66 protein-coding genes are annotated in these 54,821 nt (G+C 71.7%); 44 read left to right on the top strand and 22 right to left on the bottom strand.

Features of this window, described 5'->3' with window-relative positions; translation table 11 throughout:
* The first annotated feature begins 651 nt into the window (after positions 1-651).
* Together ESG85_RS08270 and ESG85_RS08265 are read left to right on the top strand one after the other, a co-directional pair.
* On the top strand, positions 652-1,272 hold the full coding sequence (locus ESG85_RS08270; RefSeq protein WP_012477030.1) for a hypothetical protein: 621 nt from the start codon (positions 652-654) through the stop codon (positions 1,270-1,272).
* Between the two features lie 58 nt (positions 1,273-1,330).
* Positions 1,331-1,747, top strand: coding sequence for a helix-turn-helix domain-containing protein (locus ESG85_RS08265; protein WP_128977390.1), 417 nt, complete (start codon positions 1,331-1,333; stop codon positions 1,745-1,747).
* A gap of 1,305 nt (positions 1,748-3,052) precedes the next feature.
* On the opposite strand, the gene ESG85_RS08260 is transcribed toward ESG85_RS08265, so the two are convergent.
* The 5 genes from ESG85_RS08260 to tpg (ESG85_RS08240) form a co-directional block, all read right to left on the bottom strand.
* A complete protein-coding gene (locus ESG85_RS08260) occupies positions 3,053-3,325 on the bottom strand; it encodes a hypothetical protein (RefSeq protein WP_128977389.1) in 273 nt (90 codons plus the stop codon).
* On the bottom strand, positions 3,325-3,558 hold the full coding sequence (locus tag ESG85_RS08255; protein ID WP_030655479.1) for a hypothetical protein: 234 nt from the start codon (positions 3,556-3,558) through the stop codon (positions 3,325-3,327). Before ESG85_RS08255 ends, ESG85_RS08260 begins: the two co-directional genes overlap by 1 nt.
* A 302-nt stretch (positions 3,559-3,860) precedes the next feature.
* Positions 3,861-4,118, bottom strand: a complete 258-nt coding sequence (locus ESG85_RS08250; protein WP_128977388.1) for a hypothetical protein — start codon at positions 4,116-4,118, stop codon at positions 3,861-3,863.
* Positions 4,119-4,201: 83 nt separating this feature from the next.
* Entirely contained in the window at positions 4,202-4,963 is a 762-nt protein-coding gene (locus tag ESG85_RS08245) for a hypothetical protein (RefSeq protein WP_128977398.1), read from the bottom strand.
* A 103-nt stretch (positions 4,964-5,066) separates the two neighbouring features.
* Entirely contained in the window at positions 5,067-5,657 is a 591-nt protein-coding gene (tpg, locus tag ESG85_RS08240) for a telomere-protecting terminal protein Tpg (protein WP_128977387.1), read from the bottom strand.
* Between the two features lie 148 nt (positions 5,658-5,805).
* On the opposite strand from tpg (ESG85_RS08240), the gene ESG85_RS08235 reads away from it, so the two are divergent.
* Positions 5,806-6,600: a DUF6292 family protein gene (locus ESG85_RS08235; protein WP_128977386.1), complete on the top strand. Its 795-nt coding sequence runs from the start codon at positions 5,806-5,808 to the stop codon at positions 6,598-6,600.
* A 123-nt stretch (positions 6,601-6,723) separates the two neighbouring features.
* Here the strand turns inward: ESG85_RS08235 and tpg (ESG85_RS08230) are convergent, their stop codons facing one another.
* From tpg (ESG85_RS08230) to ESG85_RS08190, 9 genes are all read right to left on the bottom strand, one after another.
* Positions 6,724-7,281 (bottom strand): telomere-protecting terminal protein Tpg, encoded by a 558-nt coding sequence (tpg, locus tag ESG85_RS08230; protein WP_128977385.1) that lies wholly within the window; start codon positions 7,279-7,281, stop codon positions 6,724-6,726.
* Positions 7,282-7,293: 12 nt separating this feature from the next.
* Positions 7,294-9,552, bottom strand: a complete 2,259-nt coding sequence (tap, locus tag ESG85_RS08225; RefSeq protein ID WP_128977384.1) for a telomere-associated protein Tap — start codon at positions 9,550-9,552, stop codon at positions 7,294-7,296.
* Between the two features lie 101 nt (positions 9,553-9,653).
* Positions 9,654-10,502, bottom strand: a complete 849-nt coding sequence (locus tag ESG85_RS08220; RefSeq protein ID WP_128977383.1) for a DciA family protein — start codon at positions 10,500-10,502, stop codon at positions 9,654-9,656.
* Positions 10,499-13,132: a hypothetical protein gene (locus ESG85_RS08215; RefSeq protein WP_164986191.1), complete on the bottom strand. Its 2,634-nt coding sequence runs from the start codon at positions 13,130-13,132 to the stop codon at positions 10,499-10,501. The genes ESG85_RS08220 and ESG85_RS08215 overlap by 4 nt, the downstream gene beginning before the upstream one ends.
* Positions 13,129-13,524, bottom strand: coding sequence for a hypothetical protein (locus ESG85_RS08210; protein WP_246094882.1), 396 nt, complete (start codon positions 13,522-13,524; stop codon positions 13,129-13,131). Before ESG85_RS08210 ends, ESG85_RS08215 begins: the two co-directional genes overlap by 4 nt.
* A gap of 926 nt (positions 13,525-14,450) precedes the next feature.
* Entirely contained in the window at positions 14,451-15,770 is a 1,320-nt protein-coding gene (locus ESG85_RS08205; RefSeq protein ID WP_484422033.1) for an NsdA family TPR-like regulatory protein, read from the bottom strand.
* A 236-nt stretch (positions 15,771-16,006) separates the two neighbouring features.
* A complete protein-coding gene (locus ESG85_RS08200) occupies positions 16,007-16,342 on the bottom strand; it encodes a hypothetical protein (RefSeq protein ID WP_128977381.1) in 336 nt (111 codons plus the stop codon).
* A gap of 79 nt (positions 16,343-16,421) precedes the next feature.
* Positions 16,422-16,979 (bottom strand): UTRA domain-containing protein, encoded by a 558-nt coding sequence (locus ESG85_RS08195; RefSeq protein WP_128977380.1) that lies wholly within the window; start codon positions 16,977-16,979, stop codon positions 16,422-16,424.
* Positions 16,980-17,033: 54 nt separating this feature from the next.
* Complete coding sequence (locus tag ESG85_RS08190) at positions 17,034-17,843, bottom strand: GntR family transcriptional regulator (RefSeq protein ID WP_246094881.1); 810 nt, start codon at positions 17,841-17,843, stop codon at positions 17,034-17,036.
* Between the two features lie 513 nt (positions 17,844-18,356).
* Between ESG85_RS08190 and ESG85_RS08185 the strand changes: the two genes are divergently transcribed.
* The 9 genes from ESG85_RS08185 (at position 18,357) to ESG85_RS08145 (ending at position 24,331) form a co-directional block, all read left to right on the top strand.
* Entirely contained in the window at positions 18,357-19,217 is an 861-nt protein-coding gene (locus ESG85_RS08185) for a hypothetical protein (protein ID WP_246094880.1), read from the top strand.
* Between the two features lie 107 nt (positions 19,218-19,324).
* Positions 19,325-19,738, top strand: coding sequence for a hypothetical protein (locus ESG85_RS08180; protein WP_128977378.1), 414 nt, complete (start codon positions 19,325-19,327; stop codon positions 19,736-19,738).
* A gap of 166 nt (positions 19,739-19,904) precedes the next feature.
* Positions 19,905-20,108: a hypothetical protein gene (locus tag ESG85_RS08175; RefSeq protein ID WP_128977377.1), complete on the top strand. Its 204-nt coding sequence runs from the start codon at positions 19,905-19,907 to the stop codon at positions 20,106-20,108.
* Entirely contained in the window at positions 20,105-20,287 is a 183-nt protein-coding gene (locus ESG85_RS08170; protein WP_128977376.1) for a hypothetical protein, read from the top strand. The genes ESG85_RS08175 and ESG85_RS08170 overlap by 4 nt, the downstream gene beginning before the upstream one ends.
* Positions 20,288-20,447: 160 nt before the next feature.
* A complete protein-coding gene (locus tag ESG85_RS08165) occupies positions 20,448-20,750 on the top strand; it encodes a WhiB family transcriptional regulator (protein WP_246094879.1) in 303 nt (100 codons plus the stop codon).
* A 111-nt stretch (positions 20,751-20,861) separates the two neighbouring features.
* Positions 20,862-21,221 carry a hypothetical protein gene (locus ESG85_RS08160; protein ID WP_246094878.1) on the top strand — a complete coding sequence of 120 codons (360 nt, stop codon included), beginning with the start codon at positions 20,862-20,864 and terminating at the stop codon, positions 21,219-21,221.
* A 246-nt stretch (positions 21,222-21,467) separates the two neighbouring features.
* Positions 21,468-23,285 (top strand): DUF2637 domain-containing protein, encoded by a 1,818-nt coding sequence (locus ESG85_RS08155; protein WP_128977375.1) that lies wholly within the window; start codon positions 21,468-21,470, stop codon positions 23,283-23,285.
* Positions 23,286-23,454: 169 nt separating this feature from the next.
* The gene (locus ESG85_RS08150) at positions 23,455-24,111 is read left to right on the top strand and encodes a hypothetical protein (protein WP_128977374.1); all 657 of its coding nucleotides are present in this window, start codon (positions 23,455-23,457) and stop codon (positions 24,109-24,111) included.
* Position 24,112: 1 nt separating this feature from the next.
* Complete coding sequence (locus ESG85_RS08145) at positions 24,113-24,331, top strand: hypothetical protein (RefSeq protein ID WP_030220439.1); 219 nt, start codon at positions 24,113-24,115, stop codon at positions 24,329-24,331.
* A gap of 384 nt (positions 24,332-24,715) precedes the next feature.
* Here ESG85_RS08145 and ESG85_RS35295 read toward each other — a convergent pair whose 3' ends face one another.
* Positions 24,716-25,018: a hypothetical protein gene (locus ESG85_RS35295; RefSeq protein WP_181018990.1), complete on the bottom strand. Its 303-nt coding sequence runs from the start codon at positions 25,016-25,018 to the stop codon at positions 24,716-24,718.
* A gap of 52 nt (positions 25,019-25,070) precedes the next feature.
* On the opposite strand from ESG85_RS35295, the gene ESG85_RS08135 reads away from it, so the two are divergent.
* From ESG85_RS08135 to ESG85_RS08015, 28 genes are all read left to right on the top strand, one after another.
* The gene (locus tag ESG85_RS08135) at positions 25,071-25,541 is read left to right on the top strand and encodes a hypothetical protein (protein WP_128977393.1); all 471 of its coding nucleotides are present in this window, start codon (positions 25,071-25,073) and stop codon (positions 25,539-25,541) included.
* A 20-nt stretch (positions 25,542-25,561) separates the two neighbouring features.
* Positions 25,562-25,954, top strand: a complete 393-nt coding sequence (locus ESG85_RS08130; protein WP_128977373.1) for a hypothetical protein — start codon at positions 25,562-25,564, stop codon at positions 25,952-25,954.
* A gap of 15 nt (positions 25,955-25,969) precedes the next feature.
* Positions 25,970-28,186 (top strand): type IV secretory system conjugative DNA transfer family protein, encoded by a 2,217-nt coding sequence (locus ESG85_RS08125; protein ID WP_128977372.1) that lies wholly within the window; start codon positions 25,970-25,972, stop codon positions 28,184-28,186.
* Positions 28,183-28,644, top strand: a complete 462-nt coding sequence (locus ESG85_RS08120) for a DUF6197 family protein (protein ID WP_246094877.1) — start codon at positions 28,183-28,185, stop codon at positions 28,642-28,644. Before ESG85_RS08125 ends, ESG85_RS08120 begins: the two co-directional genes overlap by 4 nt.
* A gap of 15 nt (positions 28,645-28,659) precedes the next feature.
* Positions 28,660-28,824, top strand: coding sequence for a hypothetical protein (locus ESG85_RS34900; protein WP_164986190.1), 165 nt, complete (start codon positions 28,660-28,662; stop codon positions 28,822-28,824).
* Between the two features lie 136 nt (positions 28,825-28,960).
* Entirely contained in the window at positions 28,961-29,296 is a 336-nt protein-coding gene (locus ESG85_RS08115) for a hypothetical protein (RefSeq protein ID WP_128977370.1), read from the top strand.
* A 42-nt stretch (positions 29,297-29,338) separates the two neighbouring features.
* Positions 29,339-29,779 (top strand): zinc finger domain-containing protein, encoded by a 441-nt coding sequence (locus tag ESG85_RS34895; protein ID WP_164986189.1) that lies wholly within the window; start codon positions 29,339-29,341, stop codon positions 29,777-29,779.
* 282 nt (positions 29,780-30,061) lie between these two features.
* The gene (locus ESG85_RS08110; RefSeq protein WP_128977369.1) at positions 30,062-30,493 is read left to right on the top strand and encodes an RRQRL motif-containing zinc-binding protein; all 432 of its coding nucleotides are present in this window, start codon (positions 30,062-30,064) and stop codon (positions 30,491-30,493) included.
* 20 nt (positions 30,494-30,513) lie between these two features.
* Entirely contained in the window at positions 30,514-30,762 is a 249-nt protein-coding gene (locus ESG85_RS08105; RefSeq protein WP_128977368.1) for a hypothetical protein, read from the top strand.
* A complete protein-coding gene (locus ESG85_RS08100) occupies positions 30,759-31,052 on the top strand; it encodes a hypothetical protein (protein ID WP_128977367.1) in 294 nt (97 codons plus the stop codon). Before ESG85_RS08105 ends, ESG85_RS08100 begins: the two co-directional genes overlap by 4 nt.
* A 109-nt stretch (positions 31,053-31,161) precedes the next feature.
* Positions 31,162-31,671: a hypothetical protein gene (locus tag ESG85_RS08095; protein WP_128977366.1), complete on the top strand. Its 510-nt coding sequence runs from the start codon at positions 31,162-31,164 to the stop codon at positions 31,669-31,671.
* Positions 31,668-32,018: a hypothetical protein gene (locus ESG85_RS34890; protein WP_181018989.1), complete on the top strand. Its 351-nt coding sequence runs from the start codon at positions 31,668-31,670 to the stop codon at positions 32,016-32,018. The genes ESG85_RS08095 and ESG85_RS34890 overlap by 4 nt, the downstream gene beginning before the upstream one ends.
* Positions 32,015-32,995 carry an ATP-binding protein gene (locus ESG85_RS08090; protein ID WP_128977365.1) on the top strand — a complete coding sequence of 327 codons (981 nt, stop codon included), beginning with the start codon at positions 32,015-32,017 and terminating at the stop codon, positions 32,993-32,995. Before ESG85_RS34890 ends, ESG85_RS08090 begins: the two co-directional genes overlap by 4 nt.
* Positions 32,992-33,186 (top strand): hypothetical protein, encoded by a 195-nt coding sequence (locus ESG85_RS08085; protein ID WP_128977364.1) that lies wholly within the window; start codon positions 32,992-32,994, stop codon positions 33,184-33,186. The genes ESG85_RS08090 and ESG85_RS08085 overlap by 4 nt, the downstream gene beginning before the upstream one ends.
* A 37-nt stretch (positions 33,187-33,223) precedes the next feature.
* Positions 33,224-33,997 carry a hypothetical protein gene (locus ESG85_RS08080; protein ID WP_128977363.1) on the top strand — a complete coding sequence of 258 codons (774 nt, stop codon included), beginning with the start codon at positions 33,224-33,226 and terminating at the stop codon, positions 33,995-33,997.
* A 123-nt stretch (positions 33,998-34,120) separates the two neighbouring features.
* Positions 34,121-34,951: a DUF4097 family beta strand repeat-containing protein gene (locus tag ESG85_RS08075; protein WP_128977362.1), complete on the top strand. Its 831-nt coding sequence runs from the start codon at positions 34,121-34,123 to the stop codon at positions 34,949-34,951.
* 118 nt (positions 34,952-35,069) lie between these two features.
* Positions 35,070-35,321, top strand: a complete 252-nt coding sequence (locus ESG85_RS08070; RefSeq protein WP_128977361.1) for a hypothetical protein — start codon at positions 35,070-35,072, stop codon at positions 35,319-35,321.
* Between the two features lie 165 nt (positions 35,322-35,486).
* Positions 35,487-35,792 carry a hypothetical protein gene (locus ESG85_RS08065; protein ID WP_128977360.1) on the top strand — a complete coding sequence of 102 codons (306 nt, stop codon included), beginning with the start codon at positions 35,487-35,489 and terminating at the stop codon, positions 35,790-35,792.
* Positions 35,793-35,886: 94 nt separating this feature from the next.
* On the top strand, positions 35,887-36,561 hold the full coding sequence (locus tag ESG85_RS08060) for a GGDEF domain-containing protein (protein ID WP_128977359.1): 675 nt from the start codon (positions 35,887-35,889) through the stop codon (positions 36,559-36,561).
* Positions 36,558-37,004 carry an ASCH domain-containing protein gene (locus ESG85_RS08055; RefSeq protein WP_128977358.1) on the top strand — a complete coding sequence of 149 codons (447 nt, stop codon included), beginning with the start codon at positions 36,558-36,560 and terminating at the stop codon, positions 37,002-37,004. Before ESG85_RS08060 ends, ESG85_RS08055 begins: the two co-directional genes overlap by 4 nt.
* Positions 37,001-37,258 carry a hypothetical protein gene (locus ESG85_RS08050; protein ID WP_128977357.1) on the top strand — a complete coding sequence of 86 codons (258 nt, stop codon included), beginning with the start codon at positions 37,001-37,003 and terminating at the stop codon, positions 37,256-37,258. Before ESG85_RS08055 ends, ESG85_RS08050 begins: the two co-directional genes overlap by 4 nt.
* Positions 37,259-37,283: 25 nt before the next feature.
* The gene (locus ESG85_RS08045) at positions 37,284-37,484 is read left to right on the top strand and encodes a hypothetical protein (RefSeq protein WP_128977356.1); all 201 of its coding nucleotides are present in this window, start codon (positions 37,284-37,286) and stop codon (positions 37,482-37,484) included.
* Positions 37,484-37,963 (top strand): hypothetical protein, encoded by a 480-nt coding sequence (locus tag ESG85_RS08040; protein ID WP_128977355.1) that lies wholly within the window; start codon positions 37,484-37,486, stop codon positions 37,961-37,963. The genes ESG85_RS08045 and ESG85_RS08040 overlap by 1 nt, the downstream gene beginning before the upstream one ends.
* Positions 37,963-38,145 carry a hypothetical protein gene (locus ESG85_RS08035; protein ID WP_128977354.1) on the top strand — a complete coding sequence of 61 codons (183 nt, stop codon included), beginning with the start codon at positions 37,963-37,965 and terminating at the stop codon, positions 38,143-38,145. The genes ESG85_RS08040 and ESG85_RS08035 overlap by 1 nt, the downstream gene beginning before the upstream one ends.
* An 89-nt stretch (positions 38,146-38,234) precedes the next feature.
* Positions 38,235-39,017, top strand: a complete 783-nt coding sequence (locus ESG85_RS08030) for a RapZ C-terminal domain-containing protein (RefSeq protein WP_128977353.1) — start codon at positions 38,235-38,237, stop codon at positions 39,015-39,017.
* Positions 39,014-39,700, top strand: a complete 687-nt coding sequence (locus tag ESG85_RS08025; protein WP_128977352.1) for a hypothetical protein — start codon at positions 39,014-39,016, stop codon at positions 39,698-39,700. The genes ESG85_RS08030 and ESG85_RS08025 overlap by 4 nt, the downstream gene beginning before the upstream one ends.
* Before the next feature lie 224 nt (positions 39,701-39,924).
* Positions 39,925-40,566, top strand: coding sequence for a P-loop NTPase family protein (locus tag ESG85_RS08020; RefSeq protein WP_128977351.1), 642 nt, complete (start codon positions 39,925-39,927; stop codon positions 40,564-40,566).
* A gap of 85 nt (positions 40,567-40,651) precedes the next feature.
* The gene (locus ESG85_RS08015; protein WP_128977350.1) at positions 40,652-41,560 is read left to right on the top strand and encodes a hypothetical protein; all 909 of its coding nucleotides are present in this window, start codon (positions 40,652-40,654) and stop codon (positions 41,558-41,560) included.
* A 70-nt stretch (positions 41,561-41,630) separates the two neighbouring features.
* On the opposite strand, the gene ESG85_RS08010 is transcribed toward ESG85_RS08015, so the two are convergent.
* From ESG85_RS08010 to ESG85_RS08000, 3 genes are all read right to left on the bottom strand, one after another.
* Positions 41,631-42,371: a hypothetical protein gene (locus ESG85_RS08010; RefSeq protein WP_128977349.1), complete on the bottom strand. Its 741-nt coding sequence runs from the start codon at positions 42,369-42,371 to the stop codon at positions 41,631-41,633.
* A gap of 80 nt (positions 42,372-42,451) precedes the next feature.
* Positions 42,452-42,757 carry a hypothetical protein gene (locus tag ESG85_RS08005; protein ID WP_128977348.1) on the bottom strand — a complete coding sequence of 102 codons (306 nt, stop codon included), beginning with the start codon at positions 42,755-42,757 and terminating at the stop codon, positions 42,452-42,454.
* A 147-nt stretch (positions 42,758-42,904) separates the two neighbouring features.
* On the bottom strand, positions 42,905-43,105 hold the full coding sequence (locus tag ESG85_RS08000; RefSeq protein ID WP_128977347.1) for a hypothetical protein: 201 nt from the start codon (positions 43,103-43,105) through the stop codon (positions 42,905-42,907).
* A gap of 159 nt (positions 43,106-43,264) precedes the next feature.
* Between ESG85_RS08000 and mobF the strand changes: the two genes are divergently transcribed.
* Both mobF and ESG85_RS07990 read left to right on the top strand, forming a co-directional pair.
* Entirely contained in the window at positions 43,265-45,088 is a 1,824-nt protein-coding gene (mobF, locus tag ESG85_RS07995; RefSeq protein WP_246094876.1) for a MobF family relaxase, read from the top strand.
* A complete protein-coding gene (locus ESG85_RS07990; protein ID WP_128977346.1) occupies positions 45,085-45,438 on the top strand; it encodes a hypothetical protein in 354 nt (117 codons plus the stop codon). Before mobF ends, ESG85_RS07990 begins: the two co-directional genes overlap by 4 nt.
* Before the next feature lie 567 nt (positions 45,439-46,005).
* Here the strand turns inward: ESG85_RS07990 and ESG85_RS07985 are convergent.
* Positions 46,006-46,452: a hypothetical protein gene (locus ESG85_RS07985; RefSeq protein WP_128977345.1), complete on the bottom strand. Its 447-nt coding sequence runs from the start codon at positions 46,450-46,452 to the stop codon at positions 46,006-46,008.
* Positions 46,453-47,161: 709 nt separating this feature from the next.
* Here ESG85_RS07985 and ESG85_RS07980 point away from each other — a divergent pair.
* On the top strand, positions 47,162-48,805 hold the full coding sequence (locus ESG85_RS07980) for a replication-relaxation family protein (protein ID WP_246094875.1): 1,644 nt from the start codon (positions 47,162-47,164) through the stop codon (positions 48,803-48,805).
* Positions 48,806-49,252: 447 nt separating this feature from the next.
* The gene (locus ESG85_RS07975; protein WP_128977344.1) at positions 49,253-49,717 is read left to right on the top strand and encodes a hypothetical protein; all 465 of its coding nucleotides are present in this window, start codon (positions 49,253-49,255) and stop codon (positions 49,715-49,717) included.
* Positions 49,718-49,790: 73 nt separating this feature from the next.
* On the opposite strand, the gene ESG85_RS07970 is transcribed toward ESG85_RS07975, so the two are convergent.
* From ESG85_RS07970 to ESG85_RS35455, 3 genes are all read right to left on the bottom strand, one after another.
* Complete coding sequence (locus tag ESG85_RS07970) at positions 49,791-50,486, bottom strand: hypothetical protein (protein WP_181018988.1); 696 nt, start codon at positions 50,484-50,486, stop codon at positions 49,791-49,793.
* A 296-nt stretch (positions 50,487-50,782) separates the two neighbouring features.
* Positions 50,783-53,677, bottom strand: a complete 2,895-nt coding sequence (locus ESG85_RS07965) for a DEAD/DEAH box helicase (RefSeq protein ID WP_128977343.1) — start codon at positions 53,675-53,677, stop codon at positions 50,783-50,785.
* A 37-nt stretch (positions 53,678-53,714) separates the two neighbouring features.
* Complete coding sequence (locus tag ESG85_RS35455; protein ID WP_128977342.1) at positions 53,715-54,404, bottom strand: hypothetical protein; 690 nt, start codon at positions 54,402-54,404, stop codon at positions 53,715-53,717.
* Positions 54,405-54,821: the final 417 nt, after the last annotated feature.

Below are 54,821 nucleotides of genomic sequence, written 5' to 3'. Positions count from 1 at the left end.
GGTCAGTGCCCGAATCCTGCCCACCACTTACGCGAGGAATCCTAGATTGGGAAGCTGCGGGCCCGAGCCACAGAACAGAACCTCGGATATCGGAAAGCCGGAAATTCGGCGTGCGGAGGTACCGGAGCCGAACGGCCCCCCGGGCCGGGCGGCGGAACCGCCCACCGGCACCAGCCACGCCTCCTCGCTTTTGAGCGTCACGGCCGGCACCACCCGAGACTCAGAGCCGCTGCCGCTGTCCACGACCCGCACCTGGGCGTGGAGCCGCACGCGAAGCGAGCTCAGCCGCGGAGGCCGGCTCCCCCGCTGCGCTGGTCACCAGCGGCGACGCGCCCGCCGTGACCAGCGGTTTTTGCCGCGCGGTGCGCGGCGTGACGGCGGGGGCCTGGGTGGTGGCCGGTGTCTAAAGACACATAAGAGGGCACCGCGCCGAAAACGGCTCTGACCTGCGACGATGCGAAACCGTTTGTTCTAGATCTCCAGAACAAACGGCTCCCGAGTGTTCTGGAGATCTAGAACAAAGTCACCCCGAAGCTGACGGGTCGTTAGGTGACTCTGAGGCACCGTTTGTTCTGCCCCTCCAGAACAAGCCGGTTTACCTAGTGCTACCGTGCTCATCAACTCGTTGATCATCCCTGGAGGACAGTGCCGATGGAACAGCTGCCGATCGTCCGCCCCGGCGAGCGCGTGGTCGCGCGGTCGGACGGCAAGGGCGGCTTGATCCTGGGCGTGGAGAAGATCCAGGGCCGCGAGTTCGCCGCGAGCGCCGAGGTCAGCGGCTACGTCCTGGACGCCCGGCTGCTGCTGAACGTGCTCGGCAGCCTCAAGATGCCCGGCTCCTGGTTCCAGGTCTGGTGCAAGCTCATGGCGCTGCAGGACGCCAACCGCGCCAACGACAAGGACCGCGATGTCCCCCGCGGCTTCGTGAAGACCAACCAGCGCGACCTCCAGGCCCGGTGCAACCTGTCGGTGGCCTCGGTGAGCGAGGCCAGCCAGTTCTTCGCCCACATCGGCTGGATGCGCACCGCCAAGCGCGGCATCCTCCAGCTGAACCCGTGGCTCACGGTGGCCGGCACCTCCGGCGAGCAGGAGAAGTGGCAGAAGCTCTGGAACGCCGCCGACGGCCCGGCCTGCATCATTCCGCACGCCGACTACCCCACCGAGTGGCGCCGGGCGCGCGAGGCGGAGAAGAAGGCCGCCGAGGCCGCCCGCCGCAAGGAGAAGGTCGTCACGCTCCGCCAGCGGCGGCCCGTGCGCAGGGCGAGCGCGTGAGCTCGCGCGGCATATCCTCGTGTTGCAGCGTCATTCTGATCGGAAGTGGTGAGGCTCCGTGAGCAGCTCTTACGTCCCCAGCCCTCCCTCAGAGGCGCCCGTCACGCTCACTCGTGACGCGCTGCGCATCCTGTCCTTGGTCGACGTCTCGACGGCCGGCCGTCGCGTCCTGGACGAGCTGCTGTACCTCAGCGACCCGGACACCGGCACTGCCGCGATCAGCCAGAACGAGATGGCGCGCGAGTTGGGCGCCAGCAAGCCCACCGTGAACCGCGGCTTCAAGGAGCTTCGCGAGTGCGGACTCGCCTGGAGCCTGGAAGACGCCCTCTACCAACTCCACCCGGTGCTGACCGACGGCAAGGTGGCCTACCCCATGCCGATCCCGGAGATCAAAGCCTCCGAACCCGAGCGCTTCACCGAGCAGCGCCGGGCCCGGTTCGCCGCCCAGGTGGCCAACCTGGCCGCCACCGGCTGAACCGCCCCGCAGAAGGCCCGAGGCGCCGCACCTCCTGGTGCGGCGCCTTCTTCGTGCCCGCCGCCCCCGCCGGTAGCACTAGGTAAACCGCTTTGTTCTGGAGGAGCAGAACAAACGCGAGCCACGGCGTCATCGGCTGTGCGTGGGTCGGCGCGAGCAGCGGTAGCACCAGGTGAACCGCTTTGTTCTGGAGCAGCAGAACGAACGCCAGCGGCCCCGGTGGCTCTGCTGCGTCGCGTGCTGCCCCGGCTAAGGGCGCCCTTGCTACCCGAGCAGCACCCGTGTGCCGTCTGAACCGTGCGAATACTGCGCTGCGCTCCTCACGGGACGTGCAGCAGCGTCTTGCACCCTTCACCACCAGGAGCAGCAGGACGTCGACGCCAAGCAGCACGAGGCGCTGCACCCGGCCGGTGACAGCCGTCGGCGGTCGCGGCCTGGCGGGAGCGGAGCGCGTCTTGCACCCCATTGGTAGGTACTACAGGTAGTACCTACGTGCGGGTTGAGTCTCCTTCCCCCTGAGAGCAGAGCTCGGGCCGGGAGCGGCGAAAGGCGGCGACCGAGGAGGGAGCGCCGGCGCCCCGTTACGGGTGCCGTTGCCGAGACGCAGGGCGCTTCACCGCCACCCGAAGCGCTGTACGCCTCTGTGAGCGCCTTTCAGGGCCTTGATCGTCCTCGGGAGCCGGAAGGGCGCCAAAACGCCGCAGACGGCCGTACAGGGCCGGGAAGGATCATGTCCGCCGGGCCGGCGAGGTGGGCCTGAGTGCAGATGACGGCAGGTGGTGTGTGCCCGCGCAGCGAGCTTCGCTCTCAGGGGGAGAGATCTACAACCCGCACATAGGTACTACCTGTACTACCTACCAATGGGGTGCAAGACGCGTCCCGGCCGGTCCCAGGCCGGAGCCTGCAACGCAGAGTGCAACACGTTGCCCGATCCGTGCCGTGCGGGGTGTTGCCGCAGGTCATGGCTGCAACGCGGACTCTGTTGCACTCGTGTGTTGCACGGGCGCGTTGCAGGGCGCGTCATTGGCCTGGGAGCTCCGGGCAGGCCGGCGGCGCGGCGATGGATGCAAGGGTGCAAGGCGGGTGGTGAGCCCGGCGGCGAGGACTGCCCGCTGTGCTTCCGGTACTTCGCCTTCGGCGGGTGGGAAGAGCGCGCTCATCACCTGGTCGGTCAGTCCTAGGTCTTCCTTGTACGCGAGCGATCCCTCATCAGGTGACAGACCCGATCCCTCACCAACCGACGGACATGCGGAGAGGTCGGCCGCGCCAGCAGCACGCGGTCGGCCTGGTCCAGGACGTCGCGGGTCAGACCTCGAGGTAGGCGACCACGACCACGGTCCGCAAAGCCGTCGCCCAGTACAGGAGCCGGACCCGCTCGACCTCGTCGGCGTACTCGCGCAGCTGGGGGCCGGCGGTGTCGCCGGGGATCGGCTCGCCGACCTCGGGGTCGACGGAGACGACGACCAGGGCGCGGTCCAGGGCGTGGATCTCCGCCTCGCTGGTGATGTTCTCCAGCTGCTTGGCGGCGGAGTCGGAGAACGCGATCCGGGCGCGGCGGGGGCCGTGCTGCGGGGGCATCAGGCGACGGCCGGGCGCTGCCGGGCGAGGCGGGCGAGGTGGGCCTCGCGCAGCTCCTCCCACGGGGTGCACTGCTCGGGGTCGGGCAGGCCGTTGGTGGCGATGTCCTCCAGGACGGCGGCGAACCGGTCGGCGTCGGCGCGGGTCTTGGCCGCGTACGCGCGGACCGCGTCGGCGGCCGCGGGCTCCAGCTGCCGGGCGGCGGTGTCGGCGGGGGCCGGCTGTTCGCTCATCGAGGGCTCCAGAGGGCAGAACTGGCGTTACTCACCACGGTATCGCCGGGCCACGGAGCCCGGGACCACTCCGGCTGAACCGCCCCCCCCCGTGACTACGTTCCGTACTGCTCGTAAGCGCTCGGGAGATCAACTCTTATGTGTCACGCTCCGCCCCCGAAACCGCCCTGGAGGCACCTACGGGCCCAGAGAAACGGACATACAGGGACACATTCGAGGTGGCGTGACACTTTCCCGAGGGAGCGTGACAGCCGGTGTCACGCTCACACTCAGTCAGCGTGACACCCGGCCGGGAAGGCCGGTCAGTTCTCTTCCGGGTCATCCTGCACCAGGTCCCGGTAGGACTGACGCATCGCGTCCAGCGCGGCGCACCGCGCCACGATCGCGTTCATCTCCTGCGCCAGGTCCTGCGCTCTGCCGGACAGTTCCTCGCCGCTGTACAGAACCCTTCCGTCACAGAAGGCCCGGAGCCTGTCGGAGAGCCCCAGCAGGGCACCGGCCAGGTTCGACGTGCGCAGGTCGATCTGTTCGTACTTCAGGTGCAGGGTGTTGTCGGCCACGCCTCATGATGCCGCCGGTGTGCCGGGCGCGGCGGGCGATTGGCAGAACGCGCCCGGGAGCGGTTGGCCGTACGAACTCCGCCCTACGAGCGGGCGCGGGCGAGGAACACCGCGAGGTCACCGGCGGCTTCGGGTTCGGTGGTGGCGAGCCGGGCCGCGAACGCCAGCTCGTCGACGTCGGCGCCGGGGACCAGGCGGACGAGTTCGGCGAGCAGCGCGGCGTGGGCGAGGACCGGTGGCGTCAGAAGGCCGGCGGCGGCTTCGCGGGCGGCGGGGTCGCGGTAGTGCCCGCGGTGGGCGCCCAGGGCACGGGCGAGCCAGGCGTCGACGTCGGCCTGGACGTACCCGCCGGCTCGCCGCGTGAGCTCGTCGCGGGCGGCTTCGTCGCCGTCGCGAGGCTCGGTCTGCTCCAGGGCGTGGAGCTCGCGCAGCGCCTGGAGCTCGTCGGCGCGGGCCGCGACCCGGGCGGCTTCGCGCAGCTCGGCTTCCCGGGCGGCGGCGGCCGCGGCGTCGGCGGCAAGCTCGGCCTGGACGACGACGTCGGTGTCCGGGTCGTAGACGGTGCCCGCCGGCGCGGCGGCGAGCAGCTGGTCCAGGCGCTCCCACTCCGCGAGCTCCGCCCGGCCGCGGACGTCGTCGGCCAGGTCCTCGAACCGGGAGTTCTGCCGCGCGTCGAAGCGGGTGTCCTCGAGGGCCGCCGCGACGGCGACGGCGTCCATCCCCCTCGCCCGGCGCCGTACGACGCGGCGACCGATCCGGGCAGGGTCGACCGGCTCCCGGGGTACGGCGACGCGCGGGGCGAGCGGGCGGCGGGCGGTACGCGGGGGCGGCCAGGGCGTGGTCATCATCGGCCTCGTATTCGTGTGCGGATTCGAAGGCGGGCCGCCGCCAGAGCGCTGTACGGCGGCCCGCCGAATACGTTTCTAGCAGGTCCGGAATTCTGCCGGGTCAGAACCGGAAGGAAATTGACGACACGGACGTGAAATCCGCGCGGAGGCCATCGGCCCGCGTGCCCCATTCCGTGAAATACGACTCCGTGATGGCCTCCGCGACGATCGGATGCAGCTCCTCCTCCGTCGCACCGGCCTCCTGGAGCTCCAGGATCTGCTTCACGTAGGTGGGCGAGATGTCCGTAGTGATCTGGCGCTCACGGCCGTCGTCCGAGCTGCCCGTGCAGGTGAATCCGAAGTACGCCGTCACCTCCACCATCATCCCCCTGGAGGTCGCCGCCTGTGCGCGTGCCTGCGCTCTGACCTGGGGTTGCCACTCGGATTCGGTCGCTTCCACCAGGGCGGCCTGGAGCCGCTTCTGCGGCTTCGTCAGCTTCCCGGCGAGGTAGCGCTCCACCGTCCGGCGTGAGGTGCCCAGGCGCTCCGCCACGGCTGCGGTGGACCCGCCCGCGCGCGTGCGGAGGAATTTCATCCGTGCCTTTGCCGATTTCGGGGCGGGCCGGGTGAAGAGCTTCCGCTCCGCCCGCGCGAGGGCCTCCAGGATCTTGCCGCGGCGCGGGGCCGGCTGCTGCTGCTCGTGATCGCTCATGCCTCCAGTCCGCCACGGCGTGCCTGTGGACAGCGGCCGGGACCGGGCAGGAGGGACTTGGCGAGAACGAGGCAGGTCGGCGCCGGTTGCGCGGGAGACTGGGACGGCGCAGCACGCATGTCCTGCCCCGACCAAGCTGGGAGACCACGTGACGTCCAAGTCCTCCGCGAGCGGCGAGCTGAAGGAGGCCATCGGCCACTACATGAACGCCGTCGCCGAAGCGCTCCTGCGCGACGGCGTGCCCGTCACGTACGTACGGGCCTCGACGGATACACGAGCTGCCGCGGATGACGCCAGTATCGCAACGGACGTCGACGGAGACATCGGGTTCAACATCAGCTTCGAACGCAGTCTGTACCCGGAGAGCGAGAGCGTCGAACTGAATTGGTCAGGGACCTCCGGATGGTCCCTGATGCCCATGGTGGACGGTGCTGAGGGTTACTACGACGGCGCCCGCTGGATGGGGGCCGGCCTGGTCCCACCCGCCGAGCGCGTCAGCTCCTTCATGGCTATGGCCCGGCTCTCGCCCGTGGAAGCGGGCAGTAGTGAGCGGCCGTTCTACCGGCAGCCGGACAGCGACTTGACCGAGCTCCACCGGCGCCTGACCGCGTTCGTCCCAGCCTCGGCAGGTATCCGGACCTACGGCATGTGCTTCACCAACATGGTGCAGGGCCTCTACACCAGCCGGTTGTCCGCCGCCTTGAGCTCACCGGACGACACCGAGGTCTCCGTGGCGTTCCGGTCCGGCGAGCTCGAAGCCCTGCGGCACCTTCTGGAGTACGTCCAGATCCCTGCGAACGGTCTGCTCTCGGCCTACGCCCGGCACCTGGCTAAGGACCTGGACAACCGCCGCCAGTTCTCAGCGACCCCGTCACACCATGCGGTGGAGGTCGCCCGCTCTCTCCGCAAGCAGATGCGCGACCGGCAGCAGGGCGGGGAGTAACCAGAGCTGGACAACGGGCGTTGAGCAGGGCATCGCGTGCATGAACATCCGCCCCCCCGCGGATACGCGAGCGAGCCCCGGACCGATCGGTCCGGGGCTCGCGGGCTGTTCGGGGCGCGGCTGCTAGAGGTCGAACTCGAGGTGCTCGATGTCGGTGAACCGGACCTCTTCCAGGGAGCCGGCGCGGCGGCCGCCGTCCTGGAAGTACACCTCCCTGAGCGCCTCGGCGGCGATCTGCTGCAGCTCGTCGTCGCTGGCACCCTGCTCCTGGGCGTCGAAGAGACGAGCGGCGTAGACGGGCGGCAGGGCGACGGTCAGGTGCCGGATGCGGTCCTGGTCCGTCGACCCGATCGGCGCGGTGTAGCCCATGCGAGCGCGGGTGTCGATGACGATGCCGCCCGTCGACGCCGCCTTCGCCCTGGCCTTGGCCCGGATCTGCGGCTGCCACCGCTTCTTCACCTCGCGCTCCAGGCGCGCGGCCAGATCGGCACGGGGCCTTTTGATCTGGTCCTTCACGTACCGCTCGACGGTGCGCTGGGAGACCCGCAGCATCTGCGCGACCGCCTTGGTGCCGCCGAGCTGCTTGACCAGGTACCGCATCTGCGCGCCGGCCGACTTGGGTGCCGGGCGGGTGAACGCCTTCTGCACCGCCTTCTCCAGGCCGTCCCCGAACAGGCTCATCGTGGCCCTCTCCTACTCTCCGTTGTCGACGTCGGTGACGGTGCCGTCCTTGATGTACCGGGCGAGGTTGAGCTGCGGAGCGTTGAACTTCTCCCGGACCTCCTCGCCCCACAGGACGTCCTGCGTGCCCTCGTGCTTGACCAGGCCGGGGTTGATGCCGAGCTTGAACCCGCCGGGCAGCGGCTTGCCCTCCCGGTAGGGCAGGAAGTCCAGCGGGCTCGGCCCGTTCGAGGCGTAGACGACGCAGTCGGACAGGATCGCGATGGGGTACTGGCCGGTGAACGCGGCGTGCTTGACGACCTTGCGGTGGAGGTTGATCCGGGTGCGGGAGATGACCGCCGCACGGATGTCGGGCCGCCAGGTCGGGCGGGACAGGGCCCGCCACGGCTCGCCGGGCTTCCAGCCCTCGCCCCGGGGGCGCTCGCGCAGCTTGCCCAGCCCGCCCTTGACCGTGGCCTTGATCGCCGTGATGACGATTCCCAGCTCCGGGTCGCGGTCCTTGTAGCCGTCCATCGCGGCGAGGAAGTCCTCGGGCGACAGGTCGGCGTCGACGCCGAGGTCGGCCATCGTGGCGAGGTAGGCGTCACGGAGCCGGTTGTACCAGCCGTCCAGGTACCGGCCGTTGTCGTACCGCACCCACGCCTCGACCGGCCGCACCTCGTAACCGAGCTCCACCGCGTACGCCACAGTGGGCGTCGCGTACCAGGCCGGTCCTTCGGGACGCTCGCCCTTCCACGTGAACGGGGAAGGCAGCAGCGAACCGTCCAGCTCCACCCACTCCTTGCTGACCTTCACCCGCGACAGGTCGACATGGGAGAGGTCGACCAGCCACGAGCCGGGCAACTTCGGATCGAACACCGGGGCCTTGACGTGCGTCGCCTCCCCCAGGCCGACGTTCAGCCCGTTCGCGCCGGCGGCGAAAGCCATGTTCACGTCGATGCCGACCAGGTGCCGCAGCGTGCACTCCGCGTCGGTCATCGGCCGCGCCCAGTCGTACGCCTCCTCGAACAGCTTCTCCGCAGGTCCCCGCACGTGGAACCGGGGCAGGTCCTTGAGGACCGGGTGGCCGTCGGGGACCTCGCACGGCGGGAAGTTCATCGGGTCGATGGCGTCCTTGCCCAGCGAGCCGGGGTTGTGCTCGGAGTGCCGCTTGCCGTCGGCGTCCGGCTCGGAGGCCCGGGTCGGCGGGTGCAGCGCGGTCATCAGCTCCAGGCCGGTCACGGCCGTGGAGCCGCGCGGCGTCATCACCCGAGAGGCGTACACGCCCAGGACGCGGGCGAGCTCCGCCGGCGGCAGCTGCCCGGCGGTGCCCCAGAACCGGGCGTCCAGCGCGTTCCACGACGGGATGCACAGCTGCACGCAGGCCCGCTCCGAGCCGGTGGCGGGGCGGTAGATCCTCGCCCACGGCCCGAAGCCCCTCTTCGTCAGCTTCCACTCCGCGCGGACCAGCTGCTTGATGACCTTGTGGCCCTCCGGGATCCGCCCGGCGTCCTTCTCCTCCGCCGTGAGCGTGACCGGGAGGCCGTAGCGCTCGCACGCGGCCTCGGTGAGCACGATCAGCGGGTCGGCGTCCTTGCCCGGCCCCGACAGCTTCGGCGCCCCGAGCTTGGCCTCCTTGAGGGTCCAGTCGACCAGGGCCGGGATGGACTTGGCGGGCACGTCCAGGACCAGGCCGCCGGTGCAGTACGCCAGCACCTTGCCGTCCTCGACGTCGACGACCGCCAGCGGCCCGTTCTCGAACCGCAGATCGGTACCGCCCGCCGGGGTGCCGGCAGGGGCCGCCTTCCGCGCACCCGGGCGGCGCGACGACGTCGGCCTGGTGGTGCGCGCCGGACGCGGCGCGGCCGCCGGAGCAGCAGCGACGGGAGCGGGGGTGGGGGTCTGGGTGTTCTCGGTTGCAGTCATGACCGCAGCCTCGGACGCCTCCCCTGTGGACAGAGACCGGGCTTCCGCCGGGGCGGGCGCTGCGGTGAACGTGGCCGGCACCGCAGCGTCGGGGGCGGGCGCGGGCGTGGCCGTGTTGGCCGGGGCGGCGGGGTAGAGCTCCGCGAGCTTGTCCAGCAGCCGGGCGTACGCGTCGCGCTCGGGCGGGCGGGGCTCGGTCTTGCCGGACTCCCAGCCGGACACCGTGGCCCGGCGCACCTTCAGCGCGGTGGCCACTTCGTCGATCGTCAGGCCGTGCGCGGCACGCAGCCGCTTGCGCTCCGCCGGTGGCGGCAAAGCGGCGCGGGACGCGAGCAGGGCGTCGACCGCGTCGAACAACTCGGACATGAAAGCACCTCCTGAGCAACACTCTACCCCATGAAACGTACGATGCGCGTACGAACAGCGTACGTATCGCGTACATGCATTCTGATGGGTGAAGCGACACTTCACGCTGACGTCCGCAGCGGAGCCCGCTGAGGTGTCACCGCCGCCACCGTTCCGGCCTCCTTCGCCGCACGCTCCGCACGGGCCCGGCGCACTGCCGCAGCGTGCGAGGCGTCGGCTTCCCGGCGGCGACCGGCGCGGGCCTGTTCGATCGGGGCCGGCGCATCCTCCGGCACGACGACGTCGGTCTCGGGGAACGCTCTGCGGGACAGCTCCCGCATCGCGGCGGTCTGCCGCTGCACCGCCTCCGCGATGGCCGGGTCCGCCAGGGACGGCCGGGCGGTCTGCCGGTGGGCCTCGATCGCGCGGTGGAATCCCTCGGGCGGGGTCCGGCGCTCCACCGGGACGCCGGGCATCGTCGGCTGCGGGGCCGGGGCGGCGGCCGCCGTGACGGGGCCGGCCTTCACCGACGCGGGCGCCAGGACGTGAACGGAGCGGACGTTCGCGCCGGACACCTTCTCGTTGGCCGCCGCGATCAGCTTCGGTGCGCTCCAGCGCAGCTGCGTGCCGTACGCGGGAGCGTCGGGGGCGACGTCCAGGCGGCCGGTGTCCGCGTCGAAGCCCACGGCCCTCACGTGACCGGCGAGCTCGGGCGCGGCCGCGGCAAGGATGTCGTCGAACCGGGCGAGAACGCTGCCGCCGGCGGCCGGGGCGACCAGGCCACGCTCAGTCATCATCATGCCGATCGCCGCACCGAGCCCGAGCGGCTCGCGGCCGTCCCTCCGTACGGCGGTGCCGGTGCGCCGCTTCGGCTTCTTCGTCTGGGCGCCGTTCTTCTTCGCCGCCTCCCGGGCGGCGAGCAGGGCCTGGCGGGCGAGGTCGACGCCGGACAGCTCCGGGACGGCGTTCACGCGATCACCTCCAGGGCCTCGCCGCCCAGCGGACGGTCGGCGAGCTCGGGCAGACGCCGCGACCACGGCACGGGCCGGACCAGCTCGGGGCGGGCCTGGGTGTGCAGCTGCTCCAGCCGCACGGCGAGCAGGTGCTCGGCGGTGCGGGTCTGCGCCTTCGCGGCGGCCTCGGTCGCGGCGCGCTGGGCGTCGTCGCTGTCGGGCAGGGCCTGGAACCAGGGCTTGGCGAGCTCGGTCGCGTACGCCTTGCGGGCCTCGGCCTGGGCCTCCGTGCTGCGGCCGAGCATCACCAGGGCCTCGTGCCGGTACTCCGCGGCCGCGCTCTCGGCGGTCAGCACCGCGTTGTACGCGGCGGCGTCCTCGACAGCGTTCGGGCCGGCTGCCTCCAGGGCGGCCGGGTCGGTGATCTCCTGGAACTGGGCCCACGCGGCGGCGATGGCGTCCTCGATGGCCGTACGGACCTCGGCGGCGACGGCCGCGACGGCGACCGGGTCGGTCGGGTCGGCCGACCAGGTCGCGGCGAGGAGACCGGCCTCGCCGATCAGGACCTCGGTCTGGCGCCGGTGGCCGCACGCCTCACACAGCCCGGCCGACCGCTCCCGGCCGCAGTCCTCGCACGCCACGGCCTGCCGGGCCGCCGCCTCGGCCGCCGCCCGCTCCCGCTCGACCAGGGCCTGCGCCTCGGCCTCGGCACGGGCCGCCGCCCGCTGGGCCGCCCGCTGCTGGGCCTCGGCCTGACGGGCCACGAAGTCTGCGGCCTCGGCCTCGGCGTGACGGCGCATCCGGGCCTCGATCTCCCGGTACCGCGCATCCTGATCCAGGCCGGGCAGCTCCTGGTCGACCTCGGCCGCGATCCGCACCCGCCACGCCCGCCGCGAGTGCAGGATGTTGGCGCAGTTGTCGCAGTCGGCGCCGGTGTCGAGCCGGGCGCCGTCGTCGCACCGCACGTCCGAGCACGACGGCCGGCGCACCAGCCCGCGGTGGGTGATCCACCCGAACGGGCGGGCGATCAGAGCCTCGCCGCCGGTCTCCTCGAGCCGGGACGTCAGCCGGGAGGCCAGAACCGACGGGGCCTGCCCCGACCACTCCAGCACCTGGCGCAGCTGCGCGAGCTCCGCCTTCGTGGCCTTCACGACGTTGTCCTGCTGCCAGCGGTTCAGCTTCGTCCACAGCCAGGACACCGGCGTCAGAGCCACCCGCAGGTCAAGATCGGCGGGAAGCTCCGGCCGCCCCTGCTGCTGCGTCTTTCGACCACCCACGACCGTCAGCCGGGCACCGGCGCCAGCGGTGATGGTGCCTGCCTGCTCCTGCTCGTCGACGGGTGACTTGGTGGGCTTTTCACCGCGAAGCGGGTCGCCCCCGGCCACCGGGCTCCCAGATCCGGCAACGGCGCTCTCGCCGTCGGCGGCCTGGTCCTCGCGCACGCACGCGCGTCTCGGCCGACGGCCCTCCCCCCCACGGCCTTCGCCGGAAAAGCCACCAGAGAGCTGCAGAGGAACTACAGGAGTAACCACAGAAGCGTGGTCTGCGTGGAGCTCTGCACCATCGGGACGCTCCTGAACCGCCGCATCCCCGGCCTCCTCAGCACCGCAGATCCCAGACGTACCAAGGGCACCAGCAGCAGCGGCCGGAGCATGATCTCCGCACGCACCATCAGGACGCACCGAAAACACGGTCCCAGGCCCCGAAACAGCCTCCACAGGAGCCAGAGTGCGGCCGTACGCGCGGGCGACCGGCAGCAGCATGACCCGGCCCCGGCCGTTCATCCGCGTCGACGTCGCCTTGCGCTGCCGCGCCACGACACCGGCCTCCGTCAGCCGCGCCAGCACCTTCCGGGCCCCCGACGGGGAGCAGCCCAGCAGCCGAGCCAGCGTCGCCGCCCCGCGCCCCTCGCGCTTCTTCACCGAGCCGCCGACCAGCTGCAGCCAGCCCGACGCCCGCGTGTTCAGAACCATCAGCAGCAGCCCGAGCCGGTCGGTCGCCGCGCCCTTGCCCGTACGGCCGGCCAACAGCCCCGGCGGCGTCGGCTCCTTGTCCTTCGGCGTCCAGCCGTGCCCGAACAGCGCCTCGCACAGGTGCAGCAGCGTCGCCAGCTCCGCCTTCGTCAGCGCCAGCGGGTGCCCCGCTCCCCCGCCGTGGTGAGCGCGCCACAGCGGCATGACCAGGCAGTCCAGCCCGGTCGGGTGCCCCTTCCCGTCCCTCACCACCTGCGTGTGCACCGCGTCCGAGCTGCGGAGTACCGGCAGCACCTTGTGGTGGACCGTCGACTCCTTCATGCCCATCCACCGGCCGAGCTCCGCGCCCCAGATCGAGGTCTGGAGGTCGTCGTCCTCGCCCTTGGGTGCCCGCGACTTCGCGTACAGCACCACCGCGGCCAGCTTCGGCGCGTCCTTCAGCCCGGCGATCGACGGGTCCGCCAGCAGCGCCTGGACCGCGTCGCGCAGCCGAAGCCGCATGGCGCGACCAAGGCGCAGCGGGTTGTCCAGGCCGCCGTCGTCCGACTGCCCGGCGGCAGGCACCGACCGCAGCGCGGTCCGCTGCCCGGGAAGCCACGACTCTCCGACGGAGTTGTCGACGTCGTCCCGCAGGAGGTGGTCCAGCACGGCGGCCGGCGCCGCGACCGTGCTCATCGGCCCACCGCCGAGACCGCAGCGGCGAACACCGCGAGGACCGAGGTCATCTTCGTCATCGGGCCGGTGTACACGCCAAAGCGGACACCTTCCTGAGCAGGCAGAACGCGCGATTCTTCATCCACCTGCCGAGCCTGCACGAGTCGGCCTGTGGACAAAGTCCGCCGAGCCCCGATCGACCCCAGTCCTCCCGCACGGCGGGCAACAATCGCGGAAACCGTCCCGCCACACGGAACGGCCCCCTCGAGGACACCGCCGACGGAGTTGTCGATGAAGTCCTGCACGGGGTGAACCAGGGCGGCGGTCGATCCCATCTCGGAGACCCCGGCGGCCGGAAGGTCCGCCGACCGGGCGGCAACGGTGTGACAGTCAAGGTGTGTGATATAGGTCACAATTCCGTCAGGGGGGACACCACAACCAGCGGCAATCACCCCAGAGGGGGTACTGACCTGGTCGTGGTCGACCTGACAAGACCTGCGGTGCTCGTGCACTATGGCGATACCAGCCTTCATATGGATCAACGCAGACGGGCCCCCTGCCGGGAGCGCGACTCGGTGGTTCGTGTGGATGTGTGGGCGCCCCCTCCGTGAGGAGCGGGCTCAGTACGAAGGCCAGAGGCGGATCTCCTTTCGTCGGTGGACTTGGTGCTGGTGTTTCGGAGCCCTTGCCGGGGCCTCGAAACGGGCGAAGAGCACTTCGGTGCCCTTCGGTACAGCGCCGCTGTGAAGCGGTGTTGCTGACCGCGAAGCCCCTTGCCGGGGGCCCGCGGGTTGTGCACTGGCCCTGATGAGGGGCCGATGGGAATGAGCGGCTTGATAGGCCGCAGCTCAGGACCGGATGCGAACCGGGATCTGAGCAAACCGCTCTGGGTTGCGAATCCAGGCGGTAGACGGGCCGCGCGGGGCCGAAGGGGATTGCGAGTCCACCTTCTGCCGGTGCGCGCGGCCGATGGCCGGCTAGGTCATCCCAACCCCCTGAATCCGGAGGCTGGCGTCAGCATGCGCGGGCACAGTCCGGATGGCGCGATCGCAGAAGATCAACGGCGTAGCGGCGCGTGTAGTTCCACGCCTGCGGGTAGCCTTCATCCCGCGATCACCTCCCAACCAGGTGTGTCGCCAACGGAGCGTTGCCCCGTTCGAGCCACCCCGTGGACCAGGCCCGGTCCCGGGGTGCTCGTCGTTTTGGATCACTGCTGGGCACAGCCTAACTGCACGACCCGACATATTTGCGGGGCGAATTCGCGCAGAGCCCGAGAGGCCCGGAATGCCGCTCCCGCGACGCGGGAGGTGATCGGAATGTTGTCTGCCGAACGGGAAGCTCACTGGCCGCCTCGCAGTTCGCGAAGGTGGGTGACGAACTCCTGCGCCTCGGAGGCGTGTCCGTAGTGCGTCTGGAGGGCCTGCCCGAGGTCGGCGGCCACCATCGCGAGACTGGGCAGCGACTTCCGCTCCCCCGTCAGGGCCCGCTCTCCGTAGGCGAGCGCGGTGTCCAGGTCGCCCTCGCGGGCAGCGACCACGCCGAGCGTGACGCGGGCCTCCGCGATCCGCATGGGCGACCGCTCCGTGCCGTCGAAATCAGTGCCGGCCCGAATGACTTCGTTGGCCAGCTGCTCCGCGAGCCGGTTCTCGCCGGACTTCCTGAGCGCGTCCATGCGGTAGAAGTCGTATTTCGCGGGGTCGACGACGAAATGGTTCTCGATGTTTTCGGGGTACGGCTGGAGTTCGAGGATCTCGCGTCCCTTGTCGAGCGCGACCTCGGTCTGCGATCGGTCCCCGAGCCGGGCCCACGCCTTGGCCTTCTGCGCGTACAGCTGTGCGGCGACGCTCTCGGTGGGCGCCACGGCGATGCCGGCCTCCGCGGCCGCGATGACTCCGCGGTAGTCGCCCCGGGTCAGTGCGAACCACGCCCGCATCTCGTGCGCCCAGCCCTGCACGCTCAGCTCCCCGGCCTCCTGACCGAGCATCAGCGCGGCCTGCCGGGTGGCCTCCGCGTCGCGCGGGCGGCCGGAGTCGTACTCGACACAGCCCACCAGGAGCGACAGCTTCCCGGCGAGCGCGATGATCTCGCGGTGCTGAGCGAGGCTGACCCGCTGGTGCTGGAGGCCCACGACGCGGGCAAGCCACGCCCTGCCTTCCAGGAGCAGCTGGTCGGCAGGCATGTACGCGTACTCGCAGCACAGTCGGTCCGCCGTGATCCGCAACGCGTCCAGCGTCGCGACGTCCACGTCCGAGGCCCGCAGCCGGGCGATGATGTCCACGGTATCCATGCCGCTGACCTGCAGAATTTCAGCGCGGCCGTCCCGGCGGGACTTCTCGGGAAAGAAGGCTCCGGTCGTCGTGCCGAAGGTCTGAGCGATGGCGGACCGGTACTTCACCGGCTGCGCGTCGCCGGCCTCCCACCTCTTCCACTGCCGCACCAAGTCCTGCTCGCTCACGACCTGGTCCTCCGGGAGCCTGGCCATCAGCGCACGCACCGCGTCGGTCTGCGACCAGTCACGTGCCGCGCGCTCTTCGACCATCCGGCGTGCCCAGTCGGGACGCTCATCCATCGCCGTTCCCCTTCCCCGTACGGTCCAGCGGCGCAGCCTGCCCGACAGGGTGATGCCTGAACGGAGGCCGGCCCTTCTGCGGCCGAGCATGGCACGGCCTCTTGATCGCGCGGAGGTGACAAGTACCGGTGACATTCCAGATGTCACCAGCGATCGTCACTTTGCGCCGCGTCCAGAGGGGCGCATGGTGAGTGCCGTTCACACGAGTTGATCTACGTCCCAGTGGGAGGCGAACGGCCCATGTTGAGTCCCGCCCGACGACCGCAGAAGACGTGCGCGGCGCTTGCTTCACGGCTCCTCCTTCGCGGTGGATGCGGGCTTCTGGGTCAGTTAGTCGTGTCGCCAATGGCAGCGCGGTGGGCTTGGAGCACGTACGCGTACGCCGCTCCCAGGTGGCCGTACACCGTCGCGGAGTCTGCGGAAGTCGCGGCGGCTGCCGACTCCGCGGCCCTGCGCAGCTGCTGCGCGACAGCGGAGGGCATGGTCGGCGTGTTCGCGAACTCGCCCAGGCTCCGAGCGATCTCGGAGAGGGGAGCGTCCTCGAGTACGCCGGTCGGACCGTCCGGGCCCGAGAGTGCGGGGATCCACCCGTTGGCCACGGTGAGGGAGCTGCGGATCTCGTCCACGAGTTCGGTGGTGGTGAGCCGCTTCTCAGTGTTCATGGGGGGATCGGTCTCCAGGGACTCGCAGGGGCTTGCGGGGTGGGCGCCCCGGCGCGGCCGGGGCGCCCTGGACACTTCGTCAGGCGAGCGGAGCGGCGTAGCGCAGCTTCCAGCCCTTGCTCAGGACGTGCTTGGTCACCTCGACAACGCGCCCTTCGGCGCTGCCGATGTGGGTGATGGTCAGCACGTCCGCACCCTCGGGCAGGCCGAGACGCTCAGACTCCTCCGAAGTGGCGGGGCGGAGCTCGATGTCCTCGACGGCCGTGTCGCCCTGGTCGAAGCCGGCCTCCTTCATCCGGCTGATGATGCCGCCGACGCCGGTGTCCACCTGCTCGACGCCCGCGGCCTCGGCGACGTCGACGGGGATGTACGTGGTGACGAGCTGGATGACGCGCTCACCGTCGAACATCTCTCGGGCCCGCACGACGACGTCGCCGTCGACGCCCAGGAGCTGAGCGACATCCGCCGGCGCAGCGGCGCGGCTGACGGCGACCTCGGTGCGCGGGGTGCGGCCGGACCGGCGCAGTTCGGCGTCGAACGCCCCGTGCGCACCGTTCTCTTCGCGCTGGCCGGTGGTGTACCGAGTGCGCGCGTCCCGCAGGATCACGCCGCTGTCGTCGATTCGGTTGCTAGCCATGTGCTGAATGCTCCTTGCTGGTGTCTTGTCGGACGATTCGGTGTCTCTTGCTGGTCAGCCGGTTCCCGGCGTGTCTATGGCCCACTCGTAGGACAGGCGCCACTTGGCGCGAGGCAGTACATGCAGACAGATCTCCACGACCCGGCCTTCGGCCGTCAGTCCCATGTGGGTGATCTCCATGACGGCCTGCTCGGGCGCGATGCCGAGGGCTGCCGCCTCTTCCCGGGTGGGGGAACGTACTTCGATCTCCTCCCGCAGACGGACCTGCGCGAAGCCGGCCTCGGCCATGCGGGACTTGCTGCCACCCGTTCCCGTCTTGACGGCGGCGAGAGACGGACAGGCGTCGACAACATCCGGGGCGAACCACGAGGTCGCCACCTGGACGACCTCCAGAGCCTCGGCATTACCGGGCAGCGCCACGGACATGACTCGCTCACGCTTGACGGTCTTCGCCCGGTGATGCATCTCGAAGATGTCGGCAACCTTCTTGGGCGGTACGTCCTTGGCGATGGTGACGACGTTGTTGGGCTCAAAACCCTTCGCCCGCATCTCGGCTTCGAAAGCGCCGACGGCTCCGCCGGCGTCACGGAAGCCGGGCAGGTACCGGCTGGTTCGATCCGACACGATCTTGTCGATCACCAGCGAGACGTAGGTTCCCTTGCCTCGACGAGAGAAGACCAGACCTTCGTCCTCGAGCAGACCGTAGATCTCGCGCGCAGTTTGATAGGCGATGCCGTGTTCCTGCTGGAGCTGAGGCACGCCAGGCAAGCGCGACCCAGGCGCGAGTGCGCCCCGCTCGATCTTCTCCCGGATCTCGGATGCGATCCGTTCGACCTTCCCGGGCTCCTTCTGCTTGGTGGCCACTGCTCCCCCTCTCGTGCGCATCGTGAGGGCAGCGGATCTCGCTACCCGGTGCGCACAGCATCGCATGTCTAGTTGTTTCTCGAAAGCCAGGACCCGTAGGCGGCTCGATCTTCTTTAATCATGCTAGGAAACTAGCAGGTCAGAGGGGGTGTCGAAAAGAAGTTAGCTAGACAGGTTGACCGAGCCCCAATAGCGGGGTTCTAATCGAAGTGCCCAGCAAGCGGTGAGTAGCCGGATGCAGGGCGTAGCCAGCGGCGTGCCCATGCGTTTCGGAGCCCTGCTGGACGTACCACTGCACCAACGCAGTTCCGCAGCTCGTCTCTTCGGGGTCGGGCAGGTGGTCGGAGGCGGTAGCAACACCAAACCCCCCGGCCGGCAGGACTGCTTGCTCGACTTCAGCGCTGATGCGCTGTCTATCCGCCGGGACGCGGGCCTCTGGCTCGTGGACCTGGTGGGTGGAGAGAGCATCCGCCTCCGCGTATACCCCTCCCCTTCTCCTGCCGAGGAGTCGCCATGCCTCAGCTCGCCATGCCCAAGGCCGCCAAGCGCAAGGGCCGCACCCGCACCTCCCGCCTCAGCCCCCTCGCCCCGATCGTCCTCTCGACCCTGTCGCCCGGCCACATCGACATGCGGACCGTGGAGACCACGCAGACCCGCCGCATCTCGCTGGTCTGCCCGGACTGCGAAACCTGGGTGGCCGTCACCCCCCACCGCGGCACCTACCTGCTCAAGACGGTCCCGCACCACACCGGCAAGGCCGGCGTCGCCGACGCGATCCGCTGCAGCTCCAGCAACCGCCTCGTCGACGTCGACATCACCGACCACGCCTGGCGCCGCCAGTACAGGGACTGGGCGCGCGAGGAACGCCTCGCCGTCGACCTCACCCGCCACCGCCGCGCCACCGTCCAGACCCTCAAGGTCGCCCGGCCGCAGGAGCGCCCCGCCGACCGGCGAGCCCAGTGGGAGCGTGTGGTTCCCGCTGCCCGCCAGGCCGACGCCGCCCGTACGGCTCCCGCCGACGCGATCCCCACCACGCGCGGTCGGGCCGTCGACGGACCCGCTGGCGCCCCGCTGGCCATGACCCCCCAGACCGCCGGGGACCGCCGCTCCGTCCGCGCCCTGGCCACCGGCACCCTCCGCGCCCTGGCCGACGCGGCCCAGGACCGCTCCGCGAGCGACGTCCTCGACGAGCACCTCGCCCGCGCCGCCTACACGCACCTGGCCACCCTCTGGCGCCGCCCCCTGACCCCGGCGGACCAGCCCGCGCACACCGCACTGGTGGCCGAGGTCAGGGCTGCGCTGCCCGACCCGACCCCGGGCGAGACCGCCGCCGCGTACACCGCCCGCTGCAACAGGCCCGCCCTCGCGGCCTGACCGCACCACCGCCTACGGCCCCGGCCCCGGCTCCCGCTCCTCGCGGGGGTCGGAGCCGGGGCCTTCTGCTCCCGTCCGGTCTGACTCACCGCAACCTGGAGGCCCTGATGCCCGCCACCCCGACCCTGACGTCCCACCGGCCCAGCGCCGACGAGGTGATCGACGCCGAGACGCTCGCGCTCCTGGACGAGCTCGACGTCCCGCTTTCCGCCGACTTCGACGTCGACGTCGACCTCGACGTCGCCTTCGGCACGCCGCTGGAGATGTACGAGCTGGTGACCGCGGGCGAGCTGGCCCGGTGGGACACCGCCTCCACGGTAACGAAGGGCAAGACCAAGGCCCGCGACGAGGTCACCGCGGAGTACGGGGCACGACGGGACGCGGCACGGGACATCCTCGCGGCCGACCCGTCGATCACCGCGCTCGTCCGCGAGCGCCTGGTCGACGTCCTCCTCCCCTACGCCGACCGCCTGCGCCGGACGGTCCGCTCCGGGTGCCGCCCCGAGTACGCCGCCGCCTGAGCAGTCGGCCCCGGACGGACGCCCACGATCACCGGCCACCCTCTTCTGCACTTCAGGGGGTGGCCGCTGGTCGTGGCCGGTCGTACGACCGCCAAAACGGCGACAGCCCCAGGGATTGCGCCCCCGGGGCTGTCCAGGACCTGACTCGGAGGACCTGATGCTCAGCATGATGACACGTCGCGTTCCCGCCGCTCCGTCGGCCGGCCTCTACAGCGACATGGAGGAAGAGGACAACAAGCAGGGTCCGGAGCGGGACGAGACCGACACCTTCTACCAGATGGTCCGCCCCCTGATGGCCGACGACCCCGGGGAGCTGAGCCGGAAGCTCGCCGAGGTCAACAAGCGCTCCTCGCAGGGCAGCGGCCGATGACCGCCCGTCCGACCGATGACCTGTACGTCCGCTACATGAAGTCCTTCGAGGACTCCACGACGCACCTCGGTGCCTGCGCGGCCTGCCAGGCCGAGCAGCCGTGCGAGACCGGAGCGCCGATCCATGAGCGCTTCGCCCGCCTCCAGGACGCCTACCTCGCACGACAGAAGCAGCGCTGATCTCCGGCCCTGCCCGTCGTCCCCGCGCTGTTCCGGCCGGGGCCGGCGGAGAGCGCCGGGAGCTCCCGCCCGCTCCGGCCGTCCGGCCGCCGTACACGCAACAGCCCCGGGGTGGCCGCCCCGGGGCTGACTTCTGCACTGGACCTTCTGGGAGGCCCTGATGAATCGCACCTCCATCGTACGCACCCCGTACTACGGCGCCGTCTCCACCGCGGCCGCGCCCCAGCGCCCTCGCGCGGCCTGCGCCGATGAGGACCCGGAGCTGTTCTTCCCCATCGGTGACAGCGGCCCGGCCCTGCTCCAGGAGGAAGAGGCCAAGGCTGTCTGCCGTCGCTGCCCGCTGATGGCGTCCTGTCTCCAGGGCGCGCTGGACCGGGGCGAAGCCGCCGGGGTGTGGGGCGGACTGTCCGAGAAGGAGCGCCGCTCCCTCAAGCGCCGCGCCGCCCGCGACCGCGCTGCCTGATCCGGTCTGCAGGTTGCCTGATCCGCCCGCACCGACCGCCGACCACGGCGGCCGAGACGGGCGGTGACGGGGAGCCGGACAGCCCGGACCGACAGTTCGAGGGAGGCCCTCATGGCCACGACGATGACCCCGCTCCAGCCCGGCACCGAAGCCACCGCCCAGGCGTGCGCCTTCGCGATCTTCGGCACCGACATCCCGCCGATCGACCCCGAGGACTACGACGGCAGCTGGCGCACCACCCTCCACGTCATCGCGGAGGAGTGGGTGGGCGAGGGCCGCTTCGAGCAGCACGCCGCCCGCACCGCGGCCGCGCTCAACGAGCTGTTCGCCACGCAGAAGCGGTACGGCGTCGGCTCGCCCGAGGCGCTCACCGACGGCAGCGCGCTCCAGCCGCTGATCGACCGCTGCCGCCATTTCGGCATCACCACCGCCGACCTTCGGCGGCACGGCGCGCAGTTCCCCGAGCGCTGACGCTGACTTCGCGCCCGCCCGGCGGGAGCCGCAACCAGTTTCGGGCCCGCCCCGCGACGCTTCGCGAGTACGGCCGCCCGCCCCCCGGGCCGCCGGCCTTTTCGTGCGCGCGGAGCGGGTAGAGCCGGTGCCAGCTTCGTGATCAACCAGCCTCATCGACCACCGCTTCGGGAACGCCTCGCCGCGTTTCGGGAGCAGCCCCCGCCGTTTCGCGCACGCCCTGAACGACCCCTCTCGGAGGCCCCCATGACGATCACCGACATGCCGCAGACCGCGGCTCCCGACACCCCCGCTTCGCGCCCGCCGCACCGCGCTTCGGACACGCCCGAGAAGGTTTCGGGAGCGGCCCGGAGCGTTTCGCGGCCGGACAAGCGGAAGACGATCAAGCCCACCCGCGACCGGCTGATGACCGCGCTGTCGCTCGTCGCCGCGGTCGGCGGAACGCTGGTCGGCGTCATCGGCTTCGCGATGTCCTACAGCACCCTGGCCAAGGTCGCCCTGAGCTGGGGATTCAGCCCGGAGCTGGCTCCCTGGTTCCCGGTCGGTGTCGACGCCAGCATCATCGCGTTCCTCGCGCTCGACCTGTACCTGATCCGCAAGAACACCGCGTGGCCGCTCCTGCGGATGGCCGCGCACGCGATGACCGGCGCGACGATCTGGTTCAACGCCAGCTCACAGGGCCAGATCGCCTCCGACCCGGTGCAGGCTGCCAGCCACGGCGTCATGCCGGTGCTGTTCGTGATCGGCGTGGAGGCCGCCCGCCGCCTGATCATCCAGAAGGCCAGGCTGGAGGCCGGGACGGTCACCGACCGGATCCCGCTGCACCGCTGGATCCTCTCCCCGGTCGCCACCCCGCGGTTCTACCGCCGGATGCGGCTGCACAACGTCACCTCCTACCCGGAGATGATCCGGCGCCAGCAGGAGCTCATCGCCTACGAGCAGTGGCTCAAGCGCAAGTACGACGGCGACCTCGGCAAGGCCACGGAGGACGAGCTGCTGCCGATGAAGATGGCCGCGCACGGTTACACCGTCGCCCAGGCCCTGGCCATGCCCGACGACCAGGAACGGGCAGCCCAGGAGCGCAAGGCGGAGGCCGAGCGCCGGCGCCTGGAGGCGGAGACCCGCAGCGAGGTCGCCAAGGCCAAGGCGGAGGCCGAGAAGCTGCGCGCCAAGGGCGAGGTCGACCTGGCCCAGGCGGAGGTCGACGGCCAGACCGGTCAGGCCCGCGCCCACGCCCGAGCCCAGGTCAGCGCCGCAGAGCGGGCCGCTGAGCTGGAACTTCAGGCCCTCGACAAGGCCGTGGTCGCCGAGGCCCGCGCCCGCGAGGCCGAGGCGGAGCGCCTGGAGGCCGAGGAGCGCAAGGCGGCGGCCGAAGCGGACCTGGTGAAGGCCGAGCTCGAGCGCAAGGCCGCCGAGCAGCGCAGGGAGGCCGCCGAGGCCGACAAGGTCGCGGCGGCCGAGGCCGGCGCGATCGAGACCGAGCGGATCGCCCAGGCGCGCAAGGCGGCGGCCGAGGCGGACCTGGAGGCGGCCGAGCTGGAGCGCCAGGCGGCCCTTAAGCGGAAGGAAGGTGCGGAGGCCGACCGGGTCGCCGCGGCGGAGGCACAGGCCGTCGAGACCCAGGCCATCGCCGAGGCCCGCAAGGCCGCTGCCGAAACGGACCGGGTCGCTGCCGAAACGGAGAAGGCCGCCGCCGAAACGCGGCGCGCTGCTGCCGAAGCCGACCGCAAGAAGACGGAGGAGGACCGCCTCCGGGAGGCCGCTCTCGCCGACATCGCGCGCTCCCGGAAGGAGGCAGCCGAAGCGGAGAAGGCCGCTGCCGAAACGCGGCGGGTCGCTGCCGAAATCGAGCAGCGTGCGGTCGAAGCCGAGGACGCCGCGAAGCTCTCCCCGCGCGAGCGGGCGGTCCGCAAGGTCGCCCGGCTGATCCTCGCGAAGGCGGCCGGCGTCGCGGGCAACCTGCCGCTCTCCGACATCCAGCGCGGCCTCGAAGTGTCGCCCGGCACCGCCTCGGAGTACCGCCAGGAGGCGGCCGAGCTGCTCGCCGGCGGCTACCGCCCCTGACCCACCCGTCCGGCACACACCAGTGAGGGCCAGCCCATCGGAAGTGGGCTGGCCCTCGCTGCGACTGCCGGAAGCAGCCACCCCCAGTACAGCACGTTTCCCCTGATCAGACCCCGCTTCCGGCACGCCTGGGCGGGCTCGAACGACACCGAGAAGGAGTTCATCAGCCATGTCCGGCATCGACTGGGACAAGGAGTTCAGCCTCATGAACCCCCAGACCCCCCCGACCCCTCCGACGTCCCCCGCTTCTCCGGCCCCGGAGAAGCCGGAGAAGCCCGCGACCTCGCGTTTCTCCGCCGCTGTCGGCGGGATGCGCCGCAACTCGGCGGCGCTCGCCGTGTGCGGCACGATCGCCGTCGTCGCCGTGTGCGGAACGGTCATCGCCGTCACCAACGTGCAGGCCGACCAGGCCGCCCAGGAGCGTGCGCGCGCCCAGGAGGCCGCCGCAAACGCCCTGGTCGAAGCGGAGGCCGACAAGCAGCGGGCGCAGATCGAGGAGGCCGCGGCCAAGGCCGCGTACGAGCGGGAGATGACCGTCTACCGCGAGTGCATGAAGGACCGCGCGGCGGCCGTCGCCAAGGCGACCGGCTTCGAGATCTCCCGGATCCCCGAGTGCGCCGCCCCCACCTTCAACGGCACGGCCTCCAGGGCCCAGCAGCCCGCCGGCGCCAGCTCCGACAGCGGCATCACCTCCAGCCCCTGGCTGTGGGTGGCGCTCGTCGCGGGCGGCGGATTCATCGCCTACAAGAAACTCTCCACGCCCTCCGGTTCGGGCGCGGTAACCCCCATGAACGACAAGGGATTCACCTTCGAGAAGGGTGCATGAAATGACGCTCCAGTTCTTCGCTCTCGCCCTGTTCTGCTGGGCGCTCTTCTTCACCTTCAAGAAGACGAAGGGGAAGCAGATGGCGATCTGCATCATGCTGATCGTCTCCGGGATCTTCCTGCCCTACACGCCGTTCAGCGAGCAGATCCGCACCACGCTGGAGTCGGTGTTCAACACGGCGAACACGACCGTGAACAACATCGGCTCGTCGTCGCGCTGAGTGAGCGCCTGTGGTTACCGGTTACCGGTTACAGCCCCCCAGAGACCCCCGGTTCTGCCCGCCAGGCGACCCGAACCGGGGGCCCACGGGCCTGTAACCGGTAACCGGTAACCGACCTCAACCACACAGAGTCACAGAAGGGAGGGTCATGGAACTCCTCGTACTCCTCGCCATCAGCTACCTGTTCGGCGTGGAGAAAACGCACGGGAAATACGAAGAGGCGGGAATCAAAAAGCCCCCCGCTAAACCGAAATCGAAATGGGAGCCGTCCCGGACTCCGGACACATTCCGAAACACGCCGTACAACATCGCGGCGAAAACGCATTACGGCCTGCTGGCGGGCGCACATATGGCCGGTGGCCTGCGCGACGGATGGCGCTCGGCCTACCTCAAGAAGCCGACCGACAAGCCTTCCGTTTCCCCTTCCGCAGACCCCTCTGAGGCGAAGCCGTCGAAGGGGAAGCCGTCCTCGACGACGCCGAAGGGGACCTCGTCCTCGACGACGCCACCGTCCGCGCCCCCGCCGCCGACAACGCCCCCGCCCCCGACGACTCCTCCACCGCCGTCCGCGCCCCCGCCGCCGACGGCCCCGCCGCCCCCGACGACTCCGCCGACGGCTCCCCCGCCGCCGACGGAGCCACCGGTGACGGTGCCGCCGGGGTCCGCGGTCCCGCCCTCGGGCACCATCCCGCGGCCCCGCACCGTCAAGCTGCCCGACCACATCCGGAAGGACCCCTCTATGCAGCCCAACCCGCCCGTCCCGCACACCGCGACCGTCGACGACAAGGGCGTCCACGTCACGACCGCCGCAGGCAAGTCCCGCACCTACAGCGGCGGCGAGGTCATGACCCTCACCCAGGTCATCGACCTCGCCGACGGCTCGGCCACCCTGTGCCAGGCCAGCACCGACACCGCCCTGGAGCTCATGGACGAGGCCCTGGAGCTGGCCACGGACTGCGACACGCTCATCGCCGAGATCACCGCGAAGGGCGTCGGCGCGAACCTCATCGCCAAGTGCGAGGTGCTCAAGGAGCAGCTCGACCTCCAGGCCGCCGCCGCCAAGGACGTCCACGACAAGATCCAGGGCGGCGAGGAGGCGTGCCGCACCGCGTCCGCGAACGCCGAGGCCCGGCACGGCGGCATCTTCCGGGCCGTCGCCGACTCCCCCCTGACCAAGCCCGCCGAGCGCGACTTCTACAACGCCCGCTGAACAGACAGGAGACGCCCCGCATGAGCGCCACCGAGACCCTCAAGGACGCCGCGAACTACGCGGCGCTGCGCACCAAGCTGGCCTGGCTCACCCACAAGGTCCACGCCCACGCCCAGACCGTCACCAAGCTCGCCGCCGACGTCGACGACGCCGCCGAACAGATGCTGGACGCCTCCGAGACGATGAAGGCGCTGGCCGTCGACGACGCCACGACCTCCGAGTTCGCCGACGCCGCGCTGACCATGACCGGCGTCAAGGACGCGGCCGGCGCCTACACCTCCGCCGCCGACAGCGCCTCCGCGGCCGCCGACGACGCGAAGACCACCACCGAGAACGACCACGGCGGCATCGCCGACGCGGTCGACTCCTCCCCCGTCGAGATGGCCGAAGCCGGCTTCTACGCCCAGAGTTAAGGAGACCGAAGGATCATGGGGCCGACCCGAGCTCAGTTCGTTCAGTACGCGCCCGCCGCTCTCGCGGTGGTGCCACTCGTCGCCGGCCCCTGGTCCGCCCTCGCCGCTGCGGCGGCCGGAGCCGGAGCGTGGGCCGTCGGCGCCTCCGCCCCGGTTCTGCGGTCCCTGATCGCGTGCGGGCTCACCACCACCGGCTGCGGCATCGCCGCCAGCGAGGTCCTCGCCGCGGGCGGGAACCCGCTGATCGCCCTCGGGCTCGCCGTCCCGGCCGGGGCGGCCGCCCTGGCCCACCACCGCAACCTCACCGGCCACACCCCCGCAGCCGCCCTCACGCCCGCCACCACTACCCAGGGCGCGGCCACAGGGAAGGGGCTCAGCTCGCAGGAACAGATGATCGCCGCCTTCTGGGCGGAGTTCATCTCCGGCCCCACCCAGACCGAGGGCCGCAAGCTCATCCAGCCCGGCGCCAACCTGGAGCAGCTCGTCCTCCGGGTCGACAGCCAGGTGTCGTTCACCGGGATCATCACCCTGCCCCCCGGGCAGCAGGTGAAGGTCCGGGAAGTCGACATCGCCTCCGTCTACCATGTCCCCGTCTCCCAGGTGGAGCTGGGCGACCCGAAGCACTTCGCGCCCAACGCGCTGCCGGTCACCGTGCAGCTGACGGCGCCGGCGGCGCAGCCGCAGATCACGGCCGGTACTCCCACGACGCCCGAGGAGCTGTGGGCGGCGTACGTGGCCGTGCCGGAAGGCGCGATGCCCGGCACGACCCTGACCGTCACCCGCTACGACGGGCCGAAGGACTGGGAGGGCATCGCGACCCGCGACCGCCGGGCGATCGGGACCGTCAACCTCCAGGACCTCGCGGGCAACTTGGACCTGGAGACGATCCAGATCGCCCTGTCCCCCGGTGACAAGCCCAGCCAGATGGGGATCCGGGTGATGAAGGAGCACGCGCTGATGCACGGCACGATGCTCTCCTCGGTCCTGGACGAGTTGTCGATGGACTCGCGCGGTTACGTGCGGGCCGGTACCTACGTCGACAGCCGCCCCGCGCTCCTGCCGCTCGCGCAGCCCGGGTCCGGTGCCCGCCACCTCTACCTCGTGGGCGGATCGAGGTCGGGCAAGTCCGGGCTGCTGGAGCAGATCCTGCTCTCCGCGCACCTCTCCGGCATCGCGGTGATCCTCGCCTCCCCGCAGGCCGGGACCATCGCCGGCGCCTCCCTCGCGGCCTACCTCGGGGACGGCCTGGACGAGGCGATGGGCGCGCTTCGCCTGGCCTACGCGATGATGCTCGACCGCGAAGCCCGCTACCGCAGCCCGGCGTTCCCGTTCACCGACCCGCTGGTCCTGGTCGTCATCGACGAAGCGCACATGCTGCTGTCGGCCTCCTCCCCGTACCACCTGGAGGCCAAGGCGATCGTGGAGCAGCTGACCCGCCGCTCCCTCAAGCGGGGCATCGGCGTCGTCCTGGCCACCCAGACCCCGCTCGCCGAAGACCTCGGCAACAGCACGGTCATCCGCTCCCAGCTCCTCATCGGCGGTGGCGCGGTGTTCCTGCGCTGCGCCAGGGGCCAGGGCAACCTGGTCGGGGCGAACGCGGTGGAGGGCGCGGAGGGCATCGACCTGTCGATGATTCCCTCGCAGTGGCCCGGCCAGTACGCCAAGGTCGCCGACCGCGACATGTCCGGCCTGGCCACCGAGGTTGCCGCCGCTCCCGAGGACGGCACCTTCGGCCTGGGCTACTTGCTCACGCCCGGTTCGCAGGCCGTGCAGTTCCGTTCCCTGCACCTGGACGTGCCGCCCGTCTCCCTCGCCGGAGGCGAGCCGCCGGTCGGGATCGAGGACTGCGACGCCTGGCGCGAGCGCGACGCGGTCGCCCAGACGGCGATGGTCGACAAGCGCGGCAAGAACCTGATCGGCAGCCTCGCCGACCTCCTCGCCGCCGCCGAGGGCGCCCCCTCCACCCAGGAGGCGGCCCACCACAACCCCGCCGGTCTCCACGCCGTCCCCGGGCCCGCCCGGCCGGGTGGAGCCCCGGCGGCGCCCGAAGGACAGGAGCTGATCAAGCCGCGCATCCTCGAGCTCCTCCAGGAGCACTCCATCCCCATGACCGCCGAAACCATCGCCCGCAAGCTCGAGACCTCCGCGAAGAACGTCAAGCCGCGGCTGTCGGAGCTGAAGAAGCGGGGCGAGGTCACCAACGAGAACGGACTGTGGAAGGCAGCAGGATGAACACCCGAACCCAGAACGGATTCACCCCCGTCGACCAGGACCTGTACGCGAAGGCGTTCCAGCTCCTCGACCCCGACCCCATCCCGGAACCCGCCGCCCCCGCCGCCCTCGCGGCACCCGCGCAGGTTCCCCTCACCACCGCCCCTCCGGTACGCCTGACCGGCCCGGTGGAGAAGACCCTCACCGACGCCCTCAACTTCCTCGACACCCACGGCTGGGCCAGGTACTCCCTCGTCCACCCCGAGGGCGCCCGCTGCTCCATCGGCGCCCTGCGCGCCGCGGCCGGCGCCCGCAACGCCGCCTACCGCGACGCCGGGAACCTCCTGCTGGACGAGGCCCGCCGCCAGCACGGAAAGAAGTGGGAGACGATCCCCTCCTGGAACGACTCCCACAGCGGAGCGCAGGTGCGTAGCGTGTGGGAGGCCGCCATCCGGCGTGCCCACCACATGAACATCTGACCGGCTGGAGCTGCCTTGTCGTTCTCGTTCACCAACCCCGAACCGGACCGTGACAACCGGTCGTTCTCGTTCACCGGCTCGGACCCGGCCGACATCGACAGGCAGCTCCAGACGATCGCCGACATGGCCACCGAGATCCTGCGCCGTGTCGAAGACGTCCGCAGGCAGATCAACACCTGACCACCAGCCTCCGCCCAGACGCGGAGGAACACCACAACCGCACAGCTCGGCCTCGCGCCCCGCCCGGAACCCCTTCCGGGCGGGGCGTCGCCGTTCCCTGCCCGAACCACCCTCACCCCGCAGGAGCCCGACCGCCGTGCACCGATACCGCTACCGCTGCACCATCTGCCGCACCACCAGCCCCGTCGTCCTTGACCCCGACGACCTGGAGGCCGAAGGCACCGCCCACCGCCAGGGAGTCCACGGCGGACACATCCCCGACGACGAGATCGCCGGCCAGATAGACCGCCTCGGCCGCTGGTACGCCGCCCTGTCCCCGCTGGCCGCGCTCCACGCCCGCATCGCCGACGGCCTCAGCGACCTGCGCGACGAGAAGACGATGGGCCACTACTGGTGGGCCAGCGCCGGCGCCGCCCTCCTGATCGGCGGGACGGCCGCCCTCACCCTCCTCCTCGTCGCCGCCGCTCTCTGACCCCGGCCCCGACCACCCCCTTCACCCGCGAAAGGAACCGCCTTGACCTCCCCTCAGATCCAGCACTGCCAGCACAGCCACCAGCCCGGCCGAATCGAAGCCCCCGCGATCACCGAGATGGTCGCGGCCATGGCGCACCTGAAGGACGCGCTCGCCGCCGACCCCCGCGACACCGCCGCCTTCTACACCGACATCCAGCACCTCGTCCCCGAGTGGATCCGCGGCAACGCCGACCGCATCCGCGAGCTCCTGGACCAGCTCATCGCCCAGTACCCCGACGAGAACACGCCCCAGGCCGACGCCCCCGGAGCGCAGGACCTCACCCCGGACCAGGCGCCCGCGCTGACCAACCCCGCGCTCGCCGTCGCCTGCCCGGCCTGCGACTCCCAGCCCGACGCCCTGTGCACCTCCCACAGCGGCACCCGGCCCCGCCGCCACGACGTCCACCGCGCCCGCACCGCCGCCCTCGCGGCCACCCGCTGATCCGGTCACCCCGTCCGGCCACCGGCACCACCGCCCCCACCCCCGGGGGCGGCTGGTCCCGGTGACCGGGCAGGCCGCCCGGCCACCGCCCCCCATTCCTCACGCCCCGTCGACGGACCGCCCGCCGACGGGGCGCAGCACTGCCCGCCATCAACCCCTTGTTGGAGGACACCTCGTGCTCACTCCCCGTCCGCGCCGCCGGATCGGGCGCCCGCGCCCGCAGCGCCCCGGCCCTCGCTACCCCCGCCGCCCCGCCCGGCTCCCCGGCACCTGGAGCAGGTGATGGCCGACCAGGACCAGGACCTGGTCGACGTCGACCCGCACGACCCCGGCGACGGCTCGCTACCGGTCTTCCGGTGGAAGCAGGCCGGGCGTACGAACCTCGCCACCCGCCGCCAGCTGCGGGAGATGGGGCTGCGCCCCGGAGGAGCCGAGCCGGTCGCCCGGATCGAATGCCGCGGCGGGAAGCGGTGGGCGTGGCTGTACCGGATCGACCTGGCGAAGCCGAAGTTCCCGATGACGCTCGCGAAGGAGGCCGCGCTCGACAAGGCGATGGCTGCTCGTCAGACATGTCCCGGGCCCTGTGGCCGGCGCTATTTCCACTGCCTTCCCTTGCAGACCTTGGGGTCGTGCCTGGAGTGCTTCGACGGCACGCCCGCCGACCCCACCTCCTACATCGCTCCCCCGGCACCGGATCACCGGCTCGCCGCCTGAACCGAGAGGATCACCAGCCCATGAGCACCGCCGTTCGCGCCTCCGCCTTCACCGAGCCCACCCGACCCAGGGGCCTGCTCATCCGGTTCGTCACCACCGGCGGCTCGTACGTCGACGTCACCGGCTCCGGCGAGAACGCCCACGACAACCGCTGGAGCTGCCTCGGCTGCGGCGACTCCTCCCGCAGCCCGGAAGTCAGCTACCTGTTCCGCATCCGGCCGGACGCCAACGACCACGCCACCGCCTGCCGCGCGATCCCGCTGACGTGACCGGCCGCCGCCTGCGGGCCGCCCTGGCGCTCGCCGCGCTCCCGGCCGCCGCAGCCGGGGCTGTCGCCGTCGCGCTCAAGGCCGGGCACCGGCGGCTGTACGCCGACCGGCACCGCATCGAGCTGACGCCCCAGCCCCGCCGCTCCTGCCCCGACTGCCAGGGCGACGGCGGCTGGTGGGTCGACGGCGCGAACCCGGAGATGGAGGCGTGCGGCTGCTGGACGAACCGGCCCACCTGGCGCATCCGGCTCCTGCCCGTCCCGGCCTGGCCGGACGAGCCCCCGTTCTGAACGACCCGACCCCGGCCGGTGCGGCCGGGGTCGGACCTCGGGCGGCCGCGCATCGGCAAAGGGCCGGCCACCCGCTCCTTCACCCTTCGAGATCAGGAGAAACCCCAGCATGACGCATCGCTCCGCCCTCTTCGCCGCCGTCCTCGGCCTCGGTCGCGCCGGGTCCAACATCGGTGACCACTGGATCCAGAACGACTACTGCGCCCGGGTCAAGGGCGCCACCGACGACAAGCCCGTGTACCTCACCACCGACGACCCGGACGACGAGCCGACCGTCCACGGCACCACGGACGGCATCAAGGCGTGCGCCTGGCACTGCCTGACCTACACCGCCACCCAGGCCCTCGCGGTCGGGGCTGGCGCCCGCGTCCTGGGCATCCGGCTGCACCCCGGCGCCGCCGCGGCCGCGCTCGCCCTGTCGTTCGTCACGCACTACGCCGCGGACCGCCGAGTGCCGGACGGGCTGTTGGAGACGCTCGCCACGAAGACCGGCAAGGGCAACTTCTGGCGTCTGGCCGATCACGGCATCAACGGCGCGTACTGCCTGGACAACGCCTGGCACCACGGCTGGGAGACGACCGCCGCGCTGGTCGCCACCATCGGGGCGACCACCCGGTGACCGGGCGCCCCCGCGTTCGCCTGGACCGGGTGCGCGCCTCGCTCGGCATCGCCCAGCTCGCCCTCCAGCAGATCGAGGACGACCTGACCGCCGACGACATCGACGCCCCCGAGCTCGCCACGATCCTGCGCGAGCTCCAGGAGGACATCGACGTCCCCGGCGGCCTCTTCCCCACGCTCGCCCAGCTCGTCAGCACCGCCGCCCGCCGGGCGGAGCAGTTCGAGCCCTACCGCGACGGCGTCGCCTCCCGCTCCCTGCACGAGGCCGCCGCCCTGATCACCGACAACGCCGGGCAGCGCATGACCTGGGCCGCCCGCGCCCTTGAACCGCAAGGAGACGACACGTGAGCCAGACCCAGCCGCCGCTTCCCGAGAACGCGCTCGTCGTGCTGATCGGCGCCAGCGGCGCCGGCAAGTCGACCCTGGCCCGCACCTGGCCGGCCTCCCAGGTCCTCTCCCTCGACGCTCTGAGGGGCACGGTCAGCGACGACCCGGGCGATCAGGCCGCCACCGCCGACGCCGCCGACGTCCTCAAGCTCATCCTGGAACGCCGGATGGCCCGCCGCCTGAACACCGTCGTCGACAGCACCAACGTCGAAGAAGCCATCAGGGCCGAACTGGTGATGACGGCGAAGAAGTACGGCGTGCCGACGGTCGCGGTCGTCGTCTCCACGCCGCTGCCGCTGTGCCTCCAGCGACAGCAACCGCGCCCGGCCAACCGGCGCGTGCCCGACGACGTCGTCCGGCGCCAGCACGCGGCGATGACCTCCTCCCACCAGAACCTCGCCCGGGAGGGCTTCACCCAGGTCCTCTTCGCCCACGACCTGAACCGGCTGGAGCCGTACCTGCGGCACCTGAGCGAGGCCCGCCGGTCCGACCTCGGCCTCGACGGCGGCGACGGCCTGGGCCACCTGCTCCTCGTACGCCGCTTCTTCGGCGAGGAGATCCTGCCGATGTGGCGGTGGAACGACGACTCCGACATCGCCGGCGGCGACCGCGTCGGCGAGATCCGCCTCGGCCAGCAGCACCTCACCCTCGCCCTGCGCCTGGACGTCGACGGCGAGGGCGACATCGGGTTCGACATCGCCGTGCCGTGCCCGTTCGACCCCGAGTGCAGCGCCACCGCCTGGACGCCGGCCTACAGCGTCACCTGCCTGCACCGCGCGCTCACCGGCGACCTGGACCACCGCGACGACATCGTCTGCGACGTCCACGGCTACGACGACGTCGACCAGGAGGCCGACGACCACGCGGCGGGCATGGACGACGACGCCGAGGGTCGCGCGGACCTGGAAGAGCAGTACGCCGCGGCGGTCCGCGAGTGAGCCGCGCCGCCGAGGGTCCGCACCCGCACCCGCTCACCCCGGCCGACCTTCCGGCCGGGGACGAGTGGTGGCAAGGGTGCCCGGACTGCCACCTCCCGATCCAGGGCGGAAGCGCCGGCCTCACCGCGCACCGCCGCACCGTCCACACCAGCGCGGGCGACCCGCGCCGCCAGATCAACATCCAGTTATGAGCGGCCCGGCCGCTCTCACCCCTTCACGGAGGCCCGCATGGCCCGCAAGCCCGTCACCTGGTACATCGCCACCCCCGCCGACGGCATCATCGAGATGTCCCGCGAGGCCGGAACGCCGGTGAACCTCTCCGCCAACGTCGGCAAGGTCATCGACCACCCCAACCCCTGCCGCAACAAGTGGTACGACGAGAGCCGCTTCTCCTACTTCCGCATGGTCAAGCGCGTCGGCGAGGCGCTGGAGGACACCGGCATCTGGCCCGTCACCTGGCCCGTCCGGCTGTGGATCGTGGAGCCTCTGGGCGAGACCGGCAACTGGAGCCAGCGCTACTACCCCTACCGGCTGCTCTCCCACCAGATCCGCGTCCTCGAGGAGACCGACGCTCACCCCGCGCTCGGGCCCTGCGGCCGCGACGTCCTGAACGTCATCCAGCAGGAGATCCCCGAGCGGGCCGCGCGCTGGGCGGCGGACTGGGACGCCGACCCCGAGGTCATGCGTGACCGGAAGTGGAACTGGGAGCAGTGCGGCGGCCCCACCTGCGGCAGCGGCCGGTGGGCGGACTCCGTCGCCATGTCGACCTCGCACGCACGCCGCGAGTCGGCCGCCCAGACCTGGATCGAGCACCTCGCAAAGAACACCGTCGACCAGGCCCTCGCCGATACCGACGCCAGCATGATGGCCCGCTGCTACGCCTACAGCCGCGCCACCGGCCACGCGGTCGCCGCCCAGCACCAGAACCGCTTCGAGCCGTACGTCCTGGACGCGCTGCGCGGTGTCGGCCTCGACTCGCCCGCCCCGGCTGTGGCCGCCTGACCCGCACGAACACAAAAAGGCATCCTTGAAAGATGCCAAACACTAGAAATGCATCCTTCGAGGATGCATTATTGATGTGCGGGGGCCACCCGGCCCCCGCACTCTCCGACCAAGGAGCACGCTTTGAGCAGCGAGAAGATCCACGTCATGGGCGCCGCTGGTGCCATCGAGCTGGACCTGTCGGTCTCCAACGGCGCGGTCAACGTCACCGTCGACCCCAAGGCCGTCTACGGCCGGGTCCGCGTGCACACCGCCGCCACCGAGGGCACCCTCGCCGACGCCGTCACCGAGGCCACGTTCACCGAGCGCGGCAACAAGCTCACCGTCTCCGTCCCGGACGACACCGCCAGCGGGATCGGCGGCAGCTACTCGGTGATGCAGGTCGGCGGGAACGTCGTCAGCTTCAACGGCGGCGTCATCAACACCGGCACCATGACCGGCATGACCATCAGCAACGGCGACATCTGGGTCGGCGGCCGCCAGGTCGTGGCCGGCGGCCGGGTCGTCGCCGAGCAGGGCACCGTCGTCAGCGGCGCGACCGGCATGATCACCGTCGACGTCGTCCTCCCGGCCGGGTCCTCGCTGGCCGTGAACACGAAGAACGCCGAGACGACCGTGCGCGGCGACCTGGAGGCCATCCGCTTCGACGCCCGCAACGGCTCGCTGCAGGCGGGCGGCGTGAAGGTCCTGGAGGCCGAGACCCACAACGGTTCCGTGCTGGTCGACCGCGTCGAGACGGAGCTGGAGGCGAGCACCCACAACGGCTCCATCACCATCGGCGCCTACAACGGCCACCGCGGCTCCGCCCGTACCCACAACGGCGACGTGACGATCAGCGCCACCCCGGCCTCCTCCGGCCGTCTCGCCGCCCGCACCCACAACGGCAACATCCGGGTGCGCGGCGCCGGTCACCTGGACCTGAAGACGTCCACCCACAACGGCCGCGTCTGGTGACGCCCCGGGGCGGCCGCCTACCGGCTACCAACCTCGCCGGCCGCCCCGGGCCTCCCAACCCGCTCCACGAAGGAGCAGGGGGCAGACACATCGTCCCTCAACTCCCCGGGAGCCCGACATGACCCCCCGCCCCGACGACCAGGCCCGCGCCGAACTGCGCGCCCTGGTCGCGAAGGCCAGCCAGCGCCGCGAGTCCGAGCGCGAGCGCGTCGAGACCGAGTTCTGGCAGGAGATCGACCGCCTGCGAAAGAGCTACCACGGCGCGCAGCAGGACGTCGCCGACGCCCTGGGCGTCAAGCGCAACCAGGTCCTGCGGCAGACCAAGCGCTACGGGTCCGCCGACCAGGACCCCGCCGCTGACAACGGCTGAACCACCGCTGTTCCGGCCCGGCCTCCCCGAGCCGGGCCGGAACGGCCCTCGCTCCCGCTTCCCTCGCCGTCGCGACCGCGACGGGCTTCCACGCCGCCCCGGCCACCAAGGCCGGGACGGCGCGGTGGCCCCTCACGCACCAGGCACGGAAGGAGATGGGTCGTCATGCCGAACCGCGAGTTCTACGAGGTCGACGTCCCGATACACGACACCGCTAACCCGGCCCTGCGGGGGCTGCACGTCTTCACCGGCGAGGCGGACTCCCCCACCACGGCCCTGCGCCGCGCCCACGAGGTCTACGACGCCGCGCTCGCCGCGCAGCAGGCCGGCCTCGAGGTCCCCGGCAGGCAGCCGGACAGCTGGGGAGCGGCCGGGCTGCGGCCCGGCTGGGAGATGGAGTGGACGGCCGCGAAGGCCGGCCCCTGGAAGAGCCCCTACAGCTGGACCACCCGCAGCGACTTCGCGCTGTAGCTCCGCCCCGGGACAGGCGCACATCGGCGTCCAAACCAGTTCGCCTGCCCCGGGCCTTCCCATCCCGTACGAGACGAGAGGGAGAGATCCCAGTATGGACTCCGTCCTGCACACCCGGGGCCGGTTCGGCCCGCGAACCCTCCTGATCACCACCGCCGCCCTGCCGCTGACCGGCTGGGCGATCCACGCCGTCGCGCTCCACAAGCAGCTCGCCGCCACCCGCCGCGACCCGCTGACCGGCCTGCTGCGCCGCGACACCTACACCGCCCGCGCCCGCCGCCTCCTGGCCCGCCACGACGAGGTGGCTGTGGTCATGGTCGACGCCGACAGGTTCAAGGAGATCAACGACCGGCTCGGACACGCGGCGGGCGACACCGTCCTCGCCGCGTTCGGCGCCCGCCTCACCGCCTGGGCGGGCCCGCGCGCGTCCGTCGGCAGGCTCGGAGGTGACGAGTTCGCCGTCGTCCTCCAGCTGCCTGCCGACCGCCGCGCTCTCCGCCTGGAGCAGCTGGTCCGGATGCTCCACACCCCGGTCGTCCTGGACGACGGCCGCACCGTCGACGTCGCCGCCTCGGTCGGCGCCGCCACCCCGGACGTGACCGGCTCCCGCGACCTGTCCGCGCTGCAGCGGGCCGCCGACGCCGCCCTGTACGACGGCAAGCACTCGGGTCGCGCGGTCCTGGCGAACACGGCGCACGCCGCCGTGCCGTCCGTCAACGGGCGCCGCGCGGGCAGGCCGGGCACGGCCGCGTGGGGGCGAGCGGCATGAGCACCACGAACCTTCCGCCGACGGGCGACTGGATCCGCGGCATCAGCGTCAAGCAGCCGTACGCCGCCGCCATCCTCGCCGGGGCCAAGACGATCGAGAACCGGCCCCGGGCGTGGTCGTGGCGAGGCTGGCTGCTTCTGCACACGAGCCAGCAGATCGACCGCCCAGCCCTGCGCGTGCCGCTGATCGCCCGCACGGTCCGCGGCCGCGACCTGACCACCGGCGCGGTGATCGGCGTCGCCCGGCTGACCGGCTGCCACCAGGACCCGCACGGCTCCCCGCCCTGCACCGAGTTCGCGCAGCCCGGGGCATGGCACCTGGAACTCCGCGACGTCCAGGCCCTCGCCCTGCCCATCCCGGCGCGCGGGCAGCTCGGCCCCTGGCGGCCCACCGAGGACCTCGTCGCCCAGGTCGTCCAGCAGCTCCCGCACCTGCGGCCGTGACCACCCGGCGCCGCCACCCGCGCCCGGTGCCCGCACAGCCCACGGCGCCGGTTCAGCTCCTGAACTGGCGCCACTCCTCGCACTTCGGGCCGCCCGCCCCGTGCGTGCTGTGCGGCACCACCACCCCGCTGAGGTCCCACACCAAAGAGCCCGCCCACAAGGTCTGCGCGGAGCTCTGGAATTCGCGGCACCCCGGCGAGACGCGGTTCGTCTCCGACCCGCCCAAAGGCGGCCAGACGAACGACCACGCCTGAACCCTCCCTCCACCTGGAGGCACCCATGAGCAGCAACCGCGACGTCGACAACGCCCTCGCCTACCCCGAGCCGCCGGCCTCCCCGCTCTGGCACCACCACGGCGCGAAGGCCCGCCCGCTCACCGACGCACAGCGCCAGCGCAACCGCGAGCTCCTGGTCCTCGCCCAGCACCGCCCCCGACCCCGCTGCCCTCGCACCACCGAGACCCTGGCGGAGGCCAGCTGATGAACGCCAAGCACTGCGCCGTCGACGGCTGGGTCGACGCGATACCCGCCCCCGGCCCGCGCGACACCGCCACCTTCGACCTGATCGTCCCCACCGACCTCGACGCCGTCGAAGAAGACATCCACGACACGGTCGTCACCTGCACCAGCGGCGACCCGAGGATCGTCCACGAGCTGCTGAACCGGATCCAGCCCGGCGACCTGCTGCGCGCGACCGGCACCCTAGTCCAGCCGCCGGCGCCCGGCGAGCCCGCCCTGCTCGTCGTCGACGCCCTGGAGGTCCTGGACACCGCACCGATCCCGGTCCTGCGGGACATGGTCCTCGACCGGTACGGCGACTACTGCGTCATCTTCGACGCCGACCGCGACCAGGTCCCCGTCTTCACCGCGTACGGGGCGTGGGTCGGCCTGGCGGACAACCCCGACGCCATCACCACCCTCATCGACCTCCACGAGCGCGTGAACGGCGGCGACGCCTGATGGCCACCACCAGCACGCAGGCCCGCACTGTCCTGGAGCGGTTCCCCGCTGGAGGCCCCCGCGGCTCCTGGCCGGCCGAAGAGTACGCCGCCGCCCAGCGCGCCGAGGGCACCAACGCTCAGGTCGTGATGGACCTCGGCAGCGACCAGTTCCTCGTCATCACCGACACCACCACCCAGTAGCCCGTCCGACCAAGCTGGTGTGCTGCCCCGCCCCTCCCGGCCGGGGCGGCATACCAGCGTCCTCACCCGACTCCGAGCCTGGAGGCTCCATGCAGCCCGACGTGTTCATCGACTCCTTCGGCGCCCGCTGGCAGGACGCTCCCCCGCCCCGCTACCGCGCCGCCGTCCTCGGCATCAACCTGACCAACGCCCTGCTGAACCCGCCGGACGACCCGTCCCTCGCCGACATCGTCGCCCAGCAGACCGGACGGGACGCCGGCGTACGCGACTACGTCCTGAACACCCCCGGCGCGGCCCGCATCATCACCGACGCCGTCCACGAACTGACCGCGCTGCGCACCGCCGCCAACGACCGCCCGGTCCAGCTCCTGGTGAACTGCTGGTACGGACGCCACCGCGCACCCGCAATTGCCGACGCCATCGGTCGCCAGATGCAGGAAGCCGGCGCCCGCGTCCAGGTCACCCACCACCACATCGACCGACCGCCGGTCCCTCGCAAGCACCCGCGGCCCGACTGCCCGTTCTGCCGGATCGTCCACGACGGCGCCCCGGCGCAGATCGTCCGCGAGTGGGTCGACGCCCTCGCGATCGTGCCCCGCAGTGGCGGCTGCACCGACGGCCACCTCCTGGTCCTGCCCCGCGGCCACGTCGCCGACTTCACGACCGACCCGGTCGTCTCCGCCACCGTGCAACTGCGCGCCGCCGAACTCGCCCAGGAGCTGGGCGGCCAGTGGAACTACCTCACCTCCTGCGGACCGGACGCGACCCAGACCGTCTTCCACCTGCACGGCCACCTCGTGCCCCGCACTGCCGGCGACGGCCTCGCCCTGCCCTGGACCCGACCTACCCGCGAACAGGAGCCCACCCGATGAAGCGACTCTTCCGCCGCTGCGGCCACGCCCCCGGCGCCATCTCCCTCGAGGACCAGGCCGTCGTCGACCAGTTCCGTGCGATGCTCACCGCCATGCGCGACCCGCAGCCCTGGACGCCCGGCTGCGGCCAGGACGTCGCCGTGCGCATCGGCCCGTTCGTGGAGCGCGCGCACCCCAGGCCCGGCGACGACCACGGCCCCGACCTGATCGCCGTCGCCCTGGTCCACCCCGACACCCCGCACGCCGCGGCCTACCTCCACGGCCGCCAGCTCGGCTACACGGACCGCAGCTGGCTGTGCTGCGAGACGACCACGATCCTCGGCCTCTGGCAGCCGGGCTACGCGCCGCTCACTCACGCCGCCGCGAACCTGCCCCTGCCCGACGACGTCGGCATGGAACCCGCGCACTACGCCCTCTACATGGAGGCCCGCAAGCGCGACGACAGCCTCGACGGCTTCACCCTGCTGCGCCTTGGTCCGTACACCCAGACCCGGCACGCCCAGCAGGACTACGACCGGCTCACCGCCGCGCTGGACGGACGCGAGACCACCCTCGTGCCCGGCCACCGCGTCTCCGCGCGGTACGCACCGTTCGACGTCAGCGACCACCAGAAGTTCGCCGACCCGTACGAGGCCGACGCCGTGGCGCTCCTGGACGCCGCCGTCGCGGGAGTGAGCGTCTGACCACCTGATGCGAGCCCCTGTAGGCCCGTGCCCCGCCACGATCTGGCGGGGCGCGGGCCTTTTTTCGTTTCAGGCTCGATGCGTCTACGGCGGTCGCGCTCGGACCAGTTGGCGGTGGCCGCGCTGCCGGGCAGCACTTTGTGACGTGGTGCGGGTCACTGTGCTCGGGGAGACGTGGCAGCATCTTGCGGAACGTAGCCACTGCATGAGGAGAGAGCCGCGCCGTGCTCATCGCCAACATCAGCCCACGAAGCATGGGCAAGACGACCGACACCGGCATGATGGGACACGCATTCCACGAGGCCGGATACCGCGTGCAGCTCTGGGACGCCGACGAGTCTGAACACCTCACGCAGTGGTCCGAGCTCGCCGGCTTCCCCTTCCCGGTGAAGCACAACGCCTCCGCGAAGTTCGCCGAGGAGTACACGCCGCTCGGGGAAGCCGGGATCGACATCGTCGACGTCGGTCACACCGAGAACCACCCGCACATCGCGGACAGCGTGCTCAAGGTGGCTGACCTGGTCCTCATCCACATGGAACCGTCGATGGCCGACTACCAGCGCGTCCATCAGCCGCGCACTTCCACCCCGGTCAAGACGATGGTCGGCCGCTCCGCGTTCGACAGGCCCTCACGCACGGCCCCGCCGATGTGGGTGCTCCTCAACCGAGTCCGCCCCAACGTCCGGAGCGAGAAGGAGATCCGGGGCCTGCTCGCCGACGACGACTACAACGTGCTCACGGTGAAGATCCCGGTCCTGGACGACATCAAGCAGGCCACCGGCTTCCCGGTGGAGAACGCGGCCCGGGGACCGTTCGGTGAGCTGGTCACCGAGCTGCAGGACCGGGGGCTGATCAAGAGTGTCTAAGCGTCGTGACTTCCGTGCGGCGGCCGGCAAGGGAGCCCAGCAGCCTCCCGCCGACAGCGCGAGTCCCACGCCGGGGAGCCTGGCTGTGCCGGACCAGCCCGCCGAACCTCCGCAGATGCGCGCCCAGCCCTTCACGATGGAGCACTGGGGACTGACCCTCCCCGACGTGGACGCCACGCCGGAGACCGCGAACGGCCCGCTCGACGAGCACGAGCAGCGTCTCCTTGCCGAGGCGCACCGCGCCGTCGACAACGCCCGCACAGCCCGCTGGATGCTCGGCTACTCCCTGGAAGTGGTCCGAAGGCGCCGCCTGTACCGCGGCGACGGCACCCGCACCTGGGAGCAGTACCTTCAGCAGGAGCACGACGGACTCTCGACCAGCGAGGCGGACCGTCTCCAGAAGACCTGGCGCCTGGCGCAGACCGTGCAGAAGGAACTCGGCCGGCCCCTGCCCGACAGCCACCTGCGAAAGCTGCAGCCGTACGCGGAGCGCACCAGCGACGAAGAGGCCGCGCGTGCCTACGCCGAGCTGTACTGGGCCCACCAGGCAGGCGGGGTCCGGCTTGTCGCCAACCAGGTCCAGCAGCGAGTGAAGAAGGCGGTGGCGGCCGCCAAGGGAGTCTCCGACCCGGCGGAGCGCAGCCAGGTCATCAGCGCCGCCTGGACGACCGCACCCGACCCGGTGATGCCCACGCAGCGGACCGAGACGACACCCGAGCAGGGCGGCATGCCCAGACGGAGCCCAGATCCCGTAGACGGCGCACTCGAGCTGCTGAACGTGGCGCGGCAGGCAATCGAGAACGCCACGGAGGACAAGGCCGCACGTAAGGCCCGTAGCAGCGAAGAAGCCCAGCGGCAGCAGGACGCCATCCGCCGCATCGGCCGGATCCTCAGCAAGGTGAAGGTGGACGCCGACGCCGCCCCCGATGGCAACGTCGACGCTGACGCCGTCGATGAGGACGGCATCGTCGACGCAGAGCTGGTTGAGGACTGACCCTTGCGGTTGAGCGGGACTTCCCCAATTGGGGAAGTCCCGCGATTTTTGGCGGCAGCAGCTCGGACAGTCAGCGTGAGGCGACACCCTTGAACCCCGGACCGAGCCCCCGCCGCTTGCCGCGCGCTGCGACAACGGGCTGGGCGGTGAGGGCCGTGACCACCGCCTGGGCCGCCTGCAGGGTGAGGCCGGCGCTCACCTGCCCCGAGGCAAGGACCCGCGCGTACGCGCCAGTGCCGTGCGCGCGGACAGCGTCGGCGAGCGCGGCGGCCGCGGTCTCCGTCGGCCCGGACCCCCAGCCGTCCTCGCCCTCCGGCTGCACCTGCCGGGGGAGGATGTCGTGTCGGCTGAGGAGCACGGCCAGGGCCTGCGCCTCGGGTGCGTCCAGCGTCACGGTGACCAGCGCGGCACCGAGCTGGTGCACACGGTGCCGGGTCAGACCATGAGCGGCGAGCGCCTGGCGCAGCGCCGCGCTCGTCCCGGCTGTCGCCCTGCCGTCGGCGGATTCGCTCGTCCCGGCTGCGGCCTGTTCGGCGCGCTCGACGACGGCGGCCGCGGCGATCGGCACGACGGAGAGGATTTCCGCACACTCGGGATCGAGCTGGGCGAGCGCACCGGCCAGGACCTCCAGGGCAGCTGCCGCATCCTCCACCGCGCCCGCGCTCCACCGCGCCGGGTCGGCGGCGTCGGCCAGCGTGCACGCCGCGACGACGGCCTCCTCCGCCAGCGCCTCGACCCCGCCGGGCTCACCAGTCAGCTTCATGTCCCACCCAACGAGATGCAGCCGCGCAAGGTCGTGCGCGCTGATCACATGATGACGTCCTCGATCCGCCCCCTCGGTACAAGGCCGCGGGCGCCCGGCCTCCCGCGCGGACGCGAGACGGTGAGGCGCTACGGGCCGGTGAGGATGTCGTGGGTGCCGATGCGACGCCAGATCACGTGCGGGGTGTCAGGGCGACGTGCTGGTCCGTATTGCCACGTGGCGCGTCCTGCGGGGCCGGTGCCCATGGACCAGGTGAGTTCGTAGATCCCGGTCGCCCGTTGAACACGCTTGATGCGGAGACCAGCGCGGAAGCGTCCTCCGGCGCGCAGGTCCTCGACGAAGGCCGCCACGGTCTGACGGAACTTGCGGCGTTGTTCCGGGGTGAGACGGTCCAGGTCGGCGGTGAAGCGCGGCAGGGTCTCGTACGTGGGCACGGCGAACTCCTCCAGGACGCACGAAGCCCCCGGCCGGTCGGCCGGGGGCGGTGGTGGCTGTTCGTGTTGAAGGGCGTCGGTTACGTGGTGCTCAGTCGTGCTGGGTGGTGTTGATGAGGTCGTGGCGCAGCATTCGCACGGTCCGGGTCAGCTCTCGTCGCGGGCGTTCATCGCGTCGTTCCACTTCTGTGAGTTGAGCGGGTCGCTGGTGCAGCTGTCGCAGTGGGGCAGGTAGTCGGTCCGGGTGGGGTACGGCACGCCGGCCGAGCGGACGATGACGTCCGGGACCAGCCTGAGAGGGCGGCGGCACAGCGGGCAGAGGTCTCCGTGGAGCAGTTCGGTGGTCATGCGGCGGACTGTGCACACAGCGGCGGCTTACCGTCTCGGGCTGGCCCGGCGGCCCGCCTGGCGGGCGCTCCGGTAAAGATCTGGTGATGCCCTCCCGCCCGGCGGGACCGACCCCGGATCACACTTCTACGCAGCTCAGCGCCGGGGTTCCATGGGCCGATGATCAGCATGTCACCAGTTCGCCCGGGGGCCGGGGTGCGCTACCTGTTCCGTGGCGTGATGGTCGGCGACGGCCACCGCGCCGTGGGCACATCGCTGCGCGACGCCCAGGACGAGGCCGGTGTCCCGCCCGGCGTGTGGAAGGGCCGGGGCCTGGCCGCGCTCGGCCTCAAGGCCGGGGACGTGGTGACCGAGCGGCAGGCCGAGCTGCTCCTGGGGGAGGGCCGGCACCCGGACGCCGACCGGATCGAGCGTGAGCTCCTGGCGCAGGGCGAGAGCCCGGCCCGCGCCCGGCGGGCGACCGTGCTGGGCAGGCCCATCGAGCACAACCAGTCGGCCGAGACCGACAAGGCCAAGGAGCGCACGCCCTGGCTGGCCTTCGACCTGGTGTTCCGGCCCCCGCCGACGGCACACGTCGCGTGGGCCCTGATGGACGAGACGCACCGCCGGGTCCTGGAGCTGTGCGACGGCATCGCCCGCGACAAGACCCTGGCGTGGATCGAGGAGTCGGTCGCCGAGATCCGTTGGAAGGCCGGCGGCAAGGAACGCGGCCGGGTTAAGGACGGGCTTGTGGTCGCGGTGTTCCGGCACTACGAGTCCAGGGCCACGGAATCGAGGCCGCTGCTGCACTCGCACGCGGTCGTGTCGGTCCGTGCCCGGCGGCCGCACGACGGGAAGTGGGGCAACCTGTCGGCGGACTCGCTGATGACCCACATCGTCGCCGCCGACAGCCTCTACACCCTCCTGTTCATGGAGGAGGTGACGGCGCGGCTCGGGTGGGCGTGGGAGCCGCGCGAGGTGACGCCCGGCCGCCGGCCGGTGATGGACATCGCCGGGATCGACCGGCGGCTGATCGGCTGGCAGTCGACCCGCCGCCAGCAGATCGAGGACGCGCTGTCCGTCATCACCGCCCAGTACGAGGAGCGGCAGGGGCACGAGCCGGGGGAGAAGGCCGGCTACGCGCTGGCCTGCCAGGCCGCCGACCAGACCCGCTCACCGAAGCGCACCGAGCTGCTGTCGCTGACCGAGCTGCGCACGCGATGGCGGGAATCGGCGATCCGGGCGTTCGGCGCCTGCACCGTCTACCGGCTCGCCGAGCGGGCGCGGGCGGCGGCCGCGGCGGTGTGGGCGCGGGTGCGGCCGGTGGTCGACGTCGCCTTGGCGGCTGTCGACGTCGTCGCTGTGGTGTATGTGATGCGCGGCGCTTTCGCAGACCACCACCTCCTCGCCGAGGCCCGCCGCCACCTCTCCTACGTCCTGCGCGGCCGCCGCCACGAGCCGGGCCTGGACGAACGGATCGTGCAGACGGTCCTCGACGACTACACCCGGCCCGTTGGGGGCGGCCGGAGGATGACCGCCGACCTGCGCGCCCTGTACCCGAGCGACACCGAGGACCAGGCCGTGCTGCGCCCGCTGACCCGCCGCCGCACGGCGACTCAGTACGAGCGGGCCCGTCTCGCCGCCGACGCCCTGGCCGCCCGGGTTCACGCGGTGCGCCGTGCGGAGCGCCTGGGCTCCCGCCCCCGCCCGTACGCCGTCGCTGTGCCCGCCGCCTCGAGGTCGCGCCCGCGGCCGTTCCGCGACGGCCGGAAGGACGGCCGCGTCCTGGAGCCGGAGACCGGCGTCGACACGGTGGATCGGACCCGCCAGACCTTGGAAGCCGCCGCCGCGCAGGTGGCCGCCACGCTCCAGGACAGCCGGCGGGCGCGTGAAGCCGCCCACGGCCTGCGCCCGCAGCCCACCCCGGCGACGGCCCCGCAGCCGCACACCCAGCAACCCGGCACCCAACCGGCGCCGGGCCGAACCACAGGAGGAGTCACGTGAGCACCCCGGAAGAACGCCCCAACCCCAACCCCGACGACGCGCTCGCCCGAGCCCGAGCCGCCCGTGAGCAGATGGCCGCCGCGCTCGACGAGGACCAGGAGCTCGAAGCCGACGAGCCCGTGGGGTGGCAGCCGATCTGGAAGCGCCCGCGGAAGCCGAAGTCGAAGGCGGCGAAGAAGGCGGAGCTGCGCAAGCAGCGCAAGCGCCTCCAGGAAGCCGCCAAGCGCCGCCTCACCGCGAGGAACTTGCGCCGGCCCCGCTCCCGGCAGAACCGGATCGGCAACGCGGCCGCGCGCCGCGACGCTCGCGCCCTGTCCCGGGTGCGGCACTCCAACGCCTGGCTGTGGTGATGGGGCCGGGCACCCGTTCATTGAGTGGAGTCCACCCGATGGGCTCCACTCAGTGGGTTCCACCCGATGGGTTCCACCCGATGGGCTCCACCGAGTGGGCTCCACTTCGGTGCGCCGGACGACGATGGACTCCACCGTGGTGCGCTCCGCGGTGGTGCGCCGCACCCGAAGCTCCGCACCGCACCGCGCCGGTGCGCCCGCCGACCACCCCTTGTCCGGGTGCGGCCAGACGCGCGCGCCCCCCTTGTCCGGCTCCGCTACACCCCCTTGTCCAGCTCTGCTACCGCGACATTTCTCCTTGCCACGGCCGGTTTCGGCTCGCGATCAGGTCGCGGTCAAGGGGGTGTGTGATAGAGGAGCCCGCCCGGTCGTGGCGCGCCCGTCGCGGTGCAGTGCGATGCCGGAAGACCGCACCGCCGGCGTTCGGCGGTGCGGTCTCGATGGTGCGGTGGAGCGCACCACGGCGGAGCGGTGCGGTGCGGTGGTGCGGGTGGAGCGCACCCCGGTGGTGCGGTGGTGCGCCGGGGACGCGCGCCGCACCGCACCACCACCGTCCCGGAGGTGCGGCTACGCGGTGGTGCGGTGCGCCGGGTGCGCTTCCATCGCCTGCTTCATCCCCGCGGCCTCCAGCTGGCGCAGGACGTCGGCGACGTCGCCGTGGTCCTCGGTGAGGATGTTCTCGGTGAACAGGATGATGGTCCGGGCGACGTTCCGCGCGTTGGCCAGGCACACGCCGTGGCACAGGAGCTCCAGCAGCAGCCGTCCGAGCGCGGCGGCCAGGAAGGAGTGCGCGCACGGCTCCCCGTCGTGGTCGTCTTCGGCGGTGATGGGGATGAAGACGCGCGCGGCGACGTCCACGAGCATCCGGCACAACTGCTCCGGGCCGATGTCGTCGGCGACCGCGCCGGCGGTGTCGATGTCGTCGGCATGGATCGCCTGGATGTAGGCGAAGGCGTCGAAGACGTCCTCCGGCTCCATCGGGGCGAGCGGAGTGGTGACGGTGTTCTCGGGCATGGGTGGCTCCTCATCGTCGGGCCGCCCCGCTGATCGCGGCGGCCTCGAAGACAGGCTCGATCTGCGGCCCTGTGGACAGAGTCCGGCCGCCGACGGGGGAGAACTCTCCCCCTCCGATCGAACCGGACGAATCGGCACTGCAAGGGGCAAACGTGGCCCCCTTGTCCGGCAGGGTCGGCCCGACCACGAACCCGACCGCACCCCCTTGCCCACCTCTGCTACCGCCCCGACCACAGCCACGTTTCCCCTGGACAGCGTCCGCTACCGGCACCGGTCAGGCCGCGGACAAGGGGGTCGGCTGCACGCTGCTTCTTCGCCCCGACCACCCCGGTCGGGGCAGCGAAGGAGACCAGACGATGACGACCACATATCCGGAGGCCGGGCAGCACCGCCGGTCGGGCCGATCCTCCCGGAAGGCCGGCCCGCGTGGTGCAGGCCCAAGGGGGATCCCCGGGTGCCCCCTTGGGAGGGCCCTTGGGAACCCCCTTTGGTGCCCGGCACCCCAGGCCGGAGGAAAACCCCTTGTCAGCGCCGCAATCGGCGCGAAAACTGCGCCGTCACAACCCTCTTCTCTCCTCCTGATGTCCGCATTGGAGGAGAGCATCGGGTTCCGGGGGGCCCGGACGCCCTCCCGGGCCGGGCGCGGCCAGCGGCAGCGGCGGCGGCGGTTGGCCGGCGGCCGGTCGCGAGCGACGAGGGAGCAGAGCTGATGGCGGGGAAGAGGAAGACCAACCCGGCGGGGTCGACGAACAGCTACCGCGGCGACGTGCTGCGCGTGCTCGGAGCGCTGAAGGTCGCCACGACGGATCAGATCCAGCGGATCGGCGCTCCGCACCTGACCTTCCGGCATGCCGACAAGCCGACCCCGTCGAAGCGGAAGCAGGCCCGGACCGCCTCGCACACGGCCGCGCTCTCCGACATGCGGGCGCACGGCCTGTCGGAGAACGGCGGCTCCACCGAGACGGGCGACGCCCTGCGGAACCTGACCCCCAAGGGCCTGCAGGCCGCCTCCTACGAGCTGAACCGGCCGTTGACGGAGATGGGCTCCACCGCGCGCGGCGCGGGCTCCTCCGGCGCCTCCCACCCGATGGCCGTCAACGAGACCGTGATCGCGATGCTGCGCCCGAAGCCGAACATGGCCAGGCTCGCCAAGGACCCGGCCGAAGTCCGGGCCGCCGCTCAGGCCGCCGTCGACTCCCCGGACGGCATCGGCACGCTCGCCTCGTTCTGGACCGAGGTCCCGCTCCCGGCGACCGGCACGTGGAACGCGCCGGGCAAGGGCGGCGCCCAGGCCGACATCGTGCTGACCGCTCCGCAGGACGGGGTGCCGCTGCTGTTCATCGAGGTCGACAACTGCCACGAGACCGCCGAGGAGCTCGCCGCCAAGCTGGAGAAGTACGCCCGCTTCTTCAAGCGGCAGGTGAAGGACACCGACGGCCGTGAGCGCCCGATGTGGCGTACGCGCTGGACGGCCCCCGAGGGCCGGTACGAAACGCCGCATCCGCCCGTGCTGCTGGTGTTCAACCGCATCGGCGAACGCAATCCCAACCTCACCGTCCCGCGCCTGCAAGAGCTGACCCGCCACCTGTGGCAGGGGGAGCGGCAGCGCGGCGGCCACTACCTCTACGACCGGAAGATCCCGATTATCGCGGTCGGGCTGAACCAGCTGCGCCAGCACGGCCCGGCCGGCCCGGTGTTCGCCCGCTTCGGACGCAGCGGCCCGCAGACCCTCCTGGAGGCGATCGGGAACGCGCGCCTTGAGGCTGCCGAAGCCCGCGAGGCAGAGGAGGCAAAGGCCCGTGCGGCGGCGTACCAGGCGGAGCTGCGGAGGGCAGCCCAGGAGCAGGCCGCGAAGCAGGCAGCCGAGCGCGAGGCCCGCCGTCCCGTCTGCACCGGCTGCGGGATGAAGTTCACCGACGCCCGCTGGGAGGCGATACAGCCGAAGGACTGGGGAGCCACGAAGGACTCCCACCCGCACCTGTGCGACACCTGCAAGCACGCGGCCGTCGCCGCCACTCAGGAGGCCGACCGTCCGGAGTCGCTTCCCGGCTGGGCGAAGCAGACGGAGTTCCTGCGCTTTCCCCGTCGTCCGCGCTGCACCGAGTGCAAGGCGGCGTTCACCGACGAGCGGTGGAAGGCGGTGAACCGCCCCGGCTGGGGCCCCGTCCCCATGGAGGCCCGTCCGAAGCTGTGCGGGGACTGCGACCGGAAGGAGGAGGAAGGGATCGAGCGGTCCTTCGACGAGTACGGCGGGACGGCCGGGCCCCGGCACCAGGAGCAGGAGCAGCACCAGGAGCAGGATCTGCCCGAGCAGAAGGCCGGCGGAACCTGGCTCTCTCGCTTCCGCAGGTGACTCCTGGGCGAGCCTCCCGTCGGCGAAGTGCTGAACGGGAGGCTCGCCCTGAGCGGTGGCAAACAGAAGCGGCAACGGAGGTTGCCCTACAACTTGCCTTTCAACTTGCCCTACAAGTTGCCTTACAACCTGCCCTACAACTTGCCTTACAAGTTGCCCCCAGAATTTCCGGGCACGCGGAAATCCGCACGTCAGAGCGCTAGTCAAGGGGCGGCAATCGCGCTGACTACTTCTCCTAGAGACCCTGAAACGGGATATCTGCAGAAGCACGATCTGACAGGGGCCCATCGACCCGAGCGAGAGCGGGTAGTTCCATGACGGGACGGTCCGCAGAGCACCAGCATCCGGTCCGGTGGGCGGAATGGGCACCGAAGACCGCATGCCAACGCGTGGGACGGACGGGTCCATCCGACGCCACCAGCTCACCGCAGGCCCTACACAAGTCGCATGAGACGCAACCGAGAAGAGACCGCACCCCAGGATCTGCCGGGCGGCCTGTGGCAGGCCCTGGCCCAGCTCCAGCACACCCATCCCGATCCCGTGGGCCGCGTCGGACTACTCGCCCGCCCGGCCGGGCTGCTGTCCTTCACCGCGGCCACCGACACCATCCTCACGGCCCGGGTGCAGCTGACCGGCGCGGAGACGATGCGTGAGGTGAACGAGACGCTCCGCGCGATGACCGGCGACCTGCCCCATGCTCACTTCACCGGGCCCGGCGTCGCCCTGGAGCTCACGCTCAGCAGACGCCAGGACCTCCCGGTTCACGAGGCGCACGTCGCCGGACTCACCCGGCTCTTCCGGCACGCCGCCGGCACCATCGGCGCCCGGAGCACCCCGGGAGGCGGCCGGTGCTTCCACTGCGACGGGACGGGACGTGCCCGCCCGCTGTGGGAGCCGGCCGGGCTCGCGTGAACGGCACGACGCCCGCGCCCCGGGTCGCCCTCCTGGACGGCGCGGGACGCGGGCGGGCGGAAGGAACTGAGGCTCACGCCGGTACGGGCGCCGACTCCGGGCGCAGCGCCGCGAGCGGAGAGCGCCGGCCCTTCTCCACCGTGCGCAGCTGCTCCCAGTCGACCTCGGGGTGGGCGGGGACGACCGCGTCGACGGACGCCGTGGTGTAGAGCGCGACGTCGACGGCCCCGGCCCGGCTGGTACCGAAGCGGACCTCGATCGACTGCGGGGAGCGGACCCATCCGAGCCGGACCATGTGGTCGAAGTCGGCACGGCGGACCCGAAGGCGGGCGGCGGCCTGCTCAGGTCCGAGCGGGGTGTCGGCGGCGACCAGGTCCGCCAGGTCCTCGCGGCGGCAGACCTCCTCGACCTGGCCGGGGTGGTGCAGCGTCCCGTCCGGGTTCGCGCTCAGGTCGACCAGGAGGCCGCGGTCGACGAACCGGCGCACCACGAACGCCGTCACGTTCGCCGGCTCGCCGTGAATGGTCCGGTTCGGTGTGCCGAGCGCCTCGGCGATCCGGTCGGCCGCCGCGCCGCCGGAGATCGGCGGGCAAGGCATCGCGGCCCGGATGGCGTCGGCGTCCAGCGCCTCCACGGCGGCCCGGGACCACTGGAAGGACGACGCGTCCGGGGCCGGGACCAGGCCGGTGTGCCGGGCCCACCGGAAGGCGGCTACGGGCGCCTTCAGGCGCTTGGCGGCCTGGCCCTCGTCGTACTCGGTTCGTCGCATGAGATCACCTCTCGCTCATTCGCCGGAAGCGGCGGACAGAACATGACAGAACACATGAAAACCTGTCAAGAGCCTTTGAAAACAGGCAAGTTGGACGTGCTCCGCTAGGACTGCGCCCGCGTACGCGAAGGGAAATCACCCATCCGGACGGCACGGCGGCGGTCCGCGGGACCGACCCGGGCTCCAGGCCGGGCCCGGCCGCTCACGCCGCCCGTAGCAGCCCGCCGCACGCGGCTGACGCACGAGACCCCGGGCCCTGTCGGCGGGCCCGGGGTCTCACAGCGGCGGGGGAGCGGTCAGAGGTTGTCCAAGTAGCTCTCCCGCTCGGAGGGCGGCCCGAACCGCTCGATGGACCAGCAGGTGCAGTTCCCGCCCTCGTACAGCTCCTCGTCACACTCCTCGTGGTGCTCCCGCACCCGCCGCTTCGCCAGGGCCGCCAGCGTCTGTGCGGGCTGCGGGGCGGGCGGCTCCGGGGCGGTCTCGACGGCCGGGACCACGCCCGCCCACTCCATCCCCAGCGCGGCGAGGGCGGCGCGCTGCTCCTGGTCGAGCCTGTCCCGCCTCGACTTGGTGTTCGAAATCCACACCCCCAGCTTCACCGGCACCGCCTCACCGTCGACCTCGACCTCAACGACCGCGCCGCGCGGGACCGGCCGCTGCCCTTCCTTCTCCACCCACTGCGCCAGGGCCGCCAGGCCCCGCTGGAACGCCGCCTCGGCCTTGCTCCTGGCCTTCCCCGCCCCCTTGAGGGCCGCAGCCAGCGCCGGACGGAGCTCCGCCGGGGCGACAGCCGTCACGGGGATGGCGGCACCCTGTACGCCCAGCGCGGACAGCCGCTCCCGCTGCTCGGGCATCAGCTGCGCCCAGGTGCCCGGCTCCTGCTGACGCCACCTCCAGGTACCGATGTCATCACCGTCGAAGATGACGCCGGGCGCGATGTAGGGCAGGTGGCCGTCGGCGTCGACCAGGTCAGCAAGCACCCGGTAGTGGCGCTGCCAGTTCAGCGGCCACGGGCAGTTCCAGTCCGGGTCGATCTCCGCCAGCTGCTCCGCGCGTTCCGCCGCGCGCTTGGGGTCCTTGCCCAGACCGCCCTTCCGCCGGAGGTTGGCCATGTGCTGCCCGATGGGCACCATCGCCTCGCCCTCGCCCCACACCGCGTCCTGACGCGGCGCGAGGTGCCCGGTGGCCCGCCGGTAGGACCGCAGCGCGGCGAGCTTGTTCTCCCACGCCTCCTCGCCCGGCTCCCACACCATCCCGGCCTCCGGGGCGTCCAGCAGCGTCTTGCGCCGGTCCTCCAGCTCCCCGGCCCGCTGCGCCTTCCGCTGCTGATGCACCCATCGGCCAAGCGGAAACGACTTCGTCGCCCCGACCTCGACCTCGACGTCATACGGAACGGCGTAGACGCCGGTGATCTCGTTCTCCGCCCGCCACCGCAGCAGGGCCTGGTAGCCCTCCAGCCATACCAGGGACTCCGGCCGGTAGACCCGGGTGCGCAGGAACGCCGCGATGGTCGCGGAGTCGCGCGGGCTGGAGAAGTGGAGCAGCGCGGACTCGGCAGCGGCGTCGGTGTTCTCGTCGTGCTCCTGGTCCTCGCCGTCGCTCTCGCCGCCGGCGCCGACGATCCGCCCCTCCTCGTCCCGCTGCACGTGAACCTTGCGCTTCCCGCTCGTGAGCGCCCGGGAAGCGAGCTGCTCGACCAGACGTTCGTCATGCGAACGCAGGCCCTGGAGCACGGCCACGAGCGGCTTGAAGCTGGCGGAGGCGACCATGTCGGTCGGGTCCTCGTTCGGCTCCAGGAACACCGGCACGATGATCCTGGCCACCTTGGTGCTGCCGTCCTTGTTGAGGCGGAGCGCCCGGCCGATGTTCTGCACGATCTCGACCTGGGAGCCGCGGGTGTCCGCGAAGCAGATCGAGTCGACGCCCCGCTCACCGGTGATGTCGACGCCTTCCCCGAGAACGCGAACGCTCGCGAGGAAGGCCCGGTGCACCCGGCGTCCGGCCGCGTCGATGCCGTTGGCGAACTGCCGCAGGACCTCGCGCCGCTCGGCCACGAGGTGGTCGCCGCACAGCCACGCCGACCACACCCGGTCCGGCGGTACGTGGCGACCGGCCTCGAGCTCGTAGAACTCCGCGTCGATCGACGACGCCGGCAGCTTGTCGGCGGCGGCCAGGTCCTCGTCGGAGGCGTCGTTCATGTACAGCGCGGCCGCCGTCTCGGGCAGCTTCTCCGCGAACGCCGCTGCCTCCTCCACCTTCTGGTGGAACGTCATGACCGTACGCAGGTTGTACGCCGCCGCGTGCTCCAGGAGCGCCGTCTGCAAGAGCGCCAGACGCCGGCCACGCCGCGCCTCCTCCGACTCCCCGAGAACCGGCGAAGGATCGCGGATCTCCAGCACGTCGATCTCAAATCCCGCAAGGATTTCGCGCTCGATCGCCTCGCTCAGACCGAGCTCCGCGATCCACCTGCCGTAGGTCCCCTCCGGGTCGTCCGACATGGTCGCCAGCTCCACCTCCTGGCCGTCCGCGCCCTTCTGCGGCCGGGGAGCGGCGAGGATGCGCGGGGTCGCGGTGAGGTAGAGCCGGAAGTCCGCCGGGATACGCTGGTTGTCGTGGATCGCCGCCCACGGCCGACCAAGATCACCAGCGGTTCCGTGGGCCTCATCCACAATCGCGAGGTCGAAGCCGTCCATGCGCTGCCCGTACAGCCGCTCCCCGCCCGCCAGCGCCGCCTCCAGCGGCCCGCGAACCTTCCGCTGACCCTCGGGAGCGTCGACGTCCTCGCGGTCCACGAGAGAGGCGTACGTGGCGAACACGACGACCGGCCCGTGCCCGGCCCACAGGGCGAGCTGAATCGGGTTCGTGGTGGTCCGCACCCCCAGCGCGTTCAGCACGGCGTCGTTCTCCAGCGAGCACACCGCGACCATGGGGGCCCGGTGGCCCACCGCGCGCCACGCCTGGGCGGTCTGCGCGAGCAGGTCCAGGGTCGGGACGGTCACGAGGATCCGGCCGTCCGCGAAGCTCTCCAACGCGCACGCGGCGGCCATGATCGTCTTGCCTGACCCGGTCGCTGACACGATCGTGGCACGGGCACCCTGCGGGGACACGGATGATCTTGCAGGGAATCCCACCCACCTGCGAAACGCGGCGCGCTGGTCTACCTGGTGTTCCTTGAGCGGAATCGCTGACATTTCCTTGCCTCCCCTGAGCCTGAATTCCTGTGGTCTTTCAGATGGCCGCGTGCGGAATGCAGGCCGCGCCCGCGTCGTTCCAGATCGACGCGTCCGCCTTGTGCCAGCCGCCCGGCTTCCCGTCCTTGAAGGGCGGCTTGTCGTCCGGGTCGTAGTGCCCGGCATCGAGCGTGCAGACGATGACGTCCCCGTCCGCGTTCCGCGTCCGCGCGGTGCACAGACCGGCGGCCTCGCCCAGTGCCTCCAGCACCCGGCGCCGCGCCGTGGTGTGCGGGTGGGTACCCGGCAGCACGGCCCCCCGGACGAACCTCTCCAGCCGCACCAAGTCGGCCCGCTCACGCTGCCTCACGTCCGCGATATGTACGGCCAGCTCAGCGGCCCCCGCCGACCGGCCGCCACGCCGGGACCACTCCCGGTCCGCGATGCCCACCAGGGCCTCGCTCACGGTCCGGACGCCCTCGTCCCAGCCGTCCGCGAACACCGCGCCCCGAGAGGCCGGCGCCATCCCGTCCAGCTCCACCACCTGGCACTGCGCCCCGGCGACCGCCCCGGCCTCCAGCGCCGCCACCAGGTCGTCCGCCTCGCTCGCGGGCACGCCCTGCGCCTCCAGGAGCGCGAACAGCCTCAACCGGGCGTTGACGCCCGCCGTCTGGTACTGCGTCACCCGGCGCACAGAATCGCTGCTCAGCGCGGGATCGAGTCCGGTAGATTCCTGGTGACCGGTCATCTGCGGTCGTTCCTCTCGGAATTGAGGGAGGCCCCTGGGCGGTTGGGGGGTGTCCTGTGTTTCCGCCAACAGTACATGCTGCATCTCACGGATGCACGCGGTACACTGGAACCCACACGAACGAGCGACCCCCACCCCTCGTAGCCAGCCCAGCCCGCGCCAGCGGGCCCCAAGGGACTGGAGGCGCAGCCGGAAGGACCGTCAGGCGGGGGAGCGCAGCGGACCCGCCGGGAGCGCCCCGCGCTCCCCCCAACTCCCGTACTGGAGGCCCCACTAGCCGCACCCCACCGACCCGATCGGCCCGGCCGCGCGATGCGCGGCCCGCCGGGCGCGCAGCGGCCGGCCCCCTGCCTCCTGGAGCGAAGCGGAGGGAGGCGGAGGGAGGGAGCGCAGCGACCGCTTCGCTTGCACATCGCG

The organism is Streptomyces roseicoloratus, from assembly GCF_004117935.1.
Classification (GTDB): Bacteria; Actinomycetota; Actinomycetes; order Streptomycetales; family Streptomycetaceae; genus Streptomyces; species Streptomyces roseicoloratus.
The sequence above is the reverse complement of the archived record's forward strand: the minus strand, read 5'-3'. Positions and strand labels throughout refer to the sequence as shown.

Bases quoted from the DNA above. Each gene is read 5' to 3' on its own strand.
- ESG85_RS08270 (WP_012477030.1), top strand. From the start codon at position 652: ATGGAACAGCTGCCGATCGTCCGCCCCGGCGAGCGCGTGGTCGCGCGG.
- ESG85_RS08260 (WP_128977389.1), bottom strand. From the start codon at position 3,325: ATGCCCCCGCAGCACGGCCCCCGCCGCGCCCGGATCGCGTTCTCCGAC.
- ESG85_RS08255 (WP_030655479.1), bottom strand. From the start codon at position 3,558: ATGAGCGAACAGCCGGCCCCCGCCGACACCGCCGCCCGGCAGCTGGAG.
- ESG85_RS08245 (WP_128977398.1), bottom strand. From the start codon at position 4,963: ATGACCACGCCCTGGCCGCCCCCGCGTACCGCCCGCCGCCCGCTCGCC.
- tpg (WP_128977387.1), bottom strand. From the start codon at position 5,657: ATGAGCGATCACGAGCAGCAGCAGCCGGCCCCGCGCCGCGGCAAGATC.
- tpg (WP_128977385.1), bottom strand. From the start codon at position 7,281: ATGAGCCTGTTCGGGGACGGCCTGGAGAAGGCGGTGCAGAAGGCGTTC.
- tap (WP_128977384.1), bottom strand. From the start codon at position 9,552: ATGTCCGAGTTGTTCGACGCGGTCGACGCCCTGCTCGCGTCCCGCGCC.
- ESG85_RS08215 (WP_164986191.1), bottom strand. From the start codon at position 13,132: ATGAGCACGGTCGCGGCGCCGGCCGCCGTGCTGGACCACCTCCTGCGG.
- ESG85_RS08205 (WP_484422033.1), bottom strand. From the start codon at position 15,770: ATGCTCGGCCGCAGAAGGGCCGGCCTCCGTTCAGGCATCACCCTGTCG.
- ESG85_RS08200 (WP_128977381.1), bottom strand. From the start codon at position 16,342: ATGAACACTGAGAAGCGGCTCACCACCACCGAACTCGTGGACGAGATC.
- ESG85_RS08195 (WP_128977380.1), bottom strand. From the start codon at position 16,979: ATGGCTAGCAACCGAATCGACGACAGCGGCGTGATCCTGCGGGACGCG.
- ESG85_RS08185 (WP_246094880.1), top strand. From the start codon at position 18,357: ATGCCTCAGCTCGCCATGCCCAAGGCCGCCAAGCGCAAGGGCCGCACC.
- ESG85_RS08180 (WP_128977378.1), top strand. From the start codon at position 19,325: ATGCCCGCCACCCCGACCCTGACGTCCCACCGGCCCAGCGCCGACGAG.
- ESG85_RS08175 (WP_128977377.1), top strand. From the start codon at position 19,905: ATGATGACACGTCGCGTTCCCGCCGCTCCGTCGGCCGGCCTCTACAGC.
- ESG85_RS08170 (WP_128977376.1), top strand. From the start codon at position 20,105: ATGACCGCCCGTCCGACCGATGACCTGTACGTCCGCTACATGAAGTCC.
- ESG85_RS08165 (WP_246094879.1), top strand. From the start codon at position 20,448: ATGAATCGCACCTCCATCGTACGCACCCCGTACTACGGCGCCGTCTCC.
- ESG85_RS08160 (WP_246094878.1), top strand. From the start codon at position 20,862: ATGGCCACGACGATGACCCCGCTCCAGCCCGGCACCGAAGCCACCGCC.
- ESG85_RS08155 (WP_128977375.1), top strand. From the start codon at position 21,468: ATGACGATCACCGACATGCCGCAGACCGCGGCTCCCGACACCCCCGCT.
- ESG85_RS08150 (WP_128977374.1), top strand. From the start codon at position 23,455: ATGTCCGGCATCGACTGGGACAAGGAGTTCAGCCTCATGAACCCCCAG.
- ESG85_RS08145 (WP_030220439.1), top strand. From the start codon at position 24,113: ATGACGCTCCAGTTCTTCGCTCTCGCCCTGTTCTGCTGGGCGCTCTTC.
- ESG85_RS35295 (WP_181018990.1), bottom strand. From the start codon at position 25,018: ATGGTGCCCGAGGGCGGGACCGCGGACCCCGGCGGCACCGTCACCGGT.
- ESG85_RS08135 (WP_128977393.1), top strand. From the start codon at position 25,071: ATGCAGCCCAACCCGCCCGTCCCGCACACCGCGACCGTCGACGACAAG.
- ESG85_RS08130 (WP_128977373.1), top strand. From the start codon at position 25,562: ATGAGCGCCACCGAGACCCTCAAGGACGCCGCGAACTACGCGGCGCTG.
- ESG85_RS08125 (WP_128977372.1), top strand. From the start codon at position 25,970: ATGGGGCCGACCCGAGCTCAGTTCGTTCAGTACGCGCCCGCCGCTCTC.
- ESG85_RS08120 (WP_246094877.1), top strand. From the start codon at position 28,183: ATGAACACCCGAACCCAGAACGGATTCACCCCCGTCGACCAGGACCTG.
- ESG85_RS08110 (WP_128977369.1), top strand. From the start codon at position 30,062: ATGGCCGACCAGGACCAGGACCTGGTCGACGTCGACCCGCACGACCCC.
- ESG85_RS08105 (WP_128977368.1), top strand. From the start codon at position 30,514: ATGAGCACCGCCGTTCGCGCCTCCGCCTTCACCGAGCCCACCCGACCC.
- ESG85_RS08095 (WP_128977366.1), top strand. From the start codon at position 31,162: ATGACGCATCGCTCCGCCCTCTTCGCCGCCGTCCTCGGCCTCGGTCGC.
- ESG85_RS08080 (WP_128977363.1), top strand. From the start codon at position 33,224: ATGGCCCGCAAGCCCGTCACCTGGTACATCGCCACCCCCGCCGACGGC.
- ESG85_RS08070 (WP_128977361.1), top strand. From the start codon at position 35,070: ATGACCCCCCGCCCCGACGACCAGGCCCGCGCCGAACTGCGCGCCCTG.
- ESG85_RS08065 (WP_128977360.1), top strand. From the start codon at position 35,487: ATGCCGAACCGCGAGTTCTACGAGGTCGACGTCCCGATACACGACACC.
- ESG85_RS08060 (WP_128977359.1), top strand. From the start codon at position 35,887: ATGGACTCCGTCCTGCACACCCGGGGCCGGTTCGGCCCGCGAACCCTC.
- ESG85_RS08055 (WP_128977358.1), top strand. From the start codon at position 36,558: ATGAGCACCACGAACCTTCCGCCGACGGGCGACTGGATCCGCGGCATC.
- ESG85_RS08045 (WP_128977356.1), top strand. From the start codon at position 37,284: ATGAGCAGCAACCGCGACGTCGACAACGCCCTCGCCTACCCCGAGCCG.
- ESG85_RS08040 (WP_128977355.1), top strand. From the start codon at position 37,484: ATGAACGCCAAGCACTGCGCCGTCGACGGCTGGGTCGACGCGATACCC.
- ESG85_RS08035 (WP_128977354.1), top strand. From the start codon at position 37,963: ATGGCCACCACCAGCACGCAGGCCCGCACTGTCCTGGAGCGGTTCCCC.
- ESG85_RS08030 (WP_128977353.1), top strand. From the start codon at position 38,235: ATGCAGCCCGACGTGTTCATCGACTCCTTCGGCGCCCGCTGGCAGGAC.
- ESG85_RS08025 (WP_128977352.1), top strand. From the start codon at position 39,014: ATGAAGCGACTCTTCCGCCGCTGCGGCCACGCCCCCGGCGCCATCTCC.
- ESG85_RS08000 (WP_128977347.1), bottom strand. From the start codon at position 43,105: ATGACCACCGAACTGCTCCACGGAGACCTCTGCCCGCTGTGCCGCCGC.
- mobF (WP_246094876.1), top strand. From the start codon at position 43,265: ATGATCAGCATGTCACCAGTTCGCCCGGGGGCCGGGGTGCGCTACCTG.
- ESG85_RS07985 (WP_128977345.1), bottom strand. From the start codon at position 46,452: ATGCCCGAGAACACCGTCACCACTCCGCTCGCCCCGATGGAGCCGGAG.
- ESG85_RS07980 (WP_246094875.1), top strand. From the start codon at position 47,162: ATGGCGGGGAAGAGGAAGACCAACCCGGCGGGGTCGACGAACAGCTAC.
- ESG85_RS07975 (WP_128977344.1), top strand. From the start codon at position 49,253: ATGAGACGCAACCGAGAAGAGACCGCACCCCAGGATCTGCCGGGCGGC.
- ESG85_RS07970 (WP_181018988.1), bottom strand. From the start codon at position 50,486: ATGCGACGAACCGAGTACGACGAGGGCCAGGCCGCCAAGCGCCTGAAG.
- ESG85_RS07965 (WP_128977343.1), bottom strand. From the start codon at position 53,677: ATGTCAGCGATTCCGCTCAAGGAACACCAGGTAGACCAGCGCGCCGCG.
- ESG85_RS35455 (WP_128977342.1), bottom strand. From the start codon at position 54,404: ATGACCGGTCACCAGGAATCTACCGGACTCGATCCCGCGCTGAGCAGC.